At 65.1% G+C, this 55867-nt stretch carries 55 protein-coding genes and 1 tRNA gene (2 of these 56 running past the window's edge); 29 read left to right on the top strand and 27 right to left on the bottom strand.

What is annotated here, in order from left to right:
• Together RX330_RS01345 and RX330_RS01350 are read left to right on the top strand one after the other, a co-directional pair.
• Positions 1-1649, top strand: the 3' portion of a protein-coding gene (locus tag RX330_RS01345; RefSeq protein ID WP_317241817.1) for a hypothetical protein. Its footprint begins 16 nt before the window's first position; only the last 1649 of its 1665 coding nucleotides appear in the window; its start codon lies off the left edge, out of view; the stop codon is at positions 1647-1649.
• A 109-nt stretch (positions 1650-1758) separates the two neighbouring features.
• Positions 1759-2151 (top strand): hypothetical protein, encoded by a 393-nt coding sequence (locus tag RX330_RS01350; RefSeq protein WP_317241818.1) that lies wholly within the window; start codon positions 1759-1761, stop codon positions 2149-2151.
• 71 nt (positions 2152-2222) lie between these two features.
• Here RX330_RS01350 and RX330_RS01355 read toward each other — a convergent pair whose 3' ends face one another.
• Positions 2223-3275 carry a polysaccharide deacetylase family protein gene (locus RX330_RS01355; protein ID WP_212082539.1) on the bottom strand — a complete coding sequence of 351 codons (1053 nt, stop codon included), beginning with the start codon at positions 3273-3275 and terminating at the stop codon, positions 2223-2225.
• Between the two features lie 253 nt (positions 3276-3528).
• Here RX330_RS01355 and RX330_RS01360 point away from each other — a divergent pair, with 253 nt between their 5' ends.
• Both RX330_RS01360 and RX330_RS01365 read left to right on the top strand, forming a co-directional pair.
• A complete protein-coding gene (locus tag RX330_RS01360; protein ID WP_317241819.1) occupies positions 3529-3867 on the top strand; it encodes a hypothetical protein in 339 nt (112 codons plus the stop codon).
• A gap of 170 nt (positions 3868-4037) precedes the next feature.
• Positions 4038-4253, top strand: coding sequence for a cysteine rich repeat-containing protein (locus tag RX330_RS01365; RefSeq protein WP_212082533.1), 216 nt, complete (start codon positions 4038-4040; stop codon positions 4251-4253).
• A gap of 46 nt (positions 4254-4299) precedes the next feature.
• Here RX330_RS01365 and RX330_RS01370 read toward each other — a convergent pair whose 3' ends face one another.
• Positions 4300-5988, bottom strand: a complete 1689-nt coding sequence (locus RX330_RS01370) for an MFS transporter (RefSeq protein ID WP_317241820.1) — start codon at positions 5986-5988, stop codon at positions 4300-4302.
• 136 nt (positions 5989-6124) lie between these two features.
• On the opposite strand from RX330_RS01370, the gene RX330_RS01375 reads away from it, so the two are divergent.
• The 7 genes from RX330_RS01375 (at position 6125) to RX330_RS01405 (ending at position 13923) form a co-directional block, all read left to right on the top strand.
• Entirely contained in the window at positions 6125-7498 is a 1374-nt protein-coding gene (locus RX330_RS01375) for a hydrolase (RefSeq protein ID WP_317241821.1), read from the top strand.
• 34 nt (positions 7499-7532) lie between these two features.
• Positions 7533-8903 (top strand): cytochrome P450, encoded by a 1371-nt coding sequence (locus tag RX330_RS01380; protein WP_317241822.1) that lies wholly within the window; start codon positions 7533-7535, stop codon positions 8901-8903.
• 50 nt (positions 8904-8953) lie between these two features.
• Positions 8954-10363, top strand: coding sequence for an adenylate/guanylate cyclase domain-containing protein (locus tag RX330_RS01385; protein WP_212082476.1), 1410 nt, complete (start codon positions 8954-8956; stop codon positions 10361-10363).
• A 179-nt stretch (positions 10364-10542) separates the two neighbouring features.
• On the top strand, positions 10543-11031 hold the full coding sequence (locus tag RX330_RS01390) for a TerB family tellurite resistance protein (RefSeq protein ID WP_212082473.1): 489 nt from the start codon (positions 10543-10545) through the stop codon (positions 11029-11031).
• Positions 11032-11273: 242 nt separating this feature from the next.
• Positions 11274-12053, top strand: a complete 780-nt coding sequence (locus RX330_RS01395; protein ID WP_317241824.1) for an SDR family NAD(P)-dependent oxidoreductase — start codon at positions 11274-11276, stop codon at positions 12051-12053.
• A gap of 124 nt (positions 12054-12177) precedes the next feature.
• Entirely contained in the window at positions 12178-12978 is an 801-nt protein-coding gene (locus RX330_RS01400) for a glutamine amidotransferase (RefSeq protein WP_317241825.1), read from the top strand.
• Positions 12979-13110: 132 nt separating this feature from the next.
• On the top strand, positions 13111-13923 hold the full coding sequence (locus tag RX330_RS01405; protein WP_317241826.1) for an enoyl-CoA hydratase: 813 nt from the start codon (positions 13111-13113) through the stop codon (positions 13921-13923).
• Between the two features lie 102 nt (positions 13924-14025).
• Here RX330_RS01405 and RX330_RS01410 read toward each other — a convergent pair.
• A tRNA-Ala gene (locus RX330_RS01410) sits at positions 14026-14101 on the bottom strand.
• Between the two features lie 202 nt (positions 14102-14303).
• Between RX330_RS01410 and RX330_RS01415 the strand changes: the two genes are divergently transcribed.
• From RX330_RS01415 to folD, 3 genes are read left to right on the top strand one after another with little or no spacing between them, the layout of a single operon-like run.
• On the top strand, positions 14304-14594 hold the full coding sequence (locus tag RX330_RS01415) for a YggT family protein (RefSeq protein ID WP_212082462.1): 291 nt from the start codon (positions 14304-14306) through the stop codon (positions 14592-14594).
• A 15-nt stretch (positions 14595-14609) separates the two neighbouring features.
• Positions 14610-14981, top strand: a complete 372-nt coding sequence (locus RX330_RS01420; protein WP_317241827.1) for a DUF167 domain-containing protein — start codon at positions 14610-14612, stop codon at positions 14979-14981.
• Between the two features lie 9 nt (positions 14982-14990).
• Positions 14991-15875 carry a bifunctional methylenetetrahydrofolate dehydrogenase/methenyltetrahydrofolate cyclohydrolase FolD gene (gene folD / locus RX330_RS01425; protein WP_317241828.1) on the top strand — a complete coding sequence of 295 codons (885 nt, stop codon included), beginning with the start codon at positions 14991-14993 and terminating at the stop codon, positions 15873-15875.
• A 130-nt stretch (positions 15876-16005) separates the two neighbouring features.
• On the opposite strand, the gene ppa is transcribed toward folD, so the two are convergent.
• Together ppa and RX330_RS01435 are read right to left on the bottom strand one after the other, a co-directional pair.
• A complete protein-coding gene (gene ppa / locus RX330_RS01430) occupies positions 16006-16542 on the bottom strand; it encodes an inorganic diphosphatase (RefSeq protein ID WP_317241829.1) in 537 nt (178 codons plus the stop codon).
• 180 nt (positions 16543-16722) lie between these two features.
• A complete protein-coding gene (locus RX330_RS01435; RefSeq protein WP_007598725.1) occupies positions 16723-17232 on the bottom strand; it encodes a GNAT family N-acetyltransferase in 510 nt (169 codons plus the stop codon).
• 267 nt (positions 17233-17499) lie between these two features.
• Between RX330_RS01435 and RX330_RS01440 the strand changes: the two genes are divergently transcribed.
• The 4 genes from RX330_RS01440 to RX330_RS01455 all read left to right on the top strand — a co-directional run bounded on the left by RX330_RS01440 (position 17500) and on the right by RX330_RS01455 (position 20660).
• The gene (locus RX330_RS01440) at positions 17500-18399 is read left to right on the top strand and encodes a dienelactone hydrolase family protein (RefSeq protein ID WP_317241830.1); all 900 of its coding nucleotides are present in this window, start codon (positions 17500-17502) and stop codon (positions 18397-18399) included.
• The gene (locus RX330_RS01445; protein ID WP_317241831.1) at positions 18396-18863 is read left to right on the top strand and encodes a DUF2269 family protein; all 468 of its coding nucleotides are present in this window, start codon (positions 18396-18398) and stop codon (positions 18861-18863) included. The genes RX330_RS01440 and RX330_RS01445 overlap by 4 nt, the downstream gene beginning before the upstream one ends.
• Before the next feature lie 8 nt (positions 18864-18871).
• Entirely contained in the window at positions 18872-20191 is a 1320-nt protein-coding gene (locus RX330_RS01450; protein ID WP_317241832.1) for an SDR family oxidoreductase, read from the top strand.
• Positions 20192-20252: 61 nt separating this feature from the next.
• Entirely contained in the window at positions 20253-20660 is a 408-nt protein-coding gene (locus RX330_RS01455) for a thiol-disulfide oxidoreductase DCC family protein (protein WP_317241833.1), read from the top strand.
• 66 nt (positions 20661-20726) lie between these two features.
• On the opposite strand, the gene RX330_RS01460 is transcribed toward RX330_RS01455, so the two are convergent.
• The 7 genes from RX330_RS01460 to RX330_RS01490 form a co-directional block, all read right to left on the bottom strand.
• A complete protein-coding gene (locus RX330_RS01460) occupies positions 20727-21974 on the bottom strand; it encodes a flavin monoamine oxidase family protein (protein WP_317241834.1) in 1248 nt (415 codons plus the stop codon).
• A gap of 176 nt (positions 21975-22150) precedes the next feature.
• Positions 22151-23977, bottom strand: coding sequence for a translational GTPase TypA (typA, locus tag RX330_RS01465; RefSeq protein WP_317241835.1), 1827 nt, complete (start codon positions 23975-23977; stop codon positions 22151-22153).
• 237 nt (positions 23978-24214) lie between these two features.
• Positions 24215-24496: a hypothetical protein gene (locus RX330_RS01470; RefSeq protein ID WP_194405357.1), complete on the bottom strand. Its 282-nt coding sequence runs from the start codon at positions 24494-24496 to the stop codon at positions 24215-24217.
• Positions 24493-24720 (bottom strand): hypothetical protein, encoded by a 228-nt coding sequence (locus RX330_RS01475; RefSeq protein WP_317241836.1) that lies wholly within the window; start codon positions 24718-24720, stop codon positions 24493-24495. The genes RX330_RS01470 and RX330_RS01475 overlap by 4 nt, the downstream gene beginning before the upstream one ends.
• A complete protein-coding gene (locus RX330_RS01480) occupies positions 24717-26162 on the bottom strand; it encodes a radical SAM protein (RefSeq protein WP_317241837.1) in 1446 nt (481 codons plus the stop codon). The genes RX330_RS01475 and RX330_RS01480 overlap by 4 nt, the downstream gene beginning before the upstream one ends.
• Positions 26159-26875: a prolipoprotein diacylglyceryl transferase gene (locus tag RX330_RS01485; RefSeq protein WP_317241838.1), complete on the bottom strand. Its 717-nt coding sequence runs from the start codon at positions 26873-26875 to the stop codon at positions 26159-26161. The genes RX330_RS01480 and RX330_RS01485 overlap by 4 nt, the downstream gene beginning before the upstream one ends.
• 52 nt (positions 26876-26927) lie before the next feature.
• A complete protein-coding gene (locus tag RX330_RS01490; RefSeq protein ID WP_317241839.1) occupies positions 26928-27692 on the bottom strand; it encodes a Crp/Fnr family transcriptional regulator in 765 nt (254 codons plus the stop codon).
• Between the two features lie 177 nt (positions 27693-27869).
• On the opposite strand from RX330_RS01490, the gene RX330_RS01495 reads away from it, so the two are divergent.
• The gene (locus RX330_RS01495; protein ID WP_317241840.1) at positions 27870-28250 is read left to right on the top strand and encodes a response regulator; all 381 of its coding nucleotides are present in this window, start codon (positions 27870-27872) and stop codon (positions 28248-28250) included.
• A gap of 3 nt (positions 28251-28253) precedes the next feature.
• On the opposite strand, the gene RX330_RS01500 is transcribed toward RX330_RS01495, so the two are convergent.
• Positions 28254-29795: an alkaline phosphatase D family protein gene (locus RX330_RS01500; protein WP_317241841.1), complete on the bottom strand. Its 1542-nt coding sequence runs from the start codon at positions 29793-29795 to the stop codon at positions 28254-28256.
• Between the two features lie 208 nt (positions 29796-30003).
• The gene (locus RX330_RS01505) at positions 30004-31449 is read right to left on the bottom strand and encodes a TAXI family TRAP transporter solute-binding subunit (RefSeq protein WP_317241842.1); all 1446 of its coding nucleotides are present in this window, start codon (positions 31447-31449) and stop codon (positions 30004-30006) included.
• Positions 31450-31599: 150 nt separating this feature from the next.
• Between RX330_RS01505 and RX330_RS01510 the strand changes: the two genes are divergently transcribed.
• Together RX330_RS01510 and RX330_RS01515 are read left to right on the top strand one after the other, a co-directional pair.
• Positions 31600-31890 (top strand): 4a-hydroxytetrahydrobiopterin dehydratase, encoded by a 291-nt coding sequence (locus tag RX330_RS01510; RefSeq protein WP_212082388.1) that lies wholly within the window; start codon positions 31600-31602, stop codon positions 31888-31890.
• Positions 31891-31988: 98 nt separating this feature from the next.
• Positions 31989-32387: a YkvA family protein gene (locus RX330_RS01515; RefSeq protein WP_317241843.1), complete on the top strand. Its 399-nt coding sequence runs from the start codon at positions 31989-31991 to the stop codon at positions 32385-32387.
• Between the two features lie 165 nt (positions 32388-32552).
• On the opposite strand, the gene RX330_RS01520 is transcribed toward RX330_RS01515, so the two are convergent.
• Complete coding sequence (locus RX330_RS01520; RefSeq protein ID WP_212082382.1) at positions 32553-33527, bottom strand: NADPH:quinone oxidoreductase family protein; 975 nt, start codon at positions 33525-33527, stop codon at positions 32553-32555.
• Between the two features lie 220 nt (positions 33528-33747).
• Between RX330_RS01520 and RX330_RS01525 the strand changes: the two genes are divergently transcribed.
• The 7 genes from RX330_RS01525 to RX330_RS01555 all read left to right on the top strand — a co-directional run bounded on the left by RX330_RS01525 (position 33748) and on the right by RX330_RS01555 (position 41536).
• Positions 33748-34587 carry an SDR family oxidoreductase gene (locus RX330_RS01525; protein ID WP_317241844.1) on the top strand — a complete coding sequence of 280 codons (840 nt, stop codon included), beginning with the start codon at positions 33748-33750 and terminating at the stop codon, positions 34585-34587.
• A gap of 107 nt (positions 34588-34694) precedes the next feature.
• Positions 34695-35372: an invasion associated locus B family protein gene (locus RX330_RS01530; protein WP_317241845.1), complete on the top strand. Its 678-nt coding sequence runs from the start codon at positions 34695-34697 to the stop codon at positions 35370-35372.
• Positions 35373-35540: 168 nt separating this feature from the next.
• Positions 35541-36743 (top strand): 23S rRNA (adenine(2503)-C(2))-methyltransferase RlmN, encoded by a 1203-nt coding sequence (rlmN, locus tag RX330_RS01535; RefSeq protein WP_317241846.1) that lies wholly within the window; start codon positions 35541-35543, stop codon positions 36741-36743.
• Between the two features lie 167 nt (positions 36744-36910).
• Positions 36911-37405: a hypothetical protein gene (locus RX330_RS01540; RefSeq protein ID WP_317241847.1), complete on the top strand. Its 495-nt coding sequence runs from the start codon at positions 36911-36913 to the stop codon at positions 37403-37405.
• Positions 37406-37462: 57 nt separating this feature from the next.
• Positions 37463-38239: a phosphatase PAP2 family protein gene (locus RX330_RS01545; protein ID WP_212082336.1), complete on the top strand. Its 777-nt coding sequence runs from the start codon at positions 37463-37465 to the stop codon at positions 38237-38239.
• 91 nt (positions 38240-38330) lie between these two features.
• The gene (gene argG, locus RX330_RS01550; RefSeq protein ID WP_212082333.1) at positions 38331-39668 is read left to right on the top strand and encodes an argininosuccinate synthase; all 1338 of its coding nucleotides are present in this window, start codon (positions 38331-38333) and stop codon (positions 39666-39668) included.
• Positions 39669-39778: 110 nt separating this feature from the next.
• Positions 39779-41536, top strand: a complete 1758-nt coding sequence (locus tag RX330_RS01555) for an alkaline phosphatase (RefSeq protein WP_317241848.1) — start codon at positions 39779-39781, stop codon at positions 41534-41536.
• Positions 41537-41604: 68 nt separating this feature from the next.
• On the opposite strand, the gene RX330_RS01560 is transcribed toward RX330_RS01555, so the two are convergent.
• The 11 genes from RX330_RS01560 to sdhC form a co-directional block, all read right to left on the bottom strand.
• Positions 41605-43812 (bottom strand): OmpA family protein, encoded by a 2208-nt coding sequence (locus RX330_RS01560; RefSeq protein ID WP_317241849.1) that lies wholly within the window; start codon positions 43810-43812, stop codon positions 41605-41607.
• A 186-nt stretch (positions 43813-43998) separates the two neighbouring features.
• The gene (locus RX330_RS01565) at positions 43999-44241 is read right to left on the bottom strand and encodes a hypothetical protein (RefSeq protein WP_317241850.1); all 243 of its coding nucleotides are present in this window, start codon (positions 44239-44241) and stop codon (positions 43999-44001) included.
• Complete coding sequence (locus RX330_RS01570; protein WP_317241851.1) at positions 44241-44726, bottom strand: pyridoxamine 5'-phosphate oxidase family protein; 486 nt, start codon at positions 44724-44726, stop codon at positions 44241-44243. The genes RX330_RS01565 and RX330_RS01570 overlap by 1 nt, the downstream gene beginning before the upstream one ends.
• A 68-nt stretch (positions 44727-44794) precedes the next feature.
• The gene (locus RX330_RS01575; protein ID WP_317241852.1) at positions 44795-45181 is read right to left on the bottom strand and encodes a VOC family protein; all 387 of its coding nucleotides are present in this window, start codon (positions 45179-45181) and stop codon (positions 44795-44797) included.
• Positions 45182-45206: 25 nt separating this feature from the next.
• On the bottom strand, positions 45207-46031 hold the full coding sequence (locus RX330_RS01580; protein WP_317241853.1) for an FkbM family methyltransferase: 825 nt from the start codon (positions 46029-46031) through the stop codon (positions 45207-45209).
• 198 nt (positions 46032-46229) lie between these two features.
• Positions 46230-48188 (bottom strand): ABC transporter ATP-binding protein/permease, encoded by a 1959-nt coding sequence (locus RX330_RS01585; RefSeq protein WP_317241854.1) that lies wholly within the window; start codon positions 48186-48188, stop codon positions 46230-46232.
• Positions 48189-48241: 53 nt separating this feature from the next.
• The gene (locus tag RX330_RS01590) at positions 48242-50395 is read right to left on the bottom strand and encodes an ATP-binding protein (RefSeq protein ID WP_317241855.1); all 2154 of its coding nucleotides are present in this window, start codon (positions 50393-50395) and stop codon (positions 48242-48244) included.
• A 204-nt stretch (positions 50396-50599) separates the two neighbouring features.
• The gene (locus RX330_RS01595; protein WP_212082309.1) at positions 50600-51382 is read right to left on the bottom strand and encodes a succinate dehydrogenase iron-sulfur subunit; all 783 of its coding nucleotides are present in this window, start codon (positions 51380-51382) and stop codon (positions 50600-50602) included.
• A gap of 107 nt (positions 51383-51489) precedes the next feature.
• Positions 51490-53325, bottom strand: coding sequence for a succinate dehydrogenase flavoprotein subunit (sdhA, locus tag RX330_RS01600; protein ID WP_212082306.1), 1836 nt, complete (start codon positions 53323-53325; stop codon positions 51490-51492).
• Positions 53326-53328: 3 nt separating this feature from the next.
• Positions 53329-53733, bottom strand: a complete 405-nt coding sequence (gene sdhD, locus RX330_RS01605; protein WP_212082303.1) for a succinate dehydrogenase, hydrophobic membrane anchor protein — start codon at positions 53731-53733, stop codon at positions 53329-53331.
• On the bottom strand, positions 53730-54128 hold the full coding sequence (gene sdhC / locus RX330_RS01610) for a succinate dehydrogenase, cytochrome b556 subunit (protein ID WP_212082282.1): 399 nt from the start codon (positions 54126-54128) through the stop codon (positions 53730-53732). The genes sdhD and sdhC overlap by 4 nt, the downstream gene beginning before the upstream one ends.
• 504 nt (positions 54129-54632) lie before the next feature.
• Between sdhC and RX330_RS01615 the strand changes: the two genes are divergently transcribed.
• Positions 54633-55493 carry a sulfite exporter TauE/SafE family protein gene (locus tag RX330_RS01615; RefSeq protein WP_317241856.1) on the top strand — a complete coding sequence of 287 codons (861 nt, stop codon included), beginning with the start codon at positions 54633-54635 and terminating at the stop codon, positions 55491-55493.
• Positions 55494-55611: 118 nt separating this feature from the next.
• On the opposite strand, the gene RX330_RS01620 is transcribed toward RX330_RS01615, so the two are convergent.
• Positions 55612-55867, bottom strand: the final stretch of a protein-coding gene (locus RX330_RS01620; RefSeq protein WP_317241857.1) for a malonate--CoA ligase. The gene runs 1274 nt beyond the window's last position; 256 of the gene's 1530 nt are visible here — the last part of the coding sequence; the start codon falls outside the window, past its right edge; its stop codon occupies positions 55612-55614.

A 55867-nucleotide genomic window follows, 5' to 3' on the forward strand; every position in this document is an offset into this window, starting at 1 on the left:
CGGCCAGGACGAATTGGAGCGCATGGCTGCGGATCTTCGGCTTCGTCAGTCTCGCCGCCGGCATCACCGCCATCGTCGCCTCGAGATCGCTCGGCGTCTCGCAGCTGCGCGGGCGGTTGTCCGTTCCTCCGCTTTATGACGACGTCTCCTATTTCCTGGATGCCATCAGGTGGATGAATGCGGTCGGTGACCGGAGCATCGCCGCAAGTAGCTGGACTCTGCTTCACGACCACGCGCCGTTTTCGACGATGGTGGCGATCACGGGGTTTGCGCTGTTTCCCGGCAGCTTCATCGGGCCTTATCTCGTCCACGCTGTATTGGTCTTTGCATTTCTGCTCGGGATCGTCTGGCTGGCGTGGCGGCGGCCCGTGCTCGAGATCGCGGCCTGCCTGATCGCGGTCGCTTGCGTCCCGGTGCTGTGGCACACGGTGACCGAGGCGCGACCGGATCTGCCCTCGGGTCTTGCCATTGGCCTTGCGACCGGGGCGATCGTTCACCGCGGCGTGCTCGATCGGAGCGCGCGTGCCCTGGCCGGTCTCGGCATTGCCTGCGCACTGGCCGTCAGCATCAAGCCGACCGCGTTCTTTGCCACGCTCGCTCTGCTCGGCAGTTCATTTGCGATCAGGTTGTTCGTCGATGGCCTGGAGGCCGGCGGATCGCGCATCTCGATCCGCCAGGCGCTCGCTGCGCTGCTGTGGTTCGTGTTGCCGCTGCTTGCGGCAACGGCGCTCTTGATCGGGCCTGCTCTGGTCGAGACCGTCACCTACATCCTTCACGTTTTCGTCGGCCAGCGCGACCTCTGGACGACAGGCGAAAGTTTCTCGGCCGGTTTGCTGCGCTTCTCGATCGGCGGAGAAGGTCAGTTCGGTCTGCATTACTGGTTCGCCGTCGGGACGGGCCTGATGCTGCTGCGTCTGGTGCTGGCGGCCATCTGCGGAAGCGCCGCGCTGCGCGACGCCGCCGTCCTGCTCGCGGCTGTGCTGATCGCCTATGCCATTCCATCCGTCGCGGCGATCAAGACCTATTATTTCGGCGCGATGTTCTATGGCGTGTTCATCGTCGCGATGGTGCTCAACGGCTGCGCCAGCATGGCGCTCATTGAAGAGCTGCTCATCCGCTTCGGCCTCCGCAACGACATCCGCCGCTACCTTCTCGCCGCCTGGCGGGTGCTGGCGCTCGCCTTTGTTCTTCAGCTCTTTCTCAGGCACGTCGTCATCGGTCAGATCAGCACGGCGACACCGCTGAGCGCGCAGCAGCAGGAGAGCATCCGCCTCGCGACCGGGCGGCTCTGGTCGCTGCTGCGCGAGATCAAGCCGCAAACGCCCGGCCCGCTCTATGTCGGCTTCTCCAGCCCTTATCCGGTGACGTCGGCGGCCATCCAGCTCTACGCGGCGCAGGCGAAGATGGATCTCGTCGTACGCGACGAGCTGTATTTCCGGAGCGCGCAGGAAACGGGCGATGCATTGTTGAAGTCGGAGATTCTCGTGCTCTCGAGCTCGATCCAGCACACGCTGGTCGGGCCGCGCGTTGGCGATGAGCTCATCGCCCGCATGGACGCGGAGAAGGGCGTTTGCCTGCTCGACAGCATGAGCTTTCCGGACGTGAGCTTTCCGGACGTGAGCTTGCGGGTCTATCGGCGCGGGTGTTGATCGCAGCCGGCGGGTCCGAAACTGTACCGCGATTGTGTGAGGCCAATCACTTAAACCCACGCGCACCCCCCGTAATGTCCCGGTCACGCCAACACGGGGAGACTTCCACATGCGCAAGATCATTCTGGTTGCCGCCATGGTGCTGACCGCCGCATCCGCCCAGGCGGACGGCTCCCGCAGCCTGTCGCTGTCAGCGTCGGGCGCTCAGACCCCGGCTCCGCTGACCGCGCCGACGTCGGCGACTACGGCACAGGTGAGCGAGCCAGCGCCGGCCACCGAGGCGCCGAAATATTCCGATCGTCCGCCGGCCGTGTCGCTCTCAGCGCCACCGGCCACCACGGCTGCACCTGCGGCGGCCGCGCCTGCCACCACCTCGGCGCCGGTCGCGACGAGCAAGCCCGCCACCAGGACCGCGGCGAAGGCAGACAAGCCGAAGCCCAAGCGCAGCTGGACCGAGCGCCGCATCATCAGCGAGCTGCACCGCCACGGCATCTATTGGTAAGTCGCTCACCCAAAGCAAATGGCCGGGCAAGAGCCCGGCCATGCGCGTATTGAGGGAGCCTTCGCTGGAGCTTACTGCGAAATCGTCTGCACCACGCTTGCGATCGGACGGGAGTTAGTGCCAGCGGTCGGCACCTTCATGTCCTTCATCAGCGCCTCGTCATATTCCGGCAGCGTCTGGAGGCTCGTCTTGGCCTTCATCTGCACGACCTTGTAGCCGCCGGCCTTGAGCCGCGCGAGCAGCGTCGGCATGGCGAGGCCGGTGTTCTTCTGGAAGTCGTGCATCAGGATGATGCCCTTGCCGAGCTTGTCGAGCCTGGTCATCACGGTCTCGACGATCTTCTCCGGGGTGGCACCCTTCCTGAAATCGAAGGAGTCGATTTCGGTCGAGAACATCGCGACGTTTCGGGTGCCGAAATAGGCCACCATCGCGGGGTTGTGCTGAAGCTGCGGGAAGCGGAAGAACGGCGCCGGGTTGGTGCCGAGCGCAAATCTCACTGCGCTGAAGCCCTTCTCGACTTCGTCCTTGACCTGCTGCTCCGTCATCTTCTTGCTGTTCAGGTTGACATGCGACCAGGTGTGCGTGCCAACCGTGTGGCCCTGGGCCAGCACCTGTTTCAGGATTTCCGGATGATAGGTCGCGTGCTTGCCGACCGAGAAAAACAGGCCCTTGGTGCATTCGTCCGCGAGTGCCTTCAGCACCGTGGGCGTATTGACCGGCCACGGACCGTCATCGAAGGTCAGCACGACTTCCTTCTCAGTGAGAAAGTCGAACTGCTTGAAGTGCTCGAAGCCGAAGCCGGGGCCGCCGGTGGTGTCGATCTCGACGACGCGGGACACGCCCAGCGCGTTCGGATTGGCGCAGACCTGCTTCGACTGCACCGGCATGACGGGGGCGGGTGCCGCCGCCGGGGCAACTGCCGGCTTGGCTGCGATCGTCGCGGTGGTCTGGACGTCGTCCTTGGCGGCGAGCTTCGCCGGTGCCGGCAACGGATCGGCAGCACGGGCGGCAACTGTCTTGGGGGCGCCCTGATCGGCGCGCGTGGAATAATAAAACCAACCGCCGGCGGCAATCACGACCGCCGCAACTACACTGGCCAGCATCAGGCCCAACGCATTACGCATCGCTATTCTTTCCAATTACGCAACCAAAGGAGCGGAATTTCCCGCGCGACGAGCCATTAATGCGAAGTAACAGTTAACGTGACACCAACACGACGGCGGTTGTGGAGGAATTTCAGGGAGGTGCGCCAAAGTGACCGAAGTCACACTCGGGGTGCGGCCCGTGACCATCATCACAGTGGAAACTGTTTTCCTGGAGCATCGTAGTTCCCATCAACAACGGGCGCCGTTGCGACGGCGCCAATGGGAGCTTCAAATGACCAAGTCCTGTTCTACGAAGTCCTTTTCGACCAAGTCTTCCTCCACCAGGTCCCTGACGAGCAAGATCCGCGACACCAGCCTCGCCCTCGGCTTTGCTGCCATCGTCTCGATCGCCTCGACGACCTCGAGCTTCGCCTTCTCGTCCGAGGCGCAGCAGATGTGCACTGGCGACGCCTTCCGCCTGTGCTCGGCGGAAATCCCCAACATCCCGAAGATCACCGCGTGCATGATCAAGCATCGTTCGGACCTGAGCGCCGGCTGCCGCGCGGTGATGGACAAGACTCTCGCCAAGGGCGCGTCGCGCAAGGTCGCTGACGCCCAGAGCACTCAATAAGGGCGCGCGCAACAACGATCGTCGCGCTGGTCAGCTCCCCTCGCGATGTGCCCCGGCGTCAAGCCGGGGCCACGCCGCTGCACTCTCCCGCTCGGCAATAAAGCCGTTGCAGCCCCGGGATCGTCGCACTAGCTTCCCCGCACATCTTTCCGGGTAAGAGGCATTACGCGATGACCAGATTTCTTTTCATCATTCCTTTGCTCCTGTGCGGCTCGGTCGCAACGGCGCAGCAGCAGCCCGGCCACGATGCCTGCGCGCGCGATGTCAGCCGCTTCTGCCGCGCCGTGATGAACAATGGCGATGGCGCCGTGCTCGCCTGTCTGAAGCAGAACCGCACGAAGCTGAGCAAGGGCTGCGACAAGGTGCTGACCGAGCACGGGCAGTGATCGTCATTCCGGAGCGCGCCGCCAGGCGCGAGCTCCGGAGCGAAAGCTATGTGCTGCTTCCCGCTGCGGTCGCGACTACCGGCAGCACCTCGGCGCTCGCACGATCAGGCGTCTCGTCCTTCCAGCGCACCGAGCCGAACGGGCGCTCCAGCATGCGGCGGATCCGCACCGGCTCGGGGCCGATGTGGAAGGCGATCGCCTCGAGGTGAAGCGCGCGTTCGGATTGCGTCGAGCGGTTGCGCTGACGCAGATAGTCGAACCAGGTCGGGCAGTGATAGCGCTCGGTCCACAATTCGGGATCGGCGATGTCGCGCGCGATCGACCAGCCATAGGCGCCGTTGCGCTGGCGCGAGAGCTGCACGTCCTGCATCACGTTGTGGAAGGCGCGCGCGTTCTCCTGGGCGACCCGGTATTCAATCTCGACCACCAGCGGTCCGCTGCGCCCCGTCAGCGACAGCTTCACCTCGGGATCGGCCAGCACGTCGGCATCCTCGTTGCGGGCGCCGACGCGCGGCATCGTCAGCCAGATCCCGAGCAGCGGCGAGATCAGCATCAGGCCGGCCGCGGTCAGCAGCGCGACTTCCACACCGGCAAAGTCGGTGAGACGGCCCCAGCCCCAGGCGCCGATCGCGATGCCGCCGGAAATCGAGGCCTGGAACGCCGCGAGCGAGCGCCCGGCAACCCAGCGCGGCGCCGAAAGCTGCACGCCGATATTGAACAGCGCAATGGCGGCCATCCATACCGCACCGGCCAGAACCAGCGCGGTTGCGGTCAGCACCGGCTCCGTGCTCAGAGCCAGCGCGGCCATCGCGAAAGCCATCGAGATGGTGCAGGCGCGGATCGCTGCCTCGCCGCTCATGCGCTTGCGCAATTCGTGGATGTTGAGCGCGCCGATCACGGCGCCCATGCCGAAGGCGCCGAGCATGATGCCATAGGTCTGCGCGCCGCCATGCAACAGGTCACGCGCGACCAGCGGCATCAGCGCCATGATGGCGCCGCCGATCAGGCCCATCACCAGCGTGCGCAACAGCACGATCTTGATCGGCGGCGAATTGGTGATGTAGCGGAAGCCGGAGACCATGGCGCGGTTGAGTTTTTCCCGCGGCAGGCGGGAGGGTTCGGTGCTGCGCCGCCAGAGCAGCAGCACCACCAGCAGCGGCAGATAGAGGATCGCGTTGCAGGCGAACGCCGCGACTGCGCCGAGCGAAGCGACGATGACGCCGCCCACCGCGGGACCGAAGCTGCGTGCGATGTTGTAGCTGATGCCGTTCAGCGCCACCGCGGACGCCAATGCCTCGGGCGGCACCTGTTCGCTGACCGAGGACTGCCAGGCCGGGCCGAACAGCGCATTGCCGCTGCCGACCACGAAGCAGAAGACGAGCAGCAATTCGGGGATGATCATGTTGAGGCCGGCCAGCAAGGTGAGCGCGCTCGCGCCGATCAAGGCAATCATCAGCGAGATCAGCGCAACTATGCGGCGGTCATACATGTCGGCGATGGCGCCGGCCGGCATCGAGATCAGCATGATCGGCAGCATCAGGGCGGTCTGCACCAGCGCGACCTTGTCGGCCGACGCCGCCATCTGCGTCATCGCCCAGGCTGCGCCGACGCCCTGGATCAGCAGGCCGAGATTGGAAAGCAGGCTGGCGAGCCAGATGCGCCGGAACACGGTGTACCGCAGCGGCGCGGTGATGCCGTCGGCGGCGATTTTCTGGCGGTTCGTCTGCTCGGTCATATCCCCTTCCAAATGGGCTGGCAGAAGTGCTCCACGCGATTCCGGCAAGTCCAGTGATGCCCGCGAAAGTCCTTCGCTGTCCAGTGATTAGGCCGCTATAAGCAGTGCAAAGAGGCGGTTTGCCGGGGAGGAACAAATGCAGCTGTCGCGACGGACGATCCTGCTGGGGACTGGGACCGCGGCTTTCGCAGTTGCGAGCTTGCGAGCGGGTGCGCTGGCCCAGACCGCGCCTGCCGTGGCGCCGAATGCTGAGGCGCCGCCGATCCTCTTCGTCCACGGCAATGGCGATTATGACGCGCTCTGGATGACCACGATATGGCGGATGGAATCCAACGGCATCGCACGCGATCGCATGGCCGCGATCAATTTCACGGACCCGTTGGCGCGCAGCGACGACAAGGTCGAGCAGGCGAACCGCTCCTCGACCGAGGATCAGCGCCGGGAGCTCACTGCTGCCATCGCCGAGTTGAAGCGACGGACCGGCGCACCTCGCGTGGCGCTGGTCGGCAGCTCGCGCGGTGGCAATGCGATCCGCAACGTCATCAGGAATGGCGGAGCGGCCGATGTCAGTCACGCCGTGCTGTGCGGCACACCCAATCACGGCGTGTTCGCGACCGATGACCAGCCCAATAACGAGTTTAACGGTCGCGGTGCATTCCTGCGCGGCCTGAACGAGGGCGAGACCGAGATGACACCGGGTGTTGCCTTCCTCACGCTGCGCAGCGACGGCCTGGACAAATTTGCCCAGCCCGACGGCCGCTTCATCGGCAAGCCCGGCACGCCGACCGGCGTCACCAATGAAGGCCCGGAGCTGAAGGGCGCCACCAATCTCGTGCTCGGTGCACTCGACCATCGCGAGGTCGCGTTCCATCCGCGCGCCTTCCGCGAGATCTACAAATTCATCGCGGGCCGCGAGCCCGCGCGCATCGCGATTGTTCCCGAGGCAAGCGTCAAGTTGAGCGGACTCGTCACCGGCACGCCCGGCGGCGTGTCGACCAACCGTCCGGTCGCAGGTGCAACCGTCGATATCTTCCGCGTCGACCCTGATACCGGTGAGCGCAAGGGCAGTGCGCTGCACAGCGCAACGACCGGCGCTGACGGACGCTGGGGTCCGGCGCAGGTCGACTCGTCCTGGTCGCTGGAATTTGTCCTGACCTCGGCGGGTGCGCCGATCACACACATTTATCGCTCGCCGTTCCCGCGCTCGTCCGACGTCGTCCATTTGCGCGCCGCACGGCCGCTCGGGCCAGCGGACAAGGACGCCGGCGCGGTCGTGATCATGTCGCGGCCGAGGGGCTATTTCGGGCTGCCGCGGGACGTGGTTCTGTTCGACGGCAAGGAGCCGGCCGACGTCAAGTTGGGCGTGCCGACGGATTCGGTGGCAACATTGCGGTTTGCGGCGGCCGAGGTCGGACGTAACATCGTGGCCCAGTTCGGCGAAGAACGGATTGTGGCACGTGCCTGGCCCGCCCTCGAGAACAGGATTGCGATCGCCGAGCTGACTTATTAGCTGTTGCCTGCGTCCCATCCCCCGGGAGAGTGCCATGAATATCGCCAGCGTGCGTCGGCCCATCATCCCTCCGGCTCCCCCGCGTGCGCCCGACGACATGTCATTTTTCGGTCGTCTCGCGGTGATCCGCCGGAACATGATCGCAACCTGGGGGCAGCGCGCCTATGAGGAAGACGTCGTCCAGGGGCGCTTCTTCTTTCGCAACAGTTTCATCCTGAACCGGCCGGATGCGATCCGGCACGTCCTGCTCAACAATTACGAGAACTACACCCGCACGCCGGCGGGAATCCGCATGCTGCGCCCCGTTCTGGGTGACGGCCTCCTGATCGCGGAAGGCCATTCCTGGACGTTTCAGCGCCGCACGCTTGCGCCGGCCTTCACGCCGCGCGCGACCGCAAACCTGGTCCCGCACATGACGGCGGTGCTCGACGAGACCATCGCGAAGCTGGATGACCGCTCGGGTGAAGACGTCGATCTGCGCGAGATCATGCAGCGCATGACCCTCGAGATCGCCGGGCGCACGATGTTCTCGTTCGGCATGGACCGGCATGGCGCGACCCTGCGCAATTTCATCATGGAATATGCCGCGCGGTTGGGACGCCCGTATCTCCTCGACATGGTGCTGCCGGTGTCCTGGCCGAGCCCAATGGATTTTGCACGGGCGCGCTTCCGCAAGCGCTGGACCGATTTCGTTGCCATGCTGATCGCCGAACGGCGTGCAACCGGCAAGAAGGACGGCGCACCGCCGCGCGACCTGTTCGACCTCATGGACGAGGCGCGGGATCCCGAAACGGGCAAGGGCTTTTCCGACGAACAGCTCGTCGACGAGGTCGCGACCATGATCCTTGCCGGTCACGAGACCACGGCGACGGCGCTGTTCTGGGCGCTCTATCTGCTCGCGCTCGACCCTGATACGCAGGAGGAGGTCGCCTCCGAGGCCCGCGGCGAGCATCTCGACAGCATGGCCGACATCGATCGGCAGAAGTTCACCCGCGCCGTGATCGAGGAGACGATGCGGCTCTATCCGCCTGCCTTCCTCGTGGCACGCGCGGCGCGCGACAAGGACAATGCGGCCGGCGTCGAGATCGGCAAGGGCGACATCATCATGATCGCGCCCTGGCTGCTGCACCGGCACGAGAAGCTGTGGGATCAACCGAACGCGTTCATTCCCAAGCGCTTCACGTCAACGGAGGCGCCCGATCGTTTCGCCTATTTGCCGTTCGGCGCCGGTCCGCGCGTCTGCATCGGCGCGCCGTTCGCGCAAGCCGAATCCGTGCTGGCGCTGGCCCGGCTGATCGGCGCGTTCCGGGTCGAGCTCGCCGATACCGCGAATCCCGTGATCCCGCTCGGTGTCGTCACGACCCAGCCGGACCATTCACCCATGTTCCGCATCACGCGTCGATGACAGGCTCTCGTCTGGCCGATGTCTTGATCTCCATTAGGTAGAGTCTCGCCATGAGCGACGTCCAGGCCCAGTTTTCCGTTCTGAAGCAGACCGCCGACGCTAAAGTGGTCGACGCGATCGCGCGCCTCATCGAGCACGGCGAGGATCACGAGCTCAACCGCGTCAATGTTCTCGACTTCGCGACGCAGTATGGCGTCGACGAAGAGCATGCGATCTCCGGCTTCCTGCATGCGGCGCGGCTCGGCCTGTTCGATCTCGGCTGGAACGTGTTATGCCCGGGCTGCAGCGGCGTGCTGGGGGCGCATTCGACCCTGAAGGCGCTCAAGCCGGATGAGTATCATTGTGCGCTCTGCGCGTGCGGTTACAAGACCTCGGTCGACGATCAGGTCGAGGTCTCCTTCACCGTGAATCCGCGGGTGCGACGAATCGCGGCGCACGACCCCGATACGCTTCCGGTTTGGGAGTATTTCAAGCAAATGTTCTGGAGCTCCGGCGTCGACTTCAACCTTGAATCGTTCGCGACGCTCGCTAACGAAGTAACGCTCGACACGATGGAGCTGCCGGCCGGCGAGAAGGCGACCATGTCGCTGCAATTGCCTAGTGACTTCGTCATCATATTCGAGCCGGTGACGCACGCGGCCCATTTCATCGACGTCCAGGGCGAGCCGACCAAGGACCGCCAGCAGCTAGCCATCATGTACAACAAGGTGCAGGCCCCGACGGGGACCACGACGATGCGGCCGGGTCCGCTGCGGCTGTCGCTGGAAAACCAGGCCGGCGTGCGCGTGTTGCCTTCGGTGTTCATCGCCGCCGAGGCACTTCACCATCTCATCGGCAAGCGCAAGCCGTTCCTGACCGCCAAGCGGATGCTGTCGAACCAGACCTTTCGCGACGTGTTCAAGGCGGACAATCTCAGTCTCGACCAGCGGCTGCAGATCACCTCGCTGACCTTCCTGTTCACCGATCTCAAGGGATCGACCGCGCTCTACGAGCGCGTCGGCGATCTCGCCGCCTTCGATCTCGTGCGGGCTCATTTCCATGCGCTGCTCGAGATCATCTCCTCCGAGAAGGGCGCCGTGGTGAAGACGATCGGGGATGCCGTGATGGCGACCTTTGTCCGTCCCGAGCATGCCATCGTCGCGGGCTTGCGGATGCGCGCGGCGATGGACGCGCTCAACAAGCAGCGCGGCACGGACGATCTCATCGTCAAGATCGGCATCCATGAAGGTCCCTGCCTCGCGGTCATGCTCAACGAGCGGCAGGACTATTTCGGCCAGACGGTCAACATCGCCGCCCGTGTGCAAAGCCTTTCGACCGCGCAGGAGATCCACATCACCGGCCCGGTGCTCGATGCGCCCGCGGTTGCCGAAGTGCTGGAGCAGCGTGCAATCAAGCCGATCCAGAAACAGGCGGCGCTGCGCGGCATCGCCGACAAGATGGTGGTGTACGAGATCCCCTGAGCTACAAACTGTCATTCCGGGTCCGATGCTCGCGCATCGTCCCGGAATGACAGTGAACAGATTGCCGAAACGTAATGCGACGCGCGGAACTGCCGCATGTTGCGCCGGTTGAGTTTCCTCCTCATATGATGCTGGTAACAGCCGCGCTCCTCGCGGCGCATCGATTTCGGTAGGACCTTATGCTCGACGGCCTGCGCCAATTCATCACGGACATCGTCGCCCCCCAGAACCAGAACCGCACGTTCGGCGACAGCGATTATCGATTGGCCGCGACGGCGTTGCTGGTCCACGTGATCTCGCTGGACGGCCAGCCGACAGCGGAAGAGCAGCGCAAGCTGCACGGCCTGATCGAGAGCCATTTTGGGCTCGACCGAGGTACGGCGGAGCGTCTGATCGCGGACGCAACCCAGGTCGAGGGCGAGGCGGTAGACCTCTATCACTTCACCAGCGTCATCATGCGCTCGCTCGACGAGGAGGGGCGCAAGCGCATCGTGCAGATGATGTGGGAGCTGGTCTATGCCGACGGACAGGTGAGCGAGTTCGAGGACAACGTCGTCTGGCGCGCCTCCGACCTGCTCGGGATTGCCCAGCGCGACCGGATTGAGCTGAAGCACGCCATTGCGGACCGTGCCGGCGGTCAGCTGAAGGATAGCGCCGTCGGTGGCTGACCCCGTGCCACCTGCGCGGGATGGCCGGTTGTGCGGATCACATGACGAAACTTTAATGTAGCCGCCGGCCTCGTTGCGTCCGGATTCATCGGTATTCCGCGGCTTTCTTGCTCTCTCTGACCTCCGCTCAAGCTGCCATGCTGCCAGCGCCGCTTGCCTGTCGCGCTCGGCCTATGCTCTGGTTCCACCATTGCGGGGCCAAAATCATCAATCCATGAGACTTGGATCAAGAGACTTGGATCGTGACTGAGCGGGTAACGTTGATCACCGGTGCCTCGGCGGGCATAGGCACGGAGCTGGCGCGCGTATTTGCCGCCAACGGACATCGTCTGGCATTGACGGCGCGGCGCGCGGATCGGCTTGAGGCGCTCGCGAACGAGCTCGCCGCCAAGAGCGGTCAGAAGCCGATCGTGATCGTCTGCGATCTCCAGGATACCGATGCCGGCGAGACGATCGCGGCGGCACTCGCCGCCGAAGGCGTCGAGCTCGATCACCTCGTCAATAATGCCGGCTTCGGCGTATTCGGCGATGCCATCGAGCGCGATCGCGCGGACCAGGTCGGGATTGTCGATGTCAACGTGCGGGCCCTGACGGACCTGTCGCTGCGCTTTGCCGATCAGCTCATCAAGAACAAGGGCGGTCTTCTCAATGTCGGCTCGGTCGCGGGATTCCTGCCCGGCCCCGGCATGGCCGTCTATTATGCGTCCAAGGCCTACGTGATTTCCTTTACCGAAGCGCTGCGGGCGGAGCTCGCGCCGCGCGGCGTTCGCGTCACCGTCCTTTGCCCGGGTCCCGTGCCCACCGAATTCCAGGCGCGTGCCGGCGTCGGCTCCGGACACGATACGGCCCTTCTCAATGTTTCTGCCGTCGATGTCGCCCGGGAGGCCTATCGTGGGCTGATGGCCAATAAAAGGGCAGTGCTGCCCGGTCTGGGCATCAAGATTGTGCCATTTGCACTGCGCTTCTTCCCGCGGGGTTTCATCCTGGCCGCCACCAGTCGGTTCCAGAGGCAGAGGCACTAAGGAGCGCCCGGCGTCCGTATTGGCCCGGAGCTTGCTTACGTTTCGATGTGTGCGCGAACTCACACGAAATTAACGATCGCTTAGTTATGCTGGCGGTCTGGACCTAATAGCTTTCGCAAGGACAATGTCGTTCCGGACGGACAGGTTTGGTAGCGCAGAATTGGTGCCCTTCCCGCGAAGGACGCCGGGCGCGCCTGCCTCCCATTCGACAAGCGGCCTGCCGGTTCTCATTATCCTGCATCAGGAATGCTCGACCCCCGGCCGCGTCGGCAATGCGCTGCGCGCGCTCGGCCATCGTCTCGATATCCGCCGTCCCCGCTTCGGCGATCCCCTGCCCGAGACACTCGATCAGCATGCCGGCGCCGTGGTCTTTGGCGGCCCGATGAGTGCCAATGATTCCGACGACTATATTCGTCGCGAGATCGACTGGATCGAAATTCCGCTGCGCGAGCAGCGGCCGTTCCTCGGCATTTGCCTTGGGGCCCAGATGCTCGCGATGCAGCTCGGTGCGCGCGTCGCGCCGCATGCCGGTGGGCTGACCCAGATCGGCTACTACCCGATCCGCCCCACAGCCGCGGGCCGCGCGCTCTGTCCGGCCTGGCCGGCTCAGGTCTATCACTGGCATCGCGAGGGGTTCGAGCTGCCTGTCGGCGCAGAGCTGCTCGCAGAAGGTGACGATTTTCCAGTGCAGGCGTTCCGCGCCGGCAATGCGTTCGGCGTGCAATTTCATCCTGACGTGACCTACGCGATGATGCACCGCTGGACTACGCGTGGCTATGACGGCTTCAGCGCGCCCGGTGCGCGGCAGCGGCACCATCACTTCGCCGATCGTGCCGTGTACGATGTTGCAGAGCGTGCCTGGCTCGATCATTTCATCGACGGCTGGCTGGCGCGCCGGCCTGTGCTGGCGCAAGCCGCCGAGTGACCTTCGCGCAGGTCCTACGTACAGGTCCTTCGTACAGGTCCTTGGCGCAAGTCCTTGCCTCTGCCCCTGATATGCTAGGCTCTCTGCCAACGAGCGCGCACCAATGCGTGCCGGCAAACAAGGGAGAGCCCCGTGGCCTACGAACACATTCTCTACGAGGTGAGCGACAAGATCGCGACCATCACGCTCAATCGTCCCGACCGCATGAATGCGTGGACGCCGACCATGGAGCGCGACGTGCGCCATGCGATGGAAGCATCGAGCGCCGACGATGATGTCCGCGTCATAATCCTCACCGGCGCGGGCCGCGCGTTCTGCGCCGGCGCCGACATGGATGCGCTCAAGGGGCTCGACCCCGATGACGTCAGGCGCGCCTCGAACCTGCCGCCGTTCGACATGAACCGGCGGCCGGACTGGCAGACGCGCTACGGTTTCTACCCCTCGATCGGAAAGCCTGTGATCGCCATGCTCAATGGCGCCACCGCCGGCATCGGACTCGTCCACGCCCTCTATTGCGACCTGCGCTTTGCCGCCGACAATACCGTGTTCACGACGGCCTTCGCCCGGCGCGGTCTGATTGCCGAGCATGGCATCAGCTGGATGCTGCCGCGCATCGTCGGTCATGCCAACGCGATGGATCTGTTGCTGTCGGCGCGGCGTGTGTCGAGCGACGAGGCGCTGCGAATCGGACTGGTCAACCGGCTCAGTTCGCCCGAGAAGCTGCGCGAGGAGACCTATGCCTATGCGCGCGATCTCGCCGACTTCGTCTCGCCGAGCGCGATGGCCGTGATCAAGCGCCAGCTCTACGAGGTGCCGTTCCAGACGCTGGCGGAGGCGACGATCGAGGCTAACCGGGAGATGATGGTGGCGTTGGCCGGCAGCGATTTCCGGGAAGGCGTGGCGAGCTTCATGGAGAAGCGGCCGCCAAGGTTTACGGGGAGGTAGTCCTCAACCAGTCCGTCTTCGCCCTCCGGGTTTCGCCGGACACCACGCTTCGCCCTTCGGACTCCTCGTGGCTGCGCCACGCGTAGCCCGAGGGGCGAAGCGTGGTGGAGCCAGGCGGGATCGAACCGCCGACCTCGTCATTGCGAACGACGCGCTCTCCCAGCTGAGCTATGGCCCCTTTGCTGGCCGCTCTGGTAAACGCGGCCGACAACCGGGCGCCATTTAAGTCCCCGCCAAGGTCAAGTCAAGGACGGGTGTCACCCGTTTTAGCCATTCGGACGCCGACTTCCCTTGTTTGGATGGGGGGGAACCGATATCTAGCAACAGGCGTCAATCCCGACCGCAGCCAGAGTTTTCAAAAGCCAGAGTCTTCAAAAGCCATGCGTGCCGTTCTCGACATCGTCATCATCGTGCTCGACCTCTACGTCTGGCTGTTGATCGCCTCGGCGATCCTGTCCTGGCTGATTGCCTTCAACGTCGTGAACACCCGCAACCAGTTCGTATCGGCGGTGGCGGAGTTCCTGTACCGGATCACCGAACCGGTCCTCGCGCCGATTCGCAATTTGCTGCCAAGTCTGGGCGGCCTCGACATCTCGCCGATCATCCTGATCCTGCTTATCATGTTCATCGAGCGGGTGATCCTGTACTACATCTATCCGAACGTGGTCTGAGCGGGCTGGAGCGCCTTGGTCGCCCGAGAAACCGGCAAGGAAGCTTACAAGGAGCCTTGGCGGTACTCGGCCGCGGGAATCAGCATCGCGCTGCGGGTGACGCCGCGCGGCGGCCGCGACGACATCGACGGGATCGAGCAGCTGGCCGATGGCCGCAGCGTGCTCAAGGTGCGGGTCCGCGCCATTGCCGATGGCGGCGAGGCCAACAAGGCCGTTCTGGTGCTGCTGGCAAAATCGCTTGGCGTCCCCAAGGCCAGCGTGCGGCTTCTGTCCGGAGCCACCTCGCGGCTGAAGCAGATCGCGGTTGACGGCGAGCCGGCACGGCTGGGCGCTGCCCTGCGCCAGCTTGTCCAAGTCAAATCGGCGGCCGCCAAATCGAAAGACTGAGGGACTGACATGACCGCCAAGATCATCGACGGAAAAATCATCGCGGCGGAGCTTAGGGCCCGCGTCACTGAGGAGGTCACCCGGGTCAAGCGCGAGCACAATCTGGTGCCGGGTCTGGCGGTCGTCCTGGTCGGCACCGACCCCGCCAGCGAGGTTTATGTCCGTTCCAAGCACACCCAGACCCAGGCCGCCGGCATGGCCTCGTTCGAGCACAAGCTTCCCGCCGACGTCGCGCAGGCAGATCTGCTGGCGCTCGTCGCAAAACTGAACCGCGATCCGGCCGTGCACGGCATTCTGGTGCAGCTGCCGCTGCCGAAGGGGTTGAACACGGAAGCCGTCATCAACGCCATCGACCCCGCCAAGGACGTCGACGGGCTGCATCCGAACAATGCCGGCCGGCTTGCCGGCGGCTTCGAGGCGCTGTCGCCCTGCACGCCGCTCGGCTGCATCATCCTGACCAAGAGCGTGCACGCCTCGCTGGAGGGCATGAACGCCATCGTCATCGGCCGCTCCAATCTGGTGGGCCGCCCGCTGGTGCAATTGCTGTTGAACGAGAACGCCACGGTGACGATCGCACATTCGCGCTCGCGCGACTTGCCCGGGCTCGTGAAGAAGGCCGATCTCGTCTATGCCGCGGTCGGAAGGCCGGAGATGGTGCGCGGCGATTGGCTGAAGCCGGGCGCGACCGTGATCGACGTCGGCATCAACCGGATTCCGAAGGATGATGGCAAGACGCGCCTCGTCGGCGACGTCGCCTATCAGGAAGCGCTTGGAATTGCCGGCGCCATCACGCCGGTGCCGGGCGGCGTCGGTCAGATGACGGTGGCTTGCCTGCTGGTGAACACACTGCGCGCGGCCTGCGCGATCGCTGGGCTGCCGAAGCCGGCGGTGTAGTGGGTTGTCATTCCGGGGCGGCTCGCAGAGCCGAACCCGGAATCTCGCGACTCAACCTCTGGATTCTCAGGTGCGCAAGAGCGCACCGTCGTTCGCGCTGACGCGCCCCGGAATGACGACGGGGCTGAACTCAGGCCTTCTTCTTGTTCTCGCGATCCATGCCTTCGAGGATCAGCTTGTGTGCATCCTCCGGGCCACCCCAGCGCAGGATCTTCACCCATTTGCCCTTCTCGAGATCCTTGTAGTGCTCGAAGAAGTGCTGGATCTGCTGCAGCGTGATGTCGGGCAGGTCGGAGTACGACTTCACCTTGTCATAGCGCTGCGTGAGCTTCGACGATGGCACCGCCAGAATCTTCTCGTCGCCGCCGGCCTCGTCCTCCATGAACAGCACGCCGACCGGGCGCACGCTCATGACGGCGCCGGGGATGATGGCGCGGGTGTTGATGATCAGGACGTCGCAGGGGTCGCCGTCATCCGACAGAGTGTGCGGAATGAAGCCGTAGTTACCGGGGTAACGCATCGGCGTGTAGAGGAAGCGATCGACCACCAGCGTGCCGGCCTCCTTGTCCATCTCGTATTTGATCGGTTCGCCACCCACGGGGACTTCGATGACGACGTTGACTTCGTGTGGTACGTTTTTCCCGATCGAGATCGCATCGATACGCATTCAAGGCTCCGTTGTTGCCGAGGTAAAAATCGCGCCCCGGCAGCCGATTTTGGCGCTGTCATACGCGGGCTTGGCCCGCTGATCCATCGCGTTTTTGTGAAAGAATGAATCCGGAAATCACCGGCTCAAAGGCAGCGGTATCGACGGAAGGGAAACGCTGCCGATTCAGCTTTCAGCAGCTCAATTGGTCCAAGCGAAGGCAACCTTGTCGAGCGACTTCGGCCCGAAACGCTCTGACGAGCGTGCCACCATACGGCCCCCCAGGGCCCGGTAGAACTCGGTCGCCGGGTCGTTGTCCGAGAGCGCCCACACCACCATGCTCTTCAGCCCGCTCTGCATCAGGTCGCGGCGGGCGGCGGTGAACAGGCGACGGCCGAAACCGAGGCCCTGGAATTCCGGACGCAGATAGAGCTCGTAGACCTCGCCGTCGAAGTGCAGACTGCGGGCGCGGTTGCGACCGTAATTGGCGTAACCCGCGATCTTGTCGCCGAACACGAGTACGCTGACGCGGCTGCCCTTGCGGATTGCGCTGTCCCACCATTGCGGGCCACGGCGGTTGATGAGCTTTTCCAGCTCGGCGCCGGGAATGATGCCCTGATAGGCGGAGCGCCAGGCTTCGTCATGCGTGGACGCCACCGCAGTTGCATCTGCAGCTTTGGCCGGCCGGACCTCGATCAGGGTTGTGCTCATGGGCGCAATCAAACCAAGTCGCCGCGTCGGCGGCAAGACCTATCGTTAATTATCGGTTAACGTGTGGACTTTGTGCATCAGTATCTCAACCATGTTGTGCCGAAAAAAGACAAGACGCATCGTCAAAGGCCACCTGCATGCCCTGCGTCGGTGCAAAACTCCTGTTGCGGCAACGAATGAATGACAATGGCGACGCAGAAAGTCCGCCCATGGTGATTCGTTCCTACTAGTGTGGCTGTCGCTGTTCGTGTTCGCCCTCGGCCATTCATGCGGCTCCTCAACACCATCGCGCTCCTGCCTCTGCTGACCTTGCTGACCGCGCCGCCTCTGTGCGCTCAGGTCACGTTTGGCCCCTCGGAACAGGAGGGCAGCCCGCTTCGCCGGCAAGAATGGCTTGTGCCGTCGCCGGATGCCGACATTGCCGCGCACGCCCTGTTGTTTCGCCCCGCCGGCGCCGGTCCGTTCCGGCTTGCGGTGATCGCGCACGCCTCGACGCAGAACGTCTTGCGTCGTGCGCAAATGCCGCAGCCGGAATACCGCGCGCTCGCAGCCTTCCTCGTCGCGCGCGGTTTTGCTGTATTGGTGCCGGAGCGGCTCGGCCATGGCGCGACCGGCGGCCGCTATGTCGAGGACCAGGGCGGTTGCGACGAGGCCGATTATGCGCGTTCGGGCCGTGCAACGGCCGAGCAAATCCGGCTCGCGCTGGAGCATTTGCGAAAGCAGGATTTCATTCGCAAGGAAGCCGCCGTCGTGATCGGCCATTCCGCCGGAGGCTGGGGCGCGCTGGCGCTCGCCAATGCCGATCCGGGAGCGATTTCCGCGATCACGGTGTTTGCGCCGGGGCGCGGTGGTCATGCCAATGACGAGCCGAACCGGATCTGCGCGCCGCACGCGCTTCGCGCGGCCGCCGCGGAGTTCGGAAGGGGCGCGCGCATTCCTGTCACATGGCTCGTCGCGGGCAACGACAGCTACTTCTCGCCGGCTTTTTCAAGAGCGTTGGTCGAGGCGTTTCGCAGCAGTGGTGGCAAGGTCGATTTCCGCACCTTGCCGGCTGTCGGCAGCGAGGGGCATTGGATGATCGAGAGCGAGGCCGGGGTCGACGCTGCGAGCCGCGAGCTCTCGCGCGCGCTGAGTCAGCCACGGCCAATGGCGACCAAGAAGCCATGACGCTGTATTTGCTGGTAAAATATCTGCATGTGCTCGGTGCCGTCGTCATCCTCGGCACCGGAACGGGCATTGCTTTCTTCATGCTGATGGCGCATCGCACCAACGATGTGGCGTTCATCGCGCGTACGGCTTCCGTGGTGGTGGTCGCGGATGCGATCTTCACGTTGTCGGCAGTGATCCTCCAGCCGTTGACGGGCGGCCTGCTGATGATACTCGCGGCGACGCCGTTCACGGAGCACTGGCTGCTCGCCTCGCTCGGGCTCTACCTCGTCGCCGGCCTGTTCTGGGTCCCTGTCGTCTTCATGCAGATCGAGATGCGCGATCTCGCGCACAAGGCGGCGGGGCAGGGCAGTGCGCTACCGGAGCGCTACTTTGTTCTGTTCCGCCGCTGGTTCGCATTCGGCTTCCCCGGTTTCGGTGCGACGATGCTGATCCTGTGGCTGATGATCGCCAAACCGTTCTGAGAGGCACGATGGGTATGAGAACCATTTTGGTGCTCGGCGCCTCTGGCCTCATCGGCCGCTTCGTCACTGACGATCTTCGCGCGCGGGAATTTCGCGTCGTCGGCCTCGCGCGCAGCCTGTCGCCGGCGCAAAAGATGAACTCGCTGGACATCGAGCTGCCGATCCTCTCCCTCGATATCGCCGCGCTGACGCGACTGCTCCGCGAGCACGCCGTCGACGTCGTCGTGAACTGCCTCGGCGTGCTCCAGGACGGGCCCGGCAGCGATACGGGCGCCGTGCATCGCGATTTCGTCACGCGGCTGCTGGCGGCTATCGGCGATAGCGGCCGCGCGATCCGGTTGGTGCACATCTCGATTCCGGGGACGGCAGAAGCCGACCGCACCGCCTTCGCGACGACCAAGCGCGAAGCCGAGCGCTTGATCGCGGCCTCGGGCATTCCGCATGCCGTCCTGCGGCCCGGCTTCGTGATCGCACCGTCGGCCTATGGCGGCAGTGCCATGCTCCGCGCGCTGGCAGCCTTACCGTTCGAGATCCCAGACAAGGAGATGGCGACGCCGTTCCAGCCCGTGGCGGTCGAGGATATTTCGGCCACCATCGCCTGGCTCGCCGCGCGCGACGTCGACGATGTGACCATGAAGGCGGTGAGCTGGGATCTGATGCAAACAGAGCCTGTCACGATGGCCGCCGTCATCGAGCAATTCCGCCGCGCGTTCGGCACATTCGGCTGGCCGCGTATCACGATGCCGGCTTTCGTGCTCGATCTCGGGGCCAAAGTCGGCGATCTCGCCAACACTCTCGGCTGGATGCCGCCGATGCGCTCCACGGCCATCGCCGAGCTTCGCCGCGGCGTGACGGGCAATCCCGCCGCCTGGATCGCCGCGACCGGCATCACGCCAAAGACGCTGGTTGAGACGATCGGCCGTCATCCCGCAACCATCCAGGATAAATGGTTCGCGCGCCTGTTCCTGGTCAAGGCGCTGATCTTGGCGAGCCTTGTGGTGTTCTGGCTCGTCTCCGGCTTCATCGCGCTGTTCGTATCCTATCGCGCAGCCGCCGGGATCCTGAGCGCGCACAATTTTCCGCCCGCGCTGGTCGATCCCGTCACCATCGGCACCAGCCTGATGGACATGAGTATCGGGGCGCTGATCGCCTTCCGCCGCACCGCGGCGATCGGCCTGGTCGCGGGCATTGTTGCCTCGCTCGGCTATATGGTCGGCGCGGCGATCCTGACGCCCGACCTCTGGATCGAACCGCTCGGTGCACTGGTCAAGACCGGCCCCGCGATCGTGCTGATGCTCGTCGCGCTGCTGATGCTGGATAATCGATAGGGTTTTCGGGCGAAGTGGAATTCCGGTTCGCGTGAAGAAGACGCGTCAAAAAGAGAGTCTGATGAGCAAATGGCCCGACGACGACGTAATCCTGTTCGACGGCGTCTGCATCTTCTGCTCACGCTGGGTCCGCTTCGTGGCGCAGCGCGATACGGCGAGACGATTTCGGTTCACGCCGATCCAGTCGGATTATGGGACCCGGCTCGCGCGGACATTCGGTATCGATCCGGAGGACCCCGACACCAACGCGGTCGTTCATGGCGGGGAGGTCTTCATGAAGTCCGATGCCGCGCTGACGGTGCTGTCGCAGCTACCCGGCTGGGGGTGGGTGCGCGCGCTATTCGTGGTACCGAAGTCGTTGCGGGATTTCGTCTACAGCCTCGTCGCGCGCAATCGCTATCGCATCTTCGGCAAGTACGAAGCGTGTTTCGTGCCTGATGCCGATTTGCGGGCACGGGTGATCGAGTGATGCGAGAGCGGCGCCACATGATTGGTGTCGTCCCGGCGGGCGCCCGGACGACATTGGCGGAAAAGGTTAGCCCTTCCCGATCGCCGCCAGCACTTCCTGCGCCGCCCGCTCCCCGCTGTCCCGCGCGCCATGCGCTGTCGTGAAGAACTCCGGCGACGTCGCCTCGCCCGCGAAGAACAACCGTCCATCCACTGGCGCTGCCAGCACCGCACGGTCGCCGGCGTGGCCGGGCAGGGCATGCGAATACGACCCGCGGGCGAACGGATCGTGAGCCCAGCGCGACTCGTACAGGGGCTTCAACTTGCGGCGGATGTCATTGCCGAGAAAGCCGGCGATCTCGTCGATGCTGTGGGCGGCAATGGCGCCTTCGCCGGAATTCTCCAGGGCGCGCGCGAAGCTGCCGCCGAAGAAGCCTTCGATGCAGGGCTGGCCGAACGGGCGGATGTGGTAGGTGCCCATGTCCGTGCGCATGGTGGCGCCGCGGAGGTTGCCTTCCTTGGGAAAGGCCTCGGCGTCGTCGAGCGCCAGCGTCACCTTGTCGTCGACGCCGAGCGGCAGGCCGGCGGCGGCATCGACCTTGGCCGGAAGCGGCGGCGAGAAGCGGATCGCTTCCTCGGCGATCAGGTTGGTCGGCACCGTAACGATCACCTTGTCGGCTGTCAGTGTACCCAGCGATGTCTCGATGCGGATGCGCGTGTCGGAATGGTCGATCAGCGTGACGTTGCAGCTCAGCGCCACCGGGCAGTGTGCACCATACGCTGCGACCAGCGCGCCATAGCCGCGCCGGACGCGCCAGTTGAGCTCCGTGTCCTCATAGGCATCCCAGTCCAGCGTCGACATATCCTTCAGCTCGCAGCCGTTGATGTAGGTCGAGATCGCGTCGATCATGGGATTCCAGCGATTGCCGGCCTCGAGGCTCAGGCTCGCGGGCTCGTCCTTGCCGTTTTGCGCTGCTTCCCACAGGCGCTCATAGAATGCGTCCATCGCGCGCATGAAGTCGGCGCGCTCGGCCTGCGGAAAGGCGTTGCCGAAGGCGCGCTCTCGCCAGGGCGGCAGGTCCCGGTTGAGCTCGAAACCGAGCTGTCGCGCGATCGGCACGAAGGAGTTCTTGTCCGCGGAATGAAGCCAGCCGCAGCCGACGTCGAACGTCACCTCGGGCGAGGCCTGCACGGTCCAGGCGCGGCCGCCAAGCCGGTCACGGCCCTCCAGCACGATCACGGAGAGGCCGAAGCCTCGCAGCGCATGTGCCGCGCCGAGGCCGGCGGCACCGGCGCCGATGATCGCGACGTCGACGGAGGAGGGAAGGGAGCTCATGGGCGGGCTCTAGCACGTTCGCGAAGAGTGCTGAAGCCGCCACGCGCACAACTGTCATCGCCCGGCTTGACCGGGCGATCCAGTATTCGAGAGACGACCGTTGTAGAGCCGAGAAGCCGCGGGGAACTGGATGCCCCGGTCAAGCCGGGGCACGACAGCGAGTGTGTGCCGCGGCCTTACGCCACCGCTTCCTTGGCCTTCTCCGCGCGCTTGCGCTCGTTCGGGTCGAGGTGCTTCTTGCGCAGGCGGATCGACTTCGGCGTGACCTCGACGAGCTCGTCGTCCTCGATATAGGCGAGCGCCTTTTCCAGGGTCATGCGGATCGGCGGGGTCAGGCGCACGGCTTCGTCCTTGGAAGTCGTGCGGATATTGGTGAGCTGCTTGCCCTTGAGCACGTTGATCTCGAGGTCGTTGTCGCGGGTGTGCTCGCCGACGATCATGCCCTTGTAGACCTTCCAGCCCGGCTCGATCATCATCGGGCCGCGATCCTCCAGCTTGAACATGGCGTAGGCCACCGCTTCGCCCTGGTCGTTGGAGATCAGGACGCCGTTGCGGCGGCCCTGGATCTCGCCCTTGTACGGCGCATAGCCGTGGAACAGGCGGTTCATGATCGCGGTGCCGCGGGTATCGGTGAGCAGTTCGCCCTGGTAGCCGATCAGGCCACGGGTCGGCGCGTAGAACACCAGGCGCTGGCGGTTGCCGCCCGAGGGCTTCATCTCGATCAGCTCGGACTTGCGCTCGCTCATCTTCTGCACGACGACGCCGGAATGTTCCTCGTCGACGTCGATCACGACCTCCTCGATCGGCTCCATGGTGGCGCCCGTCGCTTCGTCCTTCTGGTAGACGACGCGTGGACGCGACACCGAGAGCTCGAAGCCTTCGCGGCGCATGGTCTCGATCAGGATCGCGAGCTGCAATTCGCCGCGGCCCGACACTTCCATCGCATCCTTGTCGGAGGCTTCGACCACGCGCAGCGCGACATTGCCTTCGGCTTCGCGGAGCAGACGGTCGCGGATCATGCGGCTCGTCACCTTGTCGCCTTCGGTGCCGGCGAGCGGGGAGTTGTTGACGATGAAGGACATCGACACGGTCGGCGGGTCGATCGGCTGTGCCGGCAGCGGCACTTCGACGGTCGGATCGCAGAAGGTGTCGGCGACGGTGCCCTTGGTCAGGCCCGCGATGGCGACGATATCGCCGGCTTCGGCTTCATCGAGCGGCGTGCGCTCGAGACCGCGGAACGCCAGGATCTTGGTGATGCGTCCGGATTCGACCAGCTTGCCCTCGGCGTTGAGCACCTTGACCTGCTGGTTCGGCTTGAGCACGCCCGAGGAGATGCGGCCGGTGATGATGCGGCCGAGATAGGGATTGGCCTCCAGGATGGTGCCGATCATCTTGAACGGACCTTCCTCGACCGTCGGCGGCGCCACGTGGCGCAGGATCAGGTCGAACAGCGGCTCCATGCCCTTGTCCTTCGGGCCTTCCGGGCTGTCGGCCATCCAGCCCTGCTTGGCCGACCCGTACAGGATCGGGAAGTCGAGCTGCTCCTCGCTGGCATCGAGCGCCGCGAACAGGTCGAACACCTCGTTGATGACTTCGGTCGGGCGCGCGTCGGGACGATCGACCTTGTTGATGACGACGATCGGCTTGAGGCCGACCTTGAGCGCCTTGGAGACCACGAATTTGGTCTGCGGCAGCGGGCCTTCGGCGGCGTCGACCAGCACCAGCGCGCCATCCACCATGTTCAGGATGCGCTCGACCTCGCCGCCGAAATCGGCGTGGCCGGGGGTGTCGACGATGTTGATGCGGGTGTCCTTCCACTGCACCGAGGCCGCCTTGGCCAGGATGGTGATGCCGCGCTCGCGCTCCAGATCGTTGGAGTCCATGGCGCGATCGGTCACCTTCTGGTTCTCGCGGAACGTGCCGGACTGCTGGAGGAGCTTGTCGACGAGGGTCGTCTTGCCGTGGTCGACGTGGGCGATGATGGCGACGTTGCGGAGGTTCATGAGGGAGCTTCTTTGCGTTCGAACAATGGGTTAAGCGCGATCTCGCCGGTCGGACCGGGACCTCTTCTCGAAACAACGCTGGAAGACTGGAAACGGGCGCTCGCCGCCCAAAAAGGAAGCCCGGCCATATCGACCGGGCACCCTACGCGTTGCGGCGCAATATATGCAAAAACGGCCAAAAAACAATGCGTTCTTTGGGCCTTGGTTGACTGAATTTTGTCCGGGAATCCCCGGGGGTTAGCTCCCGTTCCGGGCCGGCGGGGCCTTTCGGCCCACGATGGCCGCCCAGATCATGACGACGCCTCCGATGCCGATAACGAGACCCAAAAAGACCAGCGAGGCGATGTCGGAGGGGATCTGGCCACCCTCGACCACAGACATTCCGCCGAACAGGAGCGCGCAGAGTCCCGGCAGCAGCATGAAGATCCCGGCGATCGCCATCAGTGCGGTCAGGCAGCCGCTGCGCGGTTGCTGGATCTGTGGAGGCACTGCCGGTGGGGTGGGGCTGGAATCGCTCATGGTCTCTTTCTCGCTGCCCTGATCAGCATCACGCCGGCAAAGGCCACCAGCATTGCAAGCACAAGGACGGGGATGAAACGAGGGTCGAAGTGAGACGACTGGGTCTGGTCGAAGGCAAAGATCAGGGCGCAGATGCCGGGCAGCAGCAGGATCACCCCGAACATTACCATGAACGCGGTGACGCATCCGCTCCGCGACGATGGAGGTGAAGGCGTCTCGCTCAACGAGGCATCTCCTCACGCTGCCCGGCGTCCCGGTAGGTTTCGCCGGCCAACTCGGCGCGGATGCCGTCGATCTTGCCGTTGCGGTAGAACAAATTGTAGGTGTCGAACGGAATGATCGCCCCCTGCTCCGTCACGAAATGGATGCAGCTGCGCTTGACGTTGCCGACGCAGAAATTGAAGCGGTCGAGGAATTGCACGATGGTGACGCGGAAGACGTTCTCGTAAGACAGCCCTTCCGGCACCTGGAAGCTCGGCAGGCAGCACAAGAGTTCGCAGACGCGCTCGCTCGTGTTGAGCGGGCCTGACGACAGCGAGAACAGGTCGACGAATTTTTCCCGCAGCACCGGGTATTTCTCGGGGCTGATCGTGTTGGGCATCACGGCGACGAGCTGCTCCTGCGGGATCAGCGAGGTCAGCGGCAGCACCTTTTCGCCATTGCGCAGGCCGTAGCCGATCGAGATGCTCTCGGGATTGCAGGGCAGCGGGATCATGTCCTTGTCGCCGAATACGCCGGTTTCGATCACGCGCTTGCGGATCTCCGACAGCATGATGCGGTCGGTCTTCTCGTCGAAATCGTCGTTGCGGCCGGCGTCCTGCACGGGCTGCAAGGTGACGCCGCGTACGCATGTCCAGGTCAGCGCGTGACGGACGATGTCGCCGATCTCGGCATCGTTGACGCCGCGCTTGATGGTGGCGACCAGCGTGGTCGACACGCCGTAATGCTCGAGATTCTCCAGCGCCTGTTGGCGGATCTTGCGCAAATCCGCGCCGCGCAGGTTGATCAGCCCCTCGCGCTGCAGCGAATCGAACTGGAGGTAGACCTCCAGCCCGCGCTTGTTCTCGGCCAGCCGCGCCACGAAATCCCTTTCGCGCGCGATGCGCAGCCCGTTGGTGTTGATCATGACGTGGCGGATCGGGCGTGCGCGCACGGCGTCGAGGATCGCGAAGAAGTCCGGATGCAGCGTCGGCTCGCCGCCGGAAATCTGCACCAGATCAGGCTCGCCCTCGCTGGCGACCAGCGCGTCCAGCATCTTCTCGACGGTCGCGAGCGGGGTGAATTTCGTTCGTGCTGGGGAGGATTCGGCGAAACAGACCGGGCACGTCAGGTTGCAGTGCTCGGTGATCTCGATCAGCGCCAGGCAGGAATGCTGCTCGTGGTCGGGACAGAGGCCGCAATCATAGGGGCAGCCGAATTCCGTGCGCTGCTGGAGTTGCAGCGGCCGGTCGCCGGGCTTGATGAAGTCCTTGCAGAGGCGCCAATAGGCGGCATCCGTCGAGACCAGGGTCGACTGGACGCCATGCTCCTTGCAGCGCTTTTCGTACCAGACCTCGTTGTCGAGAATCTGGATCTTGGTCGGCACCAGCTTCAGGCAGGTCTCGCAGAGGGATTGGGTCTGGCCCCAGAAGATATACGGACGCGATCTACGCAACGGCGCGTTCATGCAAGTAACTCATTCTGCAAGGGTCTCGCTTTGGGCGCGGTCGCCAACATGACGCCGGCGTAGAGCAGGATGGACAGCGACAGCAGGTGAAACAGGGTGAGCGGGCCGATCAGCGTGCCGTAGGGCTTGAGAAATTCCCATAGGAAGCGTTGCGCTCCATAGCAGGCGAGCGCCAGGTAGAAACCATTGGTGATTACAAACGCGTTCCGGTTCAAGACCGCCAGCACGTAGGCGAGCGCGAATGTGGCCATGGCCGCGCTCTCGTAGAGTTGCACCGGATGGCGGAGAACGCCGTCGCCGAAATCGTGGCCCCAGGGCAGCGATGTTGGCGTGCCATAGGTGAAGTCGTCGAGGCCCGCGAAGTAGCAGCCGAGCCGGCCGATCGCGATGCCGACGGCCAGCGGCAGCGCAAACCGCGCGCCGGTGCGCAAGGCGATGCCGACCGTCCATTTGTAGAGCTCGATCGCCACGATGCCGCCGGCCAGCGCGCCCTCGACCGAGCGCGCAATGCCGCTCTGGCCCGACAGCCAAAGATTGGCGGAGCCGAACAGATGGGCGCCGAGGCCGGCGCCGAACACCAGCGCGGCGACATAGGGCAGTTGGAAGGATTGCGCCGGAAACTGCAGGCGTTGTCGCGACAGCCACCAGACGGCGGCGGCCGCCGCCAGCCATGCCGCAATGTCGAAGATGACGTGAAGCAAAGCCCCGCTCATGCCGGGGATACTAGCGCAGGTTCAGGCGGTGCGGGATAGTGGGAAGAAGCCGCTACCCGGCCTCCCGCTCCTCGGTCGGATAGACGCCGCGCAGCACCTCCTCGAAGTGCATTTTCACCGCGTCGTTGCACAGGCAGGCGCGAAGCCTCAGGCCGTCGCGGTTGAGGACCAGGATCGAGCCGCGCCGCGTGTCGAGAATCCGTTCGGCCTTGAACGACTGAAGCACGCGGCTGGCATAGGAGCGGCCAACGCCGAGCAGCGTCGCGAGCTGTTCGTGGGTCAGCGGCACGCTGCTCTCGTCCCCGGTCCGCTCCATCGCCGCCAGGATCCATTTGGCGGTCCGCTGCTCGATCGAATGGATCGCGTTGCAGGCGGTCGACTGGAAGATCTGCGCGAGCATGCAATCGGCATAGCGGGCAAAGATGTTGCGCAGCGACGCCGAGCGCAGCTTGGCCGCTTCCAGCTTGGCGACATGAATATGCGCAAACGGCCCGCCGAATTTCACGCAGATCCGGGTATAGGCGGGCAGGAATCCCTCGCTGACGATGCCGCCCACGGCGCCCTCACGGCCGACCAGGATGGTTTCGACGTCGCGGCCGTCCTCGTTGGGGACGAGAAAGGTCGCGAGCGCCGGTCCGCAGGGGAAGTGCACGACCTGGACGTCGTCGCCGGGATTGTAGAGCAGCTGGCTGGCCGCGCGGTCCTCGAAGGCGATGTGAGGCGCGAGCAGGGCGTAGTCCGCCTGGCTCAACCGCCTCAGCAGATTGTTGGCCGGCCGGCTCTCGACCTCGGTTGTCTTGCTGATGCGCGCATCCATGGTGATCCCCATCTGCTCCAAACAATACCGAGTTCCGGCCGGATCCTGTGTGCACAAGTGGACAGACTGGAGAACTGCGATGTGGTGGTTTCGTTCCGGGAACCCTCCGATGCGCTGAGCGCAGGTATCGTGGCGCGGCTGCCCTGATCCGAAAACCCCCTGCTCCAAGTTGCGATCATGTCACCCGTACTTTCCGATGGCTCACCCTGTCCCGCCGACGTTCTGGTCGTGGAAGACGATCCGATCATTGCGATCGATTTCGAGGACCGGCTGCTCGGGTTCGGCGTGGCAAGCGTGAGGACCGTCGGGTCGGTGACGCAGGCGCTGGACGCCATCGCGAACCGCCCGCCCGATTTCGCGCTGCTCGATGTCGAGCTGATCCGTGAGACCAGCTTTGCGGTCGCTGAGCGGCTGGTCGCGCTGAATATCCCGTTCGTCTTCGTCACCGGCTATGGCGCCGAGGCGCGCATTCCGCCCGAATTTTCCGGTCAGCCACGCTTGCAGAAGCCGTGTTCGAGCGACGTGCTGGAGGCGGCTCTGCGCGCGCGCGCTCCCTGACGTTCAGGCAGGTTTCGGATCGAGCGTCGTCGACCACAGCGCGACATCGGCACGGTCGCGCAATGTCACGATCATCTGGCCGGAGGCGCCGTCGATCTTGACGTGGCCGAAGAACTGCATGCCGGCGGATGGCGGCAGGTTCTGGCTGTCCTGGCCCGGCGCCTTGACGAAGCGCACCTCGGGTCCAAAGGTGTTGTCGAGCGCGTTCGGACCGAAAGTGCCGGCATGCAGCGGGCCCGAGACGAATTCCCAGAACGGCTCGAACTCCTGGAATTGCGCCTTGTTCGGATCGTAATAGTGCGCGGCGGCATAGTGCACGTCGGCGGTCAGCCACACGATGTTGCTGATCGGCGCCATCTTGATGAAGCGCAGGATGTCGGCGATCTCGAACTCGCGACCGCGCACTGGGCCGTCGCCCTGCGCGATTGCTTCCGAGCCGCCCTTCGGCGTGTCCGACACGATGAGACTGAGCGGCATGTCGGAGGCGATCACCTTCCAGGTCGCGCGCGAATTGAGCAGTCCGCGCTTGAGCCAGGCGATCTGGTCCGGGCCGAGGAAATGGCTCGCGGGGCCGTAAGCGGTTTCGACATTGGGACCGTTCGGGCCGCGATAGCTGCGCTCGTCGAGCACGAACACGTCCAGATGCGGGCCGTAGGAGATCTGGCGATAGACCCGGCCGGGCTCAGTGATGCTCTCGCGCAGCGGATACATCTCGCGGAAGGCGCGCGCGCCGCGCGCGGCGAGCAGCGCGATGTCGCGCTCCTTGTAGGCGGCGGGCAACTCCTTCGACAGCGACCAGTTGTTGGTCACCTCGTGGTCGTCCCACTGCACGAAGATCGGCACCTCGGCATTGAAGGCGCGGAGATTGGCGTCGGTGAGATTGTATTTGTGCGCGGCGCGGTACTCGTCCAGCGTCTCGGCGACCTTGGCCTTCTCGGGGATGGTGACGTTCTTCCAGATACTGCCGTCGGCGAGCTTCACCTCGGATGCAATCGGGCCGTCGGCATAGATGGTGTCGCCGGAATGCAGGAAGAAGTCCGGCCGGTGCTTGCGCATCGCCGAGAAGGTGACCATGCCGCCGTCATCGGGGTTGATGCCCCAGCCCTGGCCGGCGACGTCACCGCCCCAGACGAAGCTGACATCGCGGCGATCGGCCGGCGCGGTGCGGAAACGGCCGACAACCGCCTCGCCCTCGATCGCGCTGTGCGAGAGATCGCGGAAGCGGACGCGGTAAAAGATGTCCTGTCCGGCCGGCAAGTTTTCGAGGAGCATCTTTGCGGTGAAATCGCTCTCGGGCAGCGCCGCGATCGGCGGCAGCGCGCGGACATCCCTGAACGTGTCAGTCGTCGCCACCTCGACCAGCATCTGCGCGGGTCGGTCGGTACGCGCCCACACCACGCCGCCGTCGACGGTGACGTCGCCCGACTGGACGCCATGGGTCACGGCCGGCCGGTCGGCCGCGCGCGACAGATAAGGCATCGCGATCGTGCCGAGTGCGCTGGCGCCGGTGGCGAGGAAGCGGCGACGCGAGAATGGGAAGTCCATGGAGGTTGGCTCCAAATCCGAGCTTGCAGAAGAGACCGTCATTCCGGGGCGCGCGTGGCGCGAGCTATGGTGCGCAATTGCGCACCTGAGAATCCATGTCTCCTCGCGAATGCGGCGCGATGGATTCCGGGTTCGATGCTTCGCATCGCCCCGGAATGACGGAAGCTATAGTGAGGCAATGTGACGCAGCGATTACGCTGGCAAGCGCTCAGGCGTTGCCGGCGGCCCTGAACTGCGCGCCCGCGCGCTGCAGGTTCTGCGGCAGGCTGAACAGCACTGCCTTGCGGTCGGCGACGGCGGCGTGGAACTGGTCGAGCGCAATGTTGAAGGCGGTGAGCGCGGCCTCCTCGATCGCGCCGTGATCGAAGCAGCGCAGCGTGTCGCGCAGGATCTCGTCGGCCTCTGTCTGCATCTGGTCGAGCTCTTCGGTCGTCTCGCATTTGCGTGCGGCGGCGATCATGTCGAGCAGGCGTTCGCGCTGATGGTTGTTGTTGTCGCGCTCGTCCTTCTTCAGATAGCCCGCAAACCAGGCACCGATCGAACCCATGGCGGACAATGCCATCAGGCTCCACCAGATGTAATCGCTGTATTTGTCGAGGAAGGTCTTTTCCTCCCCGTCGACGAAGGCGGCCGCGCCGGGATGCACCGGGATCACGGCATCCTTGTCGGTGTCGGGCGTTTCGATCTTCGCCGCGAGCGGAAATTCCGTCACCAATTGGTGGCGCACGGCGAAGAGCTGGCGCGTGAAGGCCGCGATGGTGGTTTCGGACACGCCTTTGCGTGCCACGACGTGGTGCGAGAAGCTGATGGTCTTGACCTCCTCCTCCGGGCGGGCGGGCGAGCCGCCATAGGTGCCGGCTGGAATCTCGGAGGCTTCGTAGACCGGATGGTTCTGCGCGATCGCGTCCGCCGAATCGATCGCGAGGAAGTTGGGCGCGCCGAAATCCTTGATGGAGGCGGCGATTGCATCCGCCGTGATCTTGCTGTTGACCGGGCCGGCTGCGAGATAGACGTCGGCCTTCTGGGACTTGATCGCCTCGGCGACTTCGTTGGCCGGGAATTGCACGATCTCGACCTTGGCGGGATCGACGCCGTATTGCTGCAGGATCACCTTGAGCAGATTGACGTTGGCCTGGGTGCGGCCGACCACCCCGATACGATGGCCGGCGAGCTGCGAGATCTTGGTGATCTTCGGACCCCGCTTCTTGGCCTTGCCCGGGACGGACCACAGCACCGCGACGTTCTTGCGCAGGGTCGCGACCGCTTGCGCGTTCTTGGGCACATCGAGATCGCCGCGCACGATGGCGAGATCGACCTTGCCTTCCGCCAGCGCATCGCGGCTGGCGGTCGCGCCATCGGTCTGGATCGGCCGGAGCCGCACTTGGCTCTTGGTCTGTGTGAAGGCTTGCGTCAGTGCCTGGACGACCCTGACGTCGTCGCTGTTGGCGGGACCGACCGCGATCTTCAGCGTCACCGGCCGCATCGCGAAGTAATAGCCGCCGGCGAGCGCGCCGATGATCGCAAGCACGAGTGCAAGAGACACGAGCGCGGTCTTCCGCGCCGCGGATCGCGGCGAAGGCGGAGGGGGCGCTTCGGCCAGGTCCAATCCCCCGGTCATCGATCTCCCAAACAGGCGCTTCAGGCTCAGTTTCATCGTGGCCGGCGATTTACGCCCGGAAGTGTAGCAAATTTCTTGTCCGGCGGGGTTACATCTCCGTCATGGTTAGCGGAGGAGGAAATCCCATTTGAACCCGGGGCGTCAGGACGGTGTTAGGGTAAAGTTCCCTGAAGGACGGAGACGACCATGGCAGAACGGCTCTCGGCGGAGGCGCGCAGGCAGGCGCTCAGCGGACTACCTGGCTGGCGTGAGGTTCAGGGCCGGGATGCCATCGGGAAGACCTTTATCTTCAAGGATTTCAACGAGGCGTTCGGCTTCATGACCCGCGCCGCGCTGGTCGCCGAGAAGATGGATCACCACCCCGAATGGCGCAACGTCTACAAGACGGTGGAGGTGGTGCTGTCGACCCACGATGCCGGCGGCGTCACGGAGCTCGACATCGCGCTGGCCAAGACCATGAACGCGATCGCAGGCTGAATCGGCTGACATCTTGCAGCGGTCGGCTACATCCCCATCTTGTGATCAGCCCGAACGTGGCGATCCGTCGCCCGGGCTGAACGGGGAGTTTGTCGAACATGGCTGCCGAACACAGCGTCGGTTTCGAGCCGGCCGATCGGCTCGCAGAGGATCGCGAGAGCGTGCGCCGCCGCTTCTGGCGCAAGCTGAAGCGTGTCGCCGCGCATTTGCCTTTCGCTGAAGATTTGCTCGCTGCCTATTACTGCGCGTTCGATCGGCAGACGCCGCGTCACGTCCAGGCCTCGCTGCTCGGGGCGATCGCTTACTTCATCCTGCCGCTCGACTTCGTCGCGGATGTGATGCCGATCCTCGGCTTCGCCGATGACGCCGCCGTGCTCGCCACCGCCATCCGCATGGTTGCCGGCCACATCACGGCCGAGCATCGCGAGGCTGCCCGCGCGGCGCTGAAGCGGGGGGTGGGTGAGCGGGAGTCGGAAGTGGACGCCGAAGCCGTGTAGCAGAAGCGGATTCAACCACACCCACCCGGTCATGCCCCGGCTTGACCGGGGCATCCAGTACGCCGCGGCTTCCCGGCGCAATCACCAAAGTCTCTGGAATACTGGGTCGCCCGGTCAAGCCGGGCGACGATAGCAGTAAGGGGGGCGAGCGCCCCTCTCACATCCTCACGGATGCAGGATCACCTTGCCCATGGCCTGGCGTCCCGCGAGCACCTTCAACGCGTCCGCGGTCTGGGCCAGCGGGAAGGTGCGATCGACATGCGATGAGATCTTTCCCTCGGCCGTCCACTTCACGAGCTTTTCGAGATTGGCGCGGTTCTTCTCCGGATTCTGCCGCGTCCATGCGCCCCAGAATACGCCGCGGATGTCGCACCCCTTCAGCAGCGCGAGGTTCAGCGGCATCTTCGGAATGTCGCCCGCAGCGAACCCGATGACGAGGAAGCGGCCTTCCCAGGCGATCGAGCGCAGCGCCTGCTCGGCATAGGCGCCACCAACCGGATCGAAGATGATGTCGACGCCCTTGCCGCCCGTGAGCTTGCGCAGACCTTCCTTCAGATCCTCCTTGGCGTAGTTCAACGTCAGCTCGGCGCCATGCGCTTTCGCGAATTCGAGCTTCTCGTCCGACGAGGCGCAGGCGATCACCTTCAAGCCCATCAGCTTGCCGAGCTCGCAGGCGGCAAGGCCGGTGCCGCCGGCAGCGCCCAGCACCGCGAGCGTCTCGCCCGGCTTGGGGCTGGCGCGATCTTCCAGCGCATGCAGCGCGGTGCCGTAGATGATGATGATGCCGGCGGCACGGTCGTAGTCGAGATTGTCGGGGATCTTCACGATCGACGCGGCAGGCAGCGCGATCTTCTCACGCGCGCCGTTGTGGCCGCAGGATGCGACGACGCGATCGCCGACTTTCAGATCAGTGACGCCGGGACCGATGCTCTCGATCACACCCGCGACTTCCGCGGCCGGCGAGAACGGGAACGGCGGCTTGATCTGGTACTTGCCCTGGATCATCAGGAGGTCGAAGAAGTTCAGCGCTGCCGCCTTGATCGCGATCACCGCTTCGCCGGGACCGGCCACCGGATCCGGCACCTCGGTCAGCACGAGATCGTCAGGCTGGCAGTATTGCGAGCAGAGGATGGCTTTCATGACGGCACCTTGGGCGTTTCGAGTGGAATTATAGTTGGCCCGGTTTTGCCGGATTTAGTGCGGCACGACAATCCGGATTCTTTGCTGGACGCTATGATCGCCCTATCCTCGTCATTGCGAGCGCAAGCGAAGCGATCCACACTATTTCCGCCGGGCGGATTCCGGATTGCGTCGCTGCGCTTGCAATGACGGAGCGCGCAAGACAGCGAGGAATCAAACGATGTTTGAAACGAGCCTGCTCAAGAACAAGCGCATTCTCGTCACCGGCGGCGGCTCGGGGCTTGGCGCCGCGATGGGGCGACGCTTCCTCGCGCTCGGCGCCGAGCTCGTGATCTGTGGCCGCAAGCTCGATCGGCTCGAAGCGACCGCGGACGAGATGCGCGAGGAGACCGGCGGCAAGATCACGGCGATCGCCTGCGACATCCGCGACGGTGTCGCGGTCGAGGACATGATGGATCAGATCTGGCGTGAGGCGCCGCTCGACATCCTCGTCAACAACGCCGCCGCGACCTTCATCGCGCAGAGCGAGCACCTCTCGTTCCGCGCCGCGGATGCAATCCTGGCGCCGACGCTGCATGGCGCGATGTATTGCACGCTCGCCGCCGGCAGGCGCTGGATCGAAGGCAAGCATGGCGGCGTCGTGCTCTCGATCCTCTCGACCTCGACCATCACTGGGCGCGCTTTCACCGTGCCGTCGGCGATGGCGAAATCGGCGCTGCTGGCGATGACCAAAAGTCTTGCGGTGGAATGGGGGCCGAAAGGCATCCGCACCGTCGCCATCGCGCCGGGTCCGTTCCCGACCGCGGGCGCGTCCGGGCAGCTCCGCCCCGAAGGTCGTGACGAAGCCTGGACCGCGCGCAATCCGCTGGGTCGTACGGGCGAGCACAGCGAGCTCGCCGATCTCGCCAGCTTCCTGGTCTCGGACCGCGCCGGTTACGTCAATGGCGAGATGGTCGTCATCGACGGTGGCGCGCATCTGCGCAGTTCCGGCGCCGAGGATTTGCTCGGCTGGACCGACGCGCAATGGGCCGGGCAGCGTGCCGCGCGATCCAAAGGCTGATACTGCTAACTGCCTTCCCAAATTGGACTTTCCCCGCTATCCCTGCCACGGGGACAACGCGCGGCCGGGCCATCTTCCAGTCACAATATTGAGGGAACCACTCCAGCATGTGGCGGGTGCTGATTTTAGCTTTGATGACTGGCGTCGCAGCCGGGGGTATCGCCGATTCCGCGCGGGCGCAGACGGCACAACCGGCGCCCAAGCCTGCTCCAAAGGAGTCTGCTCCAAAAGAGGTTGCACCGAAATCGGCCGCACCGGCGGCTCCCGCGGCCGCGAAGTCGGCTCCAAAGCCCGAGAGCAAGCCAGCGGCCCCGCCCGCGGCAGTTGCGGGCGGTGCGGAGCCGACCTTGATCGGCCAGTTCGGCACCTGGGGCGCCTATTCGGCGACGCCCAATGGCAAGAAAGTCTGCTTCGCGTTGGCAAAACCCTCGTCGTCGAAGACCAACCCGCCGAATCGGCCACGCGATCCCGCCTATGCCTTCGTCTCGACCCGCCCGGCGGAGAAGGTCAACAACGAAGTCTCGGTCATGATCGGCTATGCGCTGAAGCCGGGCTCGGAATCGTCGGCCGAGGTCGGCGGCGCCGCCTTCGCGATGTACACGCAGGGCGACGGCCTCTGGATCAAGAACGCGGCCGAGGAGGAGCGGATGGTCGAGGCCATGCGCAAATCCGCCGAGTTGGTCGTCAAGGGCGTCTCGGCCAAGGGCACCGAGACGACCGATACCTTCTCGCTAAAGGGACTTGCCCAGGCGCTGGACAAGATCGCCCAGGATTGCCGGCGGTAAGGCTAAATAATTGCCGCGGTCGCAATCGAAGTTTCTGATTGCTATATAGAGGCAGTTCCAGGTTTTTCCGTCATTCCGGGATGGTCCGAAGGACCAGACCCGGAATCTCGAGGTTCCGGGTTCGATGCTCGCATCGCCCCGGAACGACCCCCTAATCAGGTCCATTCAATGCAACCGACTGCCGAGCCGCACAACACGACATTGGTGGAGAAGACTCCGCTTGAAACCTATGTGCCGCCGGCAAAGCCCTCGCTGATCGGCCTGTCGCGCAGCGAGCTTGCCGATCGCCTCGGCGAGATCGGCGTGGCGCCGGCGCAGCGCAAGATGCGGGTGCAGCAGCTGTGGCACTGGCTCTACTTCCGGGGTGCCCAGAGCTTTGACGACATGACCTCGATCTCGAAGGGCATTCGCGCCGAGCTCGCGCAGCATTTCACCGTCGACCGGCCCGAGGTCGTGGCCGAGCAGATTTCGAACGACGGCACCCGCAAATGGTTGCTGCGTTTGCCGAGCGGCGACAATCTCCAGAAAGCGCACGAGGTCGAGTGCGTCTACATACCCGAGACCGATCGTGGCACGCTCTGCGTCTCCTCGCAGGTCGGCTGCACCCTGAACTGCTCGTTCTGTCACACCGGCACGCAACGACTGGTGCGCAATCTCACCGCCGGCGAGATCGTGGGGCAGGTGATGGTCGCGCGCGATCGCCTGAACGATTGGGCCGATCGCGAGGACGGCACGCGCCGCGTCACCAACATCGTGATGATGGGCATGGGCGAGCCGCTCTACAATTTCGACGCGGTGCGCGATGCGCTGCTGATCGTCGGCGACAATGAAGGCATCGGCATCTCCCGCCGCCGCATCACGCTGTCGACCTCGGGCGTGGTGCCGAACATCGTGCGCGCCGGCGAGGAGATCGGCGTCATGCTCGCGATCTCGCTGCATGCGGTGCGCGACGAATTGCGCAACGAGCTGGTGCCGCTCAACCGTAAATATCCGATCAAGGAGCTGCTGCAGGCCTGCCGCGACTATCCCGGCGCGTCGAACGCGCGGCGCATCACCTTCGAATATGTGATGCTGAAGGGCGTCAACGATTCGCTCGACGATGCAAAGCTGCTGGTGAAGCTGCTCAAGGGCGTTCACGCCAAGATCAATCTGATCCCGTTCAATCCCTGGCCCGGCACGGCCTATGAATGCTCGGACTGGGACCAGATCGAGAGATTCTCCGAATACATCTTCAACGCCGGCTATTCCTCGCCCGTCCGCACCCCGCGCGGCCGCGACATCCTCGCCGCCTGCGGCCAGCTCAAGTCGGAAACCGAAAAGCTCTCGGCCAGGGAGCGCCAGGCGCTGCGCGCCATGGCGATGACGGATTAGTCTGCCATGCTCGCGCCGTCGCAACCTCGTCATTGCGAGGAGCGCAGCGACGAAGCGATCCAGGCTGCGTCCGCGGCATCTCTGGATTGCTTCGCGGAGCCTGTCATCCGGCCCGCCGGAGGCGGGACCGGGTGGCTCGCAATGACGGCAGCAATGGTTTGGGCGCCATGTCCCTGATCGGCCGCCTCGTCGTCATCTTCATCGGCTTTCTCGCCGCCTGCTTCGTCGGCGGCATGATCGTCGTCATGGCGCTGCTATTCCCGGAATTTGCCGATCTCGGCGCCGGTCCCGTCGACCAAGGCACGATCGATATCCTGCTCGGCTTCGGCTTCATCTTCGTCTCGGGCTTCGCGCTGGTTCCGGCGGCGGTGATCGTCGCGATCACCGAGGCGCTCTACATCCGCAGCGCGCTCGCCTATGCCGTCGGCGGCGGCCTCGTCGGGCTTGCCTGCTATCTCGGCCTCGTTTCCTTTCACCCCGATACGTTCCAGTTCGAGGGCATCGTGCGCCGTCATTTGGAGATCATGACGGGCGCAGGCATCGCCGCCGGGATGGTCTATTGGCTGATTGCCGGCCGCAACGCCGGCGCCTGGCGCGAGCCGCTACCTCCGCGCAAACCGCCCCCGCCACTGCCGTCCAATTCGCGGCCGGATGCGCGGTGACATTGTTGCCTCCGCCCGGGGTTTTCATCTCCTCCCCACTCCGCTAAACCGCGCGCCATGAACCGGACCGGACTTCTCATCGCCCTTTCGCTGTGGCTCGTGATCGGCGTCGTTTTCGGCCTCTATCCCGAGCTCGATCTCAAGCTGGCGTCGCTGTTCTTCGATCCCGAGACCAGGACGTTTCCGCTCAAGCTGAACGGCTGGGCCAACTTCGCGCGCGATGCGGCGATGTGGGTCGCCTGGGCTTTCGTGCTGCCGTCGCTCGTCGCGCTCGTGGTCAAGATGATCCGGCCCGACCGGCCGCTGCTGGTCTCCGGGCGCGCGATCGTGTTCCTGCTGGTCACGATCATTCTGTCGGCCGGCATTCTCACCAACCTCACCTTCAAGACCTATTGGGGCCGGCCACGCCCGGTGGTGGTGACGCAGTTCGCCGGCGACCAGCAATTCGTGCCGTGGTGGGACCCGCGCGGCGGCTGCGCGCGCAACTGCTCGTTTTTCTCGGGCGAGGGCGCGACCGCGTTCTGGACGCTGGCGCCGGCCGCGCTCGCGCCGCCGCCATGGCGCCCGCTCGCTTATGCCGGAGCAGTCATCTTTGGCGCCGTGACGAGCGGGCTGCGCATGGCCTTCGGCGGGCACTTCTTCACCGACGTGGCGATCGCCGGCCTCGTCACCTTCGTCGTAATCTGGTTCGCCTACGCGATGATCTACCGCTGGCCGCGAACGCGGTTTTCAGACGAGGCCGTCGACGCCGCCCTGACCCGGCTGAACATGCCCGCCTACCGGCTCCGCCGGCGCCTGTTCGGCCGCAAGACCGACCCCGAGCCGTCGGTTTGAGCCATTAAATGCGTGCCCAGCCCTGCGAAATTTGATATTCGCGCGGTCAAACCGCCCTGACACCCGCCCTTGAGACCCGATTGGAAGCGCCATGACCACGATCCTGAAAAGCCTGCCCAAGGGTGAGAAAGTCGGCATCGCTTTTTCGGGCGGCCTCGACACCTCCGCGGCGCTGCTCTGGATGAAGCAGAAGGGCGCGCGCTGCTACGCTTACACCGCCAATCTCGGCCAGCCCGACGAGGCCGACTACAACGAGATTCCGCGCAAGGCGATGGAGTTCGGCGCCGAGAATGCGCGGCTGGTCGATTGCCGAACGCAGCTCGTCCATGAAGGCATCGCCGCGATCCAGTCGGGCGCCTTCCACATCTCGACCGGCGGCATCACCTATTTCAACACCACGCCGCTCGGCCGTGCCGTCACCGGCACGATGCTGGTCGCGGCGATGAAGGAGGACGGCGTCAACATCTGGGGCGACGGTTCGACCTTCAAGGGCAACGACATCGAGCGCTTCTACCGTTACGGCCTGCTCACCAATCCCGGCCTGAAGATCTACAAGCCCTGGCTCGACCAGCAGTTCATCGACGAGCTCGGCGGCCGCGCCGAAATGTCGGCGTTCATGACCGCGCAGGGCTTCGCCTACAAGATGAGCGCCGAGAAGGCGTATTCGACCGACAGCAATCTGCTCGGCGCCACGCACGAGGCCAAGGATCTCGAAAGCCTCGACAGCGGTATCAAGATCGTCAACCCGATCATGGGCGTGCCGTTCTGGCGCGACGACTGCAACGTCAAGGCCGAGAAGGTCGTGGTGCGGTTCGAGGAAGGCCAGCCCACGGCGCTGAACGGCCAGACCTTCTCCGATCCCGTCGCGCTGTTCCTGGAAGCCAACGCGATCGGCGGACGTCACGGCCTCGGCATGAGCGACCAGATCGAGAACCGCATCATCGAGGCCAAGAGCCGCGGCATCTACGAGGCGCCCGGCATGGCGCTGCTCCACATCGCCTATGAGCGTCTCGTCACCGGCATCCACAACGAGGACACCATCGAGCAGTACCGCATCAGCGGCATGCGCCTCGGCCGGCTGCTCTATCAGGGCCGCTGGTTCGACTCGCAGGCGTTGATGCTGCGCGAGACCGCGCAGCGCTGGGTCGCGCGCGCCGTTAGCGGTGAAGTCACGCTCGAGCTGCGCCGCGGCAACGACTACTCGATCCTCAACACCGAGAGCCCGAACCTCACCTATGCGCCGGAAAGGCTCAGCATGGAGAAGGTCGAGGACGCCTCGTTCTCGCCGGCCGACCGCATCGGCCAGCTCACCATGCGCAATCTCGACATCGCCGATACCCGCACCAAGCTGAAGCTTTATAGCGACACCGGCCTGCTGTCGGGCAGCGAAGGCTCGCAGATCTTCCGGCTGGAGAGCGACAAGGGTTGAGGCTGCGAGTGCTCTAACCCCGGATGGAGCCGACGGAGCTACGAGCTTAATGACGGTGTCATCCTCGATCGCTACGCTCCCTATCGAAACGGGATTGCGGAGCATCGCGCATGGTCAAGAAATCGGTAGTCGCTTCTCTCATGGTCGTCTGTTGGACGACGTCACCGTCGGCACAGACGATCTATCCGATCGATCGCGCAGAGATCCTGGCCGGAGCGCGATTCGACTTCAAGGTCGAGCTGCCCGGACTGGTCGATCCGGCCAAGTTGAAGGTGACGGTGAACGGCGCCGATTATGCGACCGCGTTCGGCCGTTCCGGCACATTCACCGAGCGCGAGGACGGCAAGGAGCAGTCGGCCCTGATCCTGCGCGACGTCACGCTGACCAGGCCGGGCAGCATTGCCGTGGAGGTGAGCGACGGCACGCGCCAGCACAGCGTCACATGGACGGTCTTCGACACGGGCCCGCGCAAGGCGAAGAACGTCATCCTGTTCATCGGTGACGGCATGTCGCCGGCGCATCGGGTCGCAGCCCGAATCCTGTCCAAGGGGATTTCGGAGGGCAAGAGCCGCGGCAAGCTCGCCATCGACGACATGCCTCATATGGCACTGGTGGCGACCGCCGGCTCCGACTCGATCATCACGGATTCCGCGAACTCGGCCAGCGCCTATGCGACCGGGCACAAGAGCGCCGTCAACGCCATGGGCGTCTATGCGGACCGCTCCTTGAGTGCGTTCGACGACCCCAAGGTCGAAACCATCACCAGCCTTGCCAAGCGGCGGGCGGGCATGGCGATCGGCATCGTCACCAACACCGAGGTCGAAGACGCGACGCCGGCCGCGATGGTCGCGCACACCCGCCGCCGCGCCGCCTATGACGAGATCGTCGAACAGTTGTTCGCGGCGAAGCCGGATGTGCTGATGGGCGGCGGCAGCGCGAACTTCATGCCGAAGTCGGCTGCCGGCTCGAAGCGCAAGGACGAGACCGACTACATCGCGAAGTTTCGTGACGCAGGCTACCAGATCGCGACGACCGCGAGGGAGCTCAGCGCCTCTGCCGCAAAGCCGGAGACCAGCAAGCTGCTCGGCCTGTTTGCCACCGGCAACATGGATGGCGTGCTCGATCGCAAATTTCTGAAGGGCGGCGGCGTCAAGAAATTCCCTGAGCAGCCTGATCTGACCGAGCAGGTGCAGGCAGCGCTGAACATCCTCTCGAAGAACGAAGCCGGCTTCTTCCTGATGGTCGAGTCCGGAATGATCGACAAATATGCGCATCTGCTCGACATGGAGCGCGCCGTCTACGACACGATCATGCTCGACAACGCGGTGCGTCAGACACGTGAATGGGCGCGCGCGCGTGGCGACGACACCCTCATCCTGGTGGCGGCCGACCACAATCATCCCAACAGTCTCGTCGGCACGGTGAATGACGACATGGGCACGACGCCCAATGTTCCCTTGCGCGAGCGCGTCGGCGTCTACGACAAGGCCGGGTTTCCCAATTACCCGGCGCCGGATGCGGAAGGCTATCCGTCACGCGTCGATGTCAGTCGCCGGCTCGCCATCTTCTCGGCCAGCCTGCCGGATCACTACGAGACGTTCCGCCCGAAGCTGGACAGTCCCAATGAGCCGACCGTGAAGGCCGGCGACGACGGGACGTTCAAGGCCAACGACAAATACAAGGATGTGCCAGGCGCGGTGCTGCGGCCGGGCAATCTATCGGCGATGATCGGCGCCAGCGTACATTCGGGCGAGGACGTCATCCTGACCGCGACCGGACCGGGCAGCGAGCGCGTGCAGGGCTCGATGGACAATACCGAGGTGTTCCGCGTCATAGCCGATGCGCTCGGGCTTGCCGCCGCGCAATAACGCGGCGACACGAGCATCAAACAAAAATGGCCGGGATCGCTCCCGGCCATCTTCTCGTTGCGAAGGTTTTACTGGCGCGGCGGAGGCGGTGCCGCGTTGGCTTGGCCGCCGTTGAGCAACGGCGTGATGTTGCGGATGGTAACCCGTCGGTTGATCGCGCTCGGTCCCGGCGTCTGGTCCTTCAGGTACTGCTCGCCATAGCCCTGCGACGTCAGGTTCTCTGCGGGCACGCCGAACTGCTGGGTGAGCAATTCGGCAGCGGCCTGCGCGCGGCGGTCGGACAGCGACAGATTGTCGACTTCGTTGCCGACCGCATCGGTGTGTCCTTCGATCAAGAACACCTCCTGCGGATTGGCCTGGATCGCCTGGTTGAGACCGTCGGCGATCACCTGCAACCGCGCCGCCTGGTCGGGCGGGATAGTCCACGATCCGGTCTCGAAGACGATCGTGTTGACGTCGATGCTCGGCATCTGCATGCGAACATTCGGGCTGTAGCGGATCTCGTCGAGCGAGTAGCGTCGATCGATCCGTTGAACCGGCGGGGCCCGCATCGTTTCGTAGATCACCTGCGGCGACGCGTCCTGGGCGGCGACGATGTAGCGATCATAGGGGATGCTGACCACCGGCGGCGGCACGTCGACATAGAAGCCGCCGACCGCCCGCGGATCGCGGTAGCTGTTGTCGATGATCACGAGCTCGCGTCCGCGCGGGTCCCTGCGGATTCGGCGCAGGAGTCGGCCATCGGCGCCGACCACCGTGACGATCTCGCTGCCGTCGGGACGTATCACGACAGTGCGCGTCTCGCCGCCGACGGTATCGGTGCGGATGTCGCGGGCGCCGTAGCGGAAGCGATAGAGATCGTTGCCGCGGACATAGGCCTGCCCGCCCGGATCGCGGACGATGATGCGATCCGGCTCGGTGTAGATGGTGCGGCCGCCTTCGATACTCTCGCGTCGCTGGTTGTGGATGTCGGCGATGGTCGCGCCGACCACGACACCGGCTACCACGCCTGCACCGATCGCGAGCGGCGTCAGGTCACGCTGCTGCGGACGGGGGGGCGGCGGCAAGGGTGCTACGACCGTCGGCGCGGCGCGGAAGGCCGGGGCAATTGTCGGCGGTCTGTATTGTGCTCTGTCCGGCGGCGGCGTTGCGGCCGCCGAACCGGGGACGATCGACGGCGCTGCGACGCCGGCGGGAGGTGCCGGCGGTCGGGCCGGGGCGCCGGCCTGCGGTGCTGCGGGCGGAGCTCCGGCAGCGGGCCCGCCGGCAGGCGGTGTTGCGCCCTGTTGTCCCGGAGCGGGCGTCGCACCTGGAGCGGGTGTCGGTCCGGCACCGGGACGTCCGGGCGGCGGTGTCGGCGTGCTGCCGGGGGCCGGCGTGGCCGTCGGAGCGGGCGCGGCGCCGGGAGCCGGCGTTGCACCTGGAGCAGGTGTCGGTGCTGCACCGGGACGTCCGGGCGGCGGTGTCGGTGTGCTGCCGGGGGCCGGCGTGGTCGTCGGAGCGGCCGCAGGGCCGGGAGCCGGCGTCGGTGATCCCGCAGCCGGAGGCGTGCCGGGACGTCCGCCGGGCGGTGGCGCACCCGGACGGCCCGGCGGCGGTGCGGCGGGCGTGCTGCCGGGCGCCGGGGTCGCGGTCGGTGCGGGAGATGTCGCCGGTGCAGGCGTGGTCGCCGGCGCAGGTGCGCCCGGACGCGCTGGTGGCGCGGCTGTCGGAGCAGGCGGCGTCGCCGTCGGCACGGGCGCCGGCCGTCCTGCAGGACCCGCTGCGGGCGGCGGCGGAGGCGGAGGGGGCGTCGGGCTCGGGCGCGCGGCAGGCGCCGGCGCGGGAGGCGTACGCTGCTGCGGAGCCGCGGCGGGGGGCGGTGCCGGCGGCGTGGGAGCCGGGCGGGCGGCGGGTGGAGAATGCTGCTGCGGCGCGGCGGCCGGCGGTGGCGCAGGCTGCTTCGGAGCAGCGGGCGGCGGGGGTGGCGGCGGCGGAGCCGGACGAGCCGCGGGCGGAGGCGGCGGGGGCGGAGCTGCTGGGCGTGGCGGTGCGGCTGCCGGCGGAGGCGCGGCGGGCGGTGCAGCGGCAGGCGGCGGGGCCGGCCGCGCGGGTCCTGCAGGCGGGGCGGCCGCAGGCGGTCCCTTCGGAGGCTGCTTCGGTCTTCCGTCGGGCCCGGCTTCTGGCTGGCCCTGGGCGACAACGAGCGGCGCAGTTTGCGCATGCGATGCGGAGCTTGCGAATTGCATCGCGGTCAGAGCCGTCGTTGCAAGCAGCACGAAACGAAGGTTGGTCATGGTGGTGAACTTCCCCGGAAGGTTCTTTGACGAAGTGTCGTGATGAACGGCTACGCGTTAGGCCGCATTGTGGCGGGCGAAGCGGTCGCGGCCCGATTTATTTCTGCACGGAAATCGGCTCACTATGATGACGTTCATTGCGCATTCAGGCGTCGGTTGCAATCGCCTCAGATGTGATGGCTCGCTTCACATGTGATCCCGCGTCGGCATCGCGTCCGTCGCGGGGTTGGGCGTGAGCGGACCGTTCGGCCCGCGCGATGGAATCTCTTCAGGCATGCGGCCCGGCAATTCGTCGGGCCGCGGAGATTCGCCGGGCTCGCGCACCGGCGGCGTGATTTCGGGCTGCGGATTGCCGGGTGGAATTCCCGGCGGAGGCTCGGTGGGCGTGCCCGGTGTCGACGGAGGAATCTCGGGCGGCTCGATCGGCATCACATCGAGACCTTGCGGTTCTCGCCGATGTCGGGGCGTGTGTTCGTCACCGCCGCAGCTGCCATTTTCACATAAGAGATCACCGTGCCTGGCGAATCCCAGAACTCGGCATCGTCGGGTGTGATCTTGAGCACGCGGATGTTGGGGTCCTCGGCGCTGTCCCACCACGCCTTGGCCGGCGTCGAAAACAGCTCCTTGATCTTCGCACGGTCGTTGGAGACGGCGGCCGTCCCTGTCAAAGACACGTACTTCTGGCTAGCCGCATCAGCGAAGGACAAATTGATGGATGGATAGCGTGCAATCTCCTCATCCTTGTGGTTTCGCGCGTCGGTCAGGAAGAAAATCGCGTTTGCGTCACGTTCGAGATGAGCGCTCATCGGCCGTGCGCGCAGCTTGTCGCCGTCGCGCGTCACGAGCATCGCGAAGCCGATTTTCTTCATCAGCTCCCAGGCGCGATCGACGTCGCGGGCATTGTCGTTGGCCATATCGTACTCCTTGTTGCAAGAGACGATAACGGCCTGCCGGGAACGAGGTTCCTGCCGGAATCCCGGCCTTATTCCGGCGCGTGGCAGACGGCCTCGATGTTGTGGCCGTCGGGATCGAGCACGAAGGCGCCGTAATAGTTCGCATGATAATGCGGGCGGATCCCGGGCGCGCCGTTGTCGCGTCCGCCGGCCGTGATCGCCGCCTTGTAGAAGGCGTCCACCGTCGCGCGGTCCTTGGCCGCGATCGCGATATGCACCGGCTTGTTCATCGCGCCTTCGCCGCCGAACCAGAAATCGGGCTTGCCGTCGGCGCCGAATCCCGCGGCTGCAGCGTGGCCGGTCTGCTCCGCCGTGACTTCCATGATCAGGCCGTAGCCGAGCGGCGCCAGCGCCTTGGCGTAGAACGCCTTGGCGCGCTCATAGTCGGAGACGGAAAAACCCAAATGATCGATCATCGCTGGCCTCCATTGTTCGTTCTCGTCAGCGTGACAGGAACGTATTGCTCCGCGTCTTGCGCGCGATCGTAAAGCCGCGCGCGACCATGTCGGCGATACAATCCTGCTGCCAATCCTTTTGTGACAGGTGCTCGATCACCACCGCGCGCGGCCACAGCGATGGCGATGCGTCGCGGAAAAAGCCGATCAGCACGCGGTCCTCGAAACCCTCGACGTCGATCTTGAGCGAATCGACTTGGCCGACGCCGGCCTCGTCGAGGATACGCGTCAGGCGGAGCGACGGCACCTTGATCGCGTCGGCGCTGGCCGTGCCGGTGACGACGTGGGTGGCGCCGAGATTGCCGCCTCCGCTCTCGATCATCAGCTCGCCGTCGCTGTCACCGGCTGCCGCCTGCACCAGGCGCACCTGCGCCGCTTTCGATGCGGCCTGATTGAAGGAGAGCCGGGCAAACGTCATCGGATGCGGCTCGATCGCGACCACCTTGCCCGTGGTGCCGACCTGTTGCGCCATCACCAGCGCAAACGTGCCGACATTGGCGCCGACATCGACGAACACGCCACCCGCCGGAGTGTGCTGGCGGAGGAAGTCGAGCTCGTCGAGATTGTAATCGGGATTGAACAGCGCACCGCGCTCGGTCGCGCTGCCCTGGTGATACAGACGGAACGAGGCGCCCTGATATTGCAGGTCGACCGGGCCGCCGCGCAGCAGACTGACCAGCCGCGACATCCACGGCCGGAACGCGCCGCGCTTAAGTCCTGATCGCTGCACGAAGCGGATGATCGCGGCCTGCGCCGCATTCGGCGCAAACGCGCCGAATGGCGCGGACGAAGGGGTATTGTCGGTCGTCACGCGGGCGATCCTCGTTGCAAGCGGCGCATGCATAGCCGGTTTTGATTGAGGCCACAATTTCAGTGTCGCCCCCGGGGGCGCGAAGCGAGCCACGATCCCGGTGTCGTCCCCGCGAAGGCGCCAAACGCCTCCCTGCGGGTATGGATCCCGGATCTGCGCGCGCTTATAGCGCGCTTGTCCGGGACGACGAGGAGAGAGTCAGGCTGCCGTCTTCTTCCCTGCCTTCCGCTGCCGCAGGAATCGCCCGAGCAGCTTGCGCCTGCCCTTGCGTGGGATCAGGTCGATGTCGCTGACGAGCTTGGCGCCGCCCTTGCGCCGCTCCAGCACGATCTTGCGGCTGTGGAAGGCCTCCAATTCGGCACGATGCGCCACGCTGACGATGGTCGCCCTCGGCAGCGCGTCGGTGACCATCTTCATCATCTTGTCCTGACTCTTCTCGTCGAGCGCGGAGGTCGCTTCGTCCAGCACGACGATGTCGGGGTTGTGCAGCAACAGCCGCGCGAAGGCGAGGCGCTGCTTCTCGCCGCCTGATAGGGTCTGGTCCCATGGACCCTCCTCCTCGATCTTCTCCTTGAGATGATCGAGCCCGACCTTGTGCAGGGCTTCGCCGATCTCGTCCACGGTCCAGTGGTCGGCGGCGCCGGGATAGGCGACCGCACGGCGCAGCGAGCCGGAGGGCACGTAAGGCCGCTGTGGCAGCATGAACAAGCGCCGGTCGGGATGGAAATTGACGCTGCCGCCGCCCCAGGGCCACAGCCCTGCGATGGCGCGCACCAGCGTGCTCTTGCCGGTGCCGGATTCACCGGCAACCAGCAGCCGCTCGCCCGGCTCGATCACCACTTCGGTCTCGCCGACCACGGCGGTGCCGTCGTCGAGCGTGACCGAGAGATCCCTCAGCTCCAGCATGGCGTCATTGCCGGTCTCGCCGCGCTTGATGCGGCCGAGACCGTCGCCCTGTTCGGCGCGCTCGAGGCCGTCGAGCGACATCATCAGCGAGGCGATGCGGCGCGCGCAGGCGTTCCAGTCGGCAAGCCGCGGATAGTTGTCGACCAGCCAGCCGAACGCGCTCTGCACGATGGTGAAGGCGGAGGCCGCCTGCATCACCTGCCCGAGTGTCATGCTGCCGTCGAGGAATTTCGGCGCGCAGAGCAGGAGAGGGACCACGGGCGCAACGAGGCTCGACCCTTGCGACACCAGCGTGGTGCGCATGTGCTGGCCGGCGAGCCGCGCCCATTGCCGCAGCACGCTGCTGAAGTTGCGGTCGATGCCGCCGCGCTCTTCCTCCTCGCCGCCGAGCAGTGCGATGCTCTCGCCGTTCTCGCGCACGCGCGTCAGCGTGTAGCGGAAATCGGCTTCGGCCTGGTTCTTGTTCTCGGAGACCTGCACGAAGCGCCGGCCGATCACCAGGATGGAGCCCGAGGCGATCGCGGCATAGAGCATCGCGGCGATCACGAGGAAGCCGGGAATGGTGATGCTGGAGCCGCCGAGCGTCACGGTCAGCGCGCCGCCGATGGTCCAGAGCACGACGATGAAGGTCGCAGCCGACAGCAGCGCGGCCGTCACGCCGGCGACGAAATCGACGGGGGAGTCGGTCGCGATGCGCAGATCCTCGGCGATCCGGTATTCGGGATTCCCGTGATCGCCGCCGACGAGGTTGAGCTGATAGTAGCGTCCATTCGCGAGCCACCGCGTCAGCACGCTCGCCGTGAGCCAGGCGCGCCAGCGCCGCTGGATGCCCATGCGCGCGAACACCTGTGCGACGGCGAGCACGATGCTGCCGATCGCAAGCGGAAAGAACATTGCGGTGAGATGGAAGACGCTGGCCGCGTTGCGCTGCTCGATGGCGTCGAAGATCGCGCGATTCCAGACATTGATGCCGTATTGGAAGCCGACGGTCAGGACGATCAGCAGGCCGAGGCCGATCGTGAGCGGCCAGGCGAGGCGGTCGCCCCTTCGTCCCCAGAAGCCGCGTGCGCTGATCCAGAAACGCGTCAGCAGGTAATTCTTGCGGACCTGCTCGGCCTCCTCGGGTGACAGTTCGGGATCGGGCTCGAGCAGCTCCGGAGGCGGCGCTGCCACGTCATCGCCGTTCTCGCCTTTGATCTCGATAATGGGCGGCTTCTCGATCTGTTCGCGCTTTGCGGCCCGCTTGTTCATGAGCGGACAACGCAAGGGAAATCAAACGGTTCCCATCAGTTCCGATCGCCGGATCACTCGGCCGCGCCATCCCGGACGCGCCGGATGCGGGCCGCCCGATGCAGAATGCGCGACAATTCCTCGATCGAATAGGGCTTTTGCACGAGATCGAAGCCGGCCACGCCATCCTGTGACAGCGCCTGACTGTAGCCCGTGGTCAGCACGACCGGCACCTCGATGCTGCGGTCGCGGATGGCCTGCGCCAGATCGAGCCCGGTCATCCCGGGCATGACGACGTCCGAGAACACGACGTCGAAGCGATCGGCGTCGACGACGAGCTCGGCGAGCGCGTCGGTGGCATTGTCGACCAGCGTGATGCTGTAGCCGAGCTCGGTGAGACCATCGGCGGCGAAATTGGCGAGCTCGATATTGTCCTCGACCACCAGCACCGACATGCCGCTGCCGGTCACCGCTGGCGCCGTGTTGGGCGCCTGGCGCTGCGGCAGCAGGTCCGGCGCCACGCTCGGCAGATAGAGCGAGAAGGTGCTGCCGTGCCCCACCTCGCTCTTGACCGTCACCTCGCCGCCGGATTGCCGGGCGAAGCCGAACACCTGGGACAGGCCGAGGCCGGTGCCGTGGCCGACCTGCTTGGTGGTGAAGAACGGCTCGAAGATGCGTTCGAGCCGGGCGGCGGGAATGCCGATGCCGGTGTCGCTGACGGTCACGCTGACGAAGCCATGGTGTCCCGGGATCCGGCTGCCCGAGGCACCGGCCAGCGTGTCCGGAACCGTCGTCGCGGGCCCGACCTGGAAGGTGATTCTGCCCTTGGCCTGCATGGCATCGCGCGCGTTGGTCGCCATGTTGATCAGCGCCGTCTCGAACTGGCCGGCGTCGGCACGGACCAGGCAAGGCTCCGTCGGCAGGCGCATGGCGATCTCGATCGCCGGCCCCAGCAGGGGCGCAAGCATGTCGTGCAGCGCCTGCATCCGTTCGCCGACGTCGAACACCTCCGGCTTCAGGGTCTGGCGCCGCGCAAAGGCGAGCAGCTGCGAGGTCAGCTTGGCCGCGCGGGCGACGGCATCTGCAATGGCGGTGATGTAGCGCTGGCGCCGCTCCTCCGTCAGTTGCGGCCGGTTCAACAGGTCGACCGAGGCGCGGATCACCGTCAGCAGATTGTTGAAATCGTGCGCGACGCCGCCGGTGAGCTGTCCGAGCGCCTCCAGGCGCTGGCTATGCTTGAGGGCCTCCTCGGCCTCGCGCCGCCTTGCGGCTTCGGCCTGAAGGTGCTGGGTACGCCGCAACGCCAGCGCCAACAGCAGAAACAGAAGTGCGGTGGCGGGAATGCCGAACACCAGATGCTGGCCGATGGTGGCGAGCCAGCGCGCGCGGATCGCCGAGGTCTCGAGCCCGGCGCTGACATAGAGCGGGTATTCCGAGACGCGCCGGTAGCCGATGCGGCGCTCGATCCCGTCCGACGGCCAGGCGACGGTGATGAGGCCATGCTCGGGCCGCGCCGCGATTTCCCGGCCGACCGCTCCGGTCGGATCGAGCCGAAGGTCGCGGTCGAGCCGCGGGAAATGCGCCAGCATCCCGCCGTCGGTGCGTCCCATCGCGAAGAAGCTGCCGGTATCCGTGCCGATGCGCGCATAGAAACTGTCGAAATATTCGGGGAGGACCGAGGCCTGGATCACCCCGATGAAGCTGCCGTCGTCGGAGTCGCGGCGGCGGCTCACCCCGAAGAAGCGCGCGCCCTGATAGGGCGGACGCGGCGTCAGGGCGCTGCCGATGAACGTGCCGATGCTCTGGTCTACATGAGCGTAGAAATAATCGCGGTCCGCAAAGCCCAACGCCGGCGGCGGTGAGACGAGGCTGTTGACCAGCGCTTTTCCGTCCGCATCGAAGATCCAGGCCGATTTGAGCTGCGGCAGCGAATCGGTCAGCCGCTTCAGGCGGCGGTGCAGCGCCGGCTCGCGCGCGCGGATGGTGTCGTCGGAAAGGCCGCGGACCACTTCGTTGAGCTCGGCAAGGCTGCGGTCGATGGTCTCGAACACCTTGAGTGCGTGCTCATGCACGACGTCGAGCGTGCGCTCGATTTCCCGGTCGGCGATGTCGCGGGTTGATGTGTAGGAGATCGTTGCGGCAATGGCGAACAGAGCAATCGGCAGCGCCAGGGATGCCGCCATCATCCACTGCAACAGTCTTAGCGAATTGCGTTGCGCCCTCTGCACAGTCGCTCCGTCCCTGACGGGAGCTTAGCTGAATCAGGCGCGGGGAAGGAAGCAGCTTATGCTGGAACCGATGGTTGCGAGGCGGAAATTTACGCGCACAGCGGGTCGGAGGAAATCCACTCGAACTGGAAAATTCTACTCGAATTGACCGCGATCTCGGAACGTCCCGGCCGGTCTGGCCGGGACGCGAAGCCTGACTTCGTCTCAGATCTGCCGTTCGACCATCTTGAGCTTGAGCTCGGCGATGGCTTCCGCGGGGTTCAGCCCCTTCGGGCAGGCCTTGGCGCAGTTCATGATGGTGTGGCAGCGGTAGAGCCGGAACGGGTCCTCGAGATTGTCGAGCCGCTCGCCGGTTGCTTCATCGCGCGAATCGGACACCCAGCGGTTGGCCTGGAGCAGGGCGGCGGGGCCGAGGTACCGCTCGCTGTTCCACCAATAGCTCGGGCAGGAGGTCGAGCAGCAGGCGCAGAGGATGCACTCGTAGAGGCCGTCGAGCTTCTCGCGGTCCTCGTGGCTCTGGCGCCATTCCTTCTGCGGCGTCGGCGAGGTCGTCTTCAGCCACGGTTCGACCGAGGCGTACTGCGCGTAGAAATTGGTGAGGTCGGGGACGAGGTCCTTCACCACCGGCTGGTGCGGCAGCGGGTTGATCTTCACCGCGCCGTCCTTGACGTCGTGCATCGAGCGGGTGCAGGCCAGCGTGTTCTGGCCGTCGATGTTCATGGCGCAGGAGCCGCAGACGCCCTCGCGGCAGGAGCGGCGGAAGGTCAGCGACGGGTCGATGTTGTTCTTGATCCAGATCAGGCCGTCCAGCACCATCGGACCGCAATCATTGGTGTCGACGTAATAGGTGTCGACGCTCGGATTCTTGCCGTCGTCCGGATTCCAGCGATAGACCTTGAACTCGCGAACCTCTGTCGCGCCCGCGGGCTTCGGCCAGGTCTTGCCGCCGGAAATCTTGGAGTTCTTCGGAAGTGCGAATTCAACCATTGCTCTAACCTTTCGTCATTCCGGGGCGATGCGGAGCATCGAACCCGGAATCTCGAGATTCCGGGTCTGGTCCTTCGGACCATCCCGGAATGACGGCTACTGTTCGATCAATACACGCGCGCCTTCGGCGGGATGTACTGCACGTCGTTGGTCATGGTGTAGTCGTGAACCGGGCGATACTCGATCTTGACCTTGCCGGCATCGTCCAGCCAGGCCAGCGTGTGCTTCATCCAGTTCTTGTCGTCGCGCTCGGAGAAATCTTCGCGCGCATGCGCGCCGCGGCTTTCGGTGCGGTTGGCGGCGGAGTTCATCGTCACCACCGCCTGCGAGATCAGATTGTCGAATTCGAGCGTCTCGACGAGATCCGAATTCCAAACCAGCGAGCGGTCGGACACGGCGATGTCGGTGATGCCGCTGTGGACCTTCGCGATCAGGTTCTGGCCTTCGCTCAGCACTTCGCCGGTGCGGAACACCGCGCAATTGCTCTGCATCACGTGCTGCATGCCTTCGCGCAGCTTCGCCGTCGGCGTGCCGCCGGAGGCATAGCGGTAATGGTCGAGCCGGCCGAGTGCGAGCTCGGACGAGTTCGCCGGCAGCTCGGGTTGCTTGGCATTGGGCGTGAGCTTCTCGGCGAGGCGGAGCGCCGCGGCACGGCCGAACACGACGAGGTCGATCAGCGAGTTGGAGCCGAGGCGGTTGGCCCCGTGCACGGAGACGCAGGCGGCTTCGCCGATCGCCATCAGGCCGGGGATCACGGCGTTGTCGTCGCCGTCCTTCTTAGTCAGGACTTCGCCGTGATAATTGGTGGGAATGCCGCCCATGTTGTAGTGCACGGTCGGCACGATCGGGATCGGCTCGCGCGTCACGTCGACATTGGCGAAGATCTTCGCGGATTCGGAGATGCCCGGCAGCCTCTCGGCCAGCACCGCGGGATCGAGATGGTCGAGATGCAGGAAGATGTGGTCCTTCTTCTTGCCGACGCCGCGTCCCTCGCGGATCTCGATGGTCATCGCGCGCGAGACGACGTCGCGCGAGGCGAGGTCCTTGGCCGACGGCGCGTAGCGCTCCATGAAGCGCTCGCCTTCGGAGTTGACGAGATAGCCGCCTTCGCCGCGCGCGCCTTCGGTGACGAGACAGCCCGAGCCGTAGATGCCGGTCGGATGGAACTGCACGAATTCCATGTCCTGCATCGGCAGGCCGGCGCGCAGCACCATGCCGCCACCGTCGCCGGTGCAGGTATGCGCCGAGGTGCAGGAGGCGTAGGCGCGGCCGTAGCCGCCGGTCGCCAGGATCACGGTCTGGGCCCGGAAGCGGTGCAGCGTGCCGTCATCCAGCTTGAGCGCGATGACGCCGCGGCAGGTGCCCTGGTCGTCCATGATCAGGTCGATGGCGAAGAACTCGATGAAGAACTCGGCCGCGTGGCGCAGCGACTGGCCGTACATCGTGTGCAGCATCGCGTGACCGGTGCGGTCGGCTGCGGCACAGGTGCGCTGCGCCTGGCCCTTGCCGTAGTCCATGGTCATGCCGCCGAACGGGCGCTGATAGATCTTGCCGTCCTCGGTGCGCGAGAACGGCACGCCCCAATGCTCGAGCTCGTAGACCGCCTCGGGCGCGTTGCGCACCATATATTCGATCGCGTCCTGGTCGCCGAGCCAGTCCGACCCCTTCACGGTGTCGTACATGTGCCAGCGCCAGTCGTCCTTGTGCATGTTGCCGAGCGAGGCGGAGATGCCGCCCTGCGCGGCGACCGTGTGGGAGCGGGTCGGAAACACCTTGGTGATGCAGGCGGTCCGAAGACCCGCCTCGCTGCAGCCGACCACGGCGCGCAGGCCGGCGCCGCCGGCGCCGACCACGACGACGTCATAGGTGTGGTCTTCGATCGGATAGGCTTTGCCGTTGGTGGCGGGAGCGCCGTTGCCCGAGCCATTCGTTGTGGTGGCCATGGGTTACACTCCGGATGACAGTTTCAAGATCGCGTAGGTCGAGGCGAGCGCCACGGCGAACGAGAAGAAATTGTTGAGCATGACCGCGGTGAGCTTCAGCTTCTCGTTGTGGACGTAGTCCTCGATCACGACCTGCATGCCGATCTTCATGTGCCAGGCGCTGGCGAGGATGAAGAGGAGCAGGATCACCGCGACGGGGATGGAGCTCAGAGTCTGCGCGGCATAGACCTGGTTGCGCCCGAGCAGCATCATGATGATCACCAGCCCCGGGATCATCAGCAGCGTCATGGCAACGCCGGTAATGCGCTGGCGCCAGAAATCGGAGGTGCCGGAATGCGCCGCGCCGAGATTGCGGACGCGGCCGAGCGGGGTGCGCATGCTGCGCTTGGGCGTATCGGTCCCGCTCATCGTCCGCCTCCGATCGCATAAGCGATGATCCAGACCAGCACCGTCAACGCGATGCCGCCGATCAGCGCGCCCCAGGTCAGTGCTTCCCGCTCATTGGGTTTGAAGCCGTAGCCGAGGTCCCAGACGAAATGCCGGATGCCGCTGAGCATATGGTGCATCAGCGCCCAGGTGTAGCCGAACACGATCAGCCGGCCGATGATGCTGCCGGCGAAGGCCTGGACATGGGCATAGGCGGCCGGGCCGGAGGCCGCCGCAACCAGCCACCAGACCAGCAGCAGGGTTCCGACATAGAGGGCAATGCCGGTGGCGCGATGGATGATGGACAGGGCCATCGTCAGCGTCCAGCGGTACACTTGCATGTGTGGCGAGAGCGGTCGTTCGATCCGTGCGGTCATGGGCTTTGATGTTGTGTGGCGGCCCAGCGGGGGGCGCGCGGGGATCGGAAAGGTCGGCTCTATTTACGGAGTCGATTTCGCTCGCGCAATCACCAATTCGCCATAAATCGAACGCCGGTTCAGCTCTAGAGCGTTGATGAAACAAGGCCAATCAGGGGCTTGGTATACCAAGGCCTCAGTCCGCCAAGAAAGGAGTGATTTTATTTTCACTTCTTATGGGACGTCGAGACACATTGAAATTATTGTTGGAACGCCTCTAAGCGAGCCGGCTTGCGTGTCGCTCGAGCCGGTGAGCTCGTGACGTCGGAGGCGGCCTGAACCACTCCCAATGCGAGCGCCAATTCCGCCATGCGCACCGATTTTCCGCGCGACGGCGGATATGCGCAGCCTGCATCCCACCCAAGACGGTTGGCACGGCGTGTCGACCCGGAAAGACAGATCTCCTAGAGCTGGCCCCGCGGCCGAATCCGACCAATCTTCGGAGGTGCTGGCAGGGCAGGCCGGGTGATTGCAGGTCTTGAAATCAGGGAGATCATCGAGCTCGCGCTGTTGCTGATCGCAACGGGTGCGCTTTCAGGATTTCTGGCCGGCGTGTTCGGCATCGGCGGCGGCGCGATTCTGGTGCCCGTGCTCTACGAATGTTTCCGCATCGTTGGCGTGCCCCTGGAGGTGCGGATGCCGCTCTGCATCGGCACCTCGCTTGCCATCATCATCCCGACTTCGCTTCGCTCGTTCCAGGCGCATTACCGGCGCGGCGCGGTCGACATGGCGATCCTCCGCCTGTGGTGGCTGCCGATCGTCCTCGGCGTCACTGCCGGCAGTGTGGTGGCACGCTACGCACCGGAACGGCTATTCAAGATCGTGTTCGTCTGTGTCGCCTATGCCGCCGCGGCGCGGCTGATCTTCGCGCGTGAGACCTGGAAGCTCGGTGGTGACATGCCGAAGGGGCTGTTGATGCGCGCCTACGGCTTCTGCGTCGGCATTCTCTCGACCTTGATGGGCATCGGCGGCGGCCTGTTCTCGAACCTGCTGATGACCTTCTACGGCCGCCCCATCCACCAGGCGGTCGCGACCTCGTCGGCGCTGGCGGTGCTGATCTCGATCCCCGGCGCGCTCGGATACATCTATGCCGGCTGGCCCGCGGCGACGACCTATCCAGCCGTCGCAGCGCTGCAAATCCCGTTCGCGCTCGGCTATGTCTCGTTGATCGGCGCCGCGCTGGTCATGCCGATGAGCCTCGTCACGGCGCCGCTGGGGGTGAGAGCCGCGCATGCCATGTCGAAGCGCACGCTGGAGGTCGCGTTCGGGTGCTATTTGTTTATCGTCGGCAGCAGGTTCGTGATGAGTTTGGTGGGTGGGCAGTAGTCGCCGCAAGCTCCGTCATTGCGAGCGCAGCGAAGCAATCCAGGCTGCCTCCGCGGAAAGTTCCTGGATTGCTTCGTCGCAAGGGCTCCTCGCAATGACGGCGAGAGAACGGGACCCCTCACCTCTTCGCGTAAATATCCTTGTACGTATCCCGCAGCACGTTCTTCTGCACCTTGCCCATGGTATTTCGCGGCAGCTCGTCGACGACGAAGACGCGCTTGGGCATTTTGAACTTGGCGAGACGGCCATCGAGTGCCTTCAGCACCGCGGCTTCGGTGACATCCGCGCCCTTGTTGCAGACCAGCACGGCCGTGACGCCCTCGCCGAAATCGGCATGCGGCACGCCGATCACTGCGGATTCGATCACGCCGGGC

This window comes from Bradyrhizobium sp. NDS-1, from assembly GCF_032918005.1.
Lineage (GTDB): Bacteria > Pseudomonadota > Alphaproteobacteria > Rhizobiales > Xanthobacteraceae > Bradyrhizobium > Bradyrhizobium tunisiense.

What these genes read in the sequence shown, in the direction of transcription:
- sdhC (WP_212082282.1), bottom strand. Translation starts at nt 54,128, where the DNA reads ATGACCGCACGGATCGAACGACCGCTCTCGCCACACATGCAAGTGTAC.
- RX330_RS01370 (WP_317241820.1), bottom strand. Translation starts at nt 5,988, where the DNA reads ATGACCGAGCAGACGAACCGCCAGAAAATCGCCGCCGACGGCATCACC.
- RX330_RS01440 (WP_317241830.1), top strand. Translation starts at nt 17,500, where the DNA reads ATGCGGCTCCTCAACACCATCGCGCTCCTGCCTCTGCTGACCTTGCTG.
- RX330_RS01415 (WP_212082462.1), top strand. Translation starts at nt 14,304, where the DNA reads ATGCGTGCCGTTCTCGACATCGTCATCATCGTGCTCGACCTCTACGTC.
- sdhA (WP_212082306.1), bottom strand. Translation starts at nt 53,325, where the DNA reads ATGGCCACCACAACGAATGGCTCGGGCAACGGCGCTCCCGCCACCAAC.
- RX330_RS01595 (WP_212082309.1), bottom strand. Translation starts at nt 51,382, where the DNA reads ATGGTTGAATTCGCACTTCCGAAGAACTCCAAGATTTCCGGCGGCAAG.
- rlmN (WP_317241846.1), top strand. Translation starts at nt 35,541, where the DNA reads ATGCAACCGACTGCCGAGCCGCACAACACGACATTGGTGGAGAAGACT.
- RX330_RS01560 (WP_317241849.1), bottom strand. Translation starts at nt 43,812, where the DNA reads ATGACCAACCTTCGTTTCGTGCTGCTTGCAACGACGGCTCTGACCGCG.
- RX330_RS01350 (WP_317241818.1), top strand. Translation starts at nt 1,759, where the DNA reads ATGCGCAAGATCATTCTGGTTGCCGCCATGGTGCTGACCGCCGCATCC.
- RX330_RS01565 (WP_317241850.1), bottom strand. Translation starts at nt 44,241, where the DNA reads ATGCCGATCGAGCCGCCCGAGATTCCTCCGTCGACACCGGGCACGCCC.
- typA (WP_317241835.1), bottom strand. Translation starts at nt 23,977, where the DNA reads ATGAACCTCCGCAACGTCGCCATCATCGCCCACGTCGACCACGGCAAG.
- RX330_RS01460 (WP_317241834.1), bottom strand. Translation starts at nt 21,974, where the DNA reads ATGAGCTCCCTTCCCTCCTCCGTCGACGTCGCGATCATCGGCGCCGGT.
- RX330_RS01585 (WP_317241854.1), bottom strand. Translation starts at nt 48,188, where the DNA reads ATGAACAAGCGGGCCGCAAAGCGCGAACAGATCGAGAAGCCGCCCATT.
- RX330_RS01455 (WP_317241833.1), top strand. Translation starts at nt 20,253, where the DNA reads ATGAGCAAATGGCCCGACGACGACGTAATCCTGTTCGACGGCGTCTGC.
- RX330_RS01570 (WP_317241851.1), bottom strand. Translation starts at nt 44,726, where the DNA reads ATGGCCAACGACAATGCCCGCGACGTCGATCGCGCCTGGGAGCTGATG.
- RX330_RS01450 (WP_317241832.1), top strand. Translation starts at nt 18,872, where the DNA reads ATGGGTATGAGAACCATTTTGGTGCTCGGCGCCTCTGGCCTCATCGGC.
- RX330_RS01510 (WP_212082388.1), top strand. Translation starts at nt 31,600, where the DNA reads ATGGCAGAACGGCTCTCGGCGGAGGCGCGCAGGCAGGCGCTCAGCGGA.
- RX330_RS01445 (WP_317241831.1), top strand. Translation starts at nt 18,396, where the DNA reads ATGACGCTGTATTTGCTGGTAAAATATCTGCATGTGCTCGGTGCCGTC.
- folD (WP_317241828.1), top strand. Translation starts at nt 14,991, where the DNA reads ATGACCGCCAAGATCATCGACGGAAAAATCATCGCGGCGGAGCTTAGG.
- RX330_RS01540 (WP_317241847.1), top strand. Translation starts at nt 36,911, where the DNA reads ATGTCCCTGATCGGCCGCCTCGTCGTCATCTTCATCGGCTTTCTCGCC.
- RX330_RS01480 (WP_317241837.1), bottom strand. Translation starts at nt 26,162, where the DNA reads ATGAACGCGCCGTTGCGTAGATCGCGTCCGTATATCTTCTGGGGCCAG.
- RX330_RS01470 (WP_194405357.1), bottom strand. Translation starts at nt 24,496, where the DNA reads ATGAGCGATTCCAGCCCCACCCCACCGGCAGTGCCTCCACAGATCCAG.
- RX330_RS01365 (WP_212082533.1), top strand. Translation starts at nt 4,038, where the DNA reads ATGACCAGATTTCTTTTCATCATTCCTTTGCTCCTGTGCGGCTCGGTC.
- RX330_RS01515 (WP_317241843.1), top strand. Translation starts at nt 31,989, where the DNA reads ATGGCTGCCGAACACAGCGTCGGTTTCGAGCCGGCCGATCGGCTCGCA.
- RX330_RS01525 (WP_317241844.1), top strand. Translation starts at nt 33,748, where the DNA reads ATGTTTGAAACGAGCCTGCTCAAGAACAAGCGCATTCTCGTCACCGGC.
- RX330_RS01505 (WP_317241842.1), bottom strand. Translation starts at nt 31,449, where the DNA reads ATGAAACTGAGCCTGAAGCGCCTGTTTGGGAGATCGATGACCGGGGGA.
- RX330_RS01390 (WP_212082473.1), top strand. Translation starts at nt 10,543, where the DNA reads ATGCTCGACGGCCTGCGCCAATTCATCACGGACATCGTCGCCCCCCAG.
- RX330_RS01435 (WP_007598725.1), bottom strand. Translation starts at nt 17,232, where the DNA reads ATGAGCACAACCCTGATCGAGGTCCGGCCGGCCAAAGCTGCAGATGCA.
- RX330_RS01385 (WP_212082476.1), top strand. Translation starts at nt 8,954, where the DNA reads ATGAGCGACGTCCAGGCCCAGTTTTCCGTTCTGAAGCAGACCGCCGAC.
- RX330_RS01380 (WP_317241822.1), top strand. Translation starts at nt 7,533, where the DNA reads ATGAATATCGCCAGCGTGCGTCGGCCCATCATCCCTCCGGCTCCCCCG.
- RX330_RS01360 (WP_317241819.1), top strand. Translation starts at nt 3,529, where the DNA reads ATGACCAAGTCCTGTTCTACGAAGTCCTTTTCGACCAAGTCTTCCTCC.
- RX330_RS01500 (WP_317241841.1), bottom strand. Translation starts at nt 29,795, where the DNA reads ATGGACTTCCCATTCTCGCGTCGCCGCTTCCTCGCCACCGGCGCCAGC.
- RX330_RS01520 (WP_212082382.1), bottom strand. Translation starts at nt 33,527, where the DNA reads ATGAAAGCCATCCTCTGCTCGCAATACTGCCAGCCTGACGATCTCGTG.
- ppa (WP_317241829.1), bottom strand. Translation starts at nt 16,542, where the DNA reads ATGCGTATCGATGCGATCTCGATCGGGAAAAACGTACCACACGAAGTC.
- RX330_RS01400 (WP_317241825.1), top strand. Translation starts at nt 12,178, where the DNA reads ATGTCGTTCCGGACGGACAGGTTTGGTAGCGCAGAATTGGTGCCCTTC.
- RX330_RS01495 (WP_317241840.1), top strand. Translation starts at nt 27,870, where the DNA reads ATGTCACCCGTACTTTCCGATGGCTCACCCTGTCCCGCCGACGTTCTG.
- argG (WP_212082333.1), top strand. Translation starts at nt 38,331, where the DNA reads ATGACCACGATCCTGAAAAGCCTGCCCAAGGGTGAGAAAGTCGGCATC.
- RX330_RS01555 (WP_317241848.1), top strand. Translation starts at nt 39,779, where the DNA reads ATGGTCAAGAAATCGGTAGTCGCTTCTCTCATGGTCGTCTGTTGGACG.
- RX330_RS01355 (WP_212082539.1), bottom strand. Translation starts at nt 3,275, where the DNA reads ATGCGTAATGCGTTGGGCCTGATGCTGGCCAGTGTAGTTGCGGCGGTC.
- RX330_RS01375 (WP_317241821.1), top strand. Translation starts at nt 6,125, where the DNA reads ATGCAGCTGTCGCGACGGACGATCCTGCTGGGGACTGGGACCGCGGCT.
- RX330_RS01545 (WP_212082336.1), top strand. Translation starts at nt 37,463, where the DNA reads ATGAACCGGACCGGACTTCTCATCGCCCTTTCGCTGTGGCTCGTGATC.
- RX330_RS01490 (WP_317241839.1), bottom strand. Translation starts at nt 27,692, where the DNA reads ATGGATGCGCGCATCAGCAAGACAACCGAGGTCGAGAGCCGGCCGGCC.
- RX330_RS01485 (WP_317241838.1), bottom strand. Translation starts at nt 26,875, where the DNA reads ATGAGCGGGGCTTTGCTTCACGTCATCTTCGACATTGCGGCATGGCTG.
- RX330_RS01575 (WP_317241852.1), bottom strand. Translation starts at nt 45,181, where the DNA reads ATGATCGATCATTTGGGTTTTTCCGTCTCCGACTATGAGCGCGCCAAG.
- sdhD (WP_212082303.1), bottom strand. Translation starts at nt 53,733, where the DNA reads ATGAGCGGGACCGATACGCCCAAGCGCAGCATGCGCACCCCGCTCGGC.
- RX330_RS01530 (WP_317241845.1), top strand. Translation starts at nt 34,695, where the DNA reads ATGTGGCGGGTGCTGATTTTAGCTTTGATGACTGGCGTCGCAGCCGGG.